Here is a 49,140-nt window from a genome sequence, read left to right as displayed (position 1 = left end):
AGATCACCCGCCCCCCGCTCCAACCGCCCCAGAGCACCATCACGCTCCACGGCGGCACGAGCCGCACGCCCCTCCGCATCCGCCAACTCCACGACGAACGTGTCCAGCACGCGCCGGAGTTGGGGATCGGACGGTGCCATCACCGGCGGGGTCCCCGCCGCGCCGCCACCCTCGCGGATCCTCCGCAGGGCGGTCGGCAGCGCGACGTTCACCAGGTGCGCCGACTCGGCGCCGCTCTGCGCCAGTTGCGACCGCGCGGCCCGGGTCTCCTCCTCCGCCGCGACCGCCCCGGCCCTGACGCGCCGCAGTACCAACGCGCAGGAGACGACGGCGACCGCGACGCACACCCAGGCGACGACGACCGTGGTGACCACCCAGGAGCGGGCCTGGTCGGGAGCCGTGGCGGCGGCCACCCCACCGGCCACGGCGGTCACCACCAGGGCCAGAGGCACGGCCAGGGAGGCCGACCGCGAGACGCCTTTCCGGCGTGGACTGGTGGTGACAGGCGCTGACATTCCGCGGTCCCTCGTTGTGTGGAGTGCGTGCGGGGGAACAGGCTGGTGAACCTGGGGTCGGCGAACTCGGAGAAGCTTCGGGCGTCGGCGGATGCGGGCGTTTTCCCGCACTACGGAGAGACGCGTACGCGGACCGCGGCAACCGCGTCCGACCCAGGGCATACACGAGCCACCCGCGGCGGGAATTTGTCTTGAAGTGACCTGCGGATCATAGCAATACGCATACAAGCCAGCGGCGTTGCGTAGCCACCCCTCCATGCTTTCTCCACCTCGGAGGCCCGCACGACACCGGTAACACCTCCCCTATCACCACAAACGATCCAATGAAGGGCATCGTCGGGAGATCAGTCACCGCGCCGATCGCACAGTCGCGCCGAGTGGCCGACGCCGGCGCCCGAGGGGGCAGTACTGCTTCCGGACAGTCGCCCGGATCGGCTTCGGTACGGGTGCCCGGCTCAACGGTGGTACGACGGCGCCCCCTTGCCCCGGGAGGCGGCGGGGAGCCTCAGCCCGCGCCGAACCAGCGGGCGAGTGCCGTCTTCAGCCCGTCGGGGTCCGCGCCCGCCCAGGCGACGTAGCCGTCGGGCCGGATGAGCAGCGCGGGCGCCGGGGCCGCGTCGGCGACTCCGGCCACGTGGCGCACCCGGTCGAGCCACGGCTCCACGGTGGCGGCCAGGCCGTTCCCGCCGGTGAGGTCGACAAGCACGGGGCGGGCGTCGCGCAGGAGTTCGGCGAGGCGCCGCGTGCGTCCGTCGCCGGTGGTCAGGCCGAGGGGCGGCACGAACCAGCCGGTGGGCGCGGCAGGGTGTTCCTCGCCCATGTCGTAGTGGACATCGGCACCCGCCATCGCGGCGGCGATCATGTGGACGTTCTCGGTGCGTTGCAGGAGTTCCGCGAAGAGCCGGCGCAGGGCGGTGATCCCGGTTCCGGGCGCCAACAGAGCGGAGGCGGCCCGGGTCTGCGTGAGCACGCGCTCGCCGGCCGCGTGGCGCTCCGTCTCATAGCTCTCCAGGAGCCCTTCCGCCGCCCGCCCCCGCACCGCCGCGGCGAGTTTCCAGGCCAGGTTGGCCGCGTCCTGCAACGCGGCGTTCAGCGTCGGCCCGTGGCTCACGTGCGCCGCGTCGCCGGCGAGGAAGACCCGGCCGTGGCGATAACGGTCGGCTTGCCGGTAGTTGCGGTGGCACAGGCGGCGGAGCAGTGCGGGCGCACCCTCGGGCGGCGGATTCAGGGGCAGGCGCACTCCGATGACCCGTTCGACGCTGTCCTCCATCTCGGTCAGCGTCATCGGCGCGCCCGGCCCCGGGAAATCGCCCGCCGGGAGCCCTCCCCATTCGGCCGTGTTGACGAGCGGCCGCCGCGGGTCGTGCGCGAGCAGGCTGAAGACGCCCTTCTCCGTGCGGTGGAACATCGCCGGGATCTCGCCGAGGCCATCGATCACGACACGTCCCCCCGGCAGGAAACGGATGTGCTCGCTCGGCCCGATCAGGGCCGAGCGGTCGACGACGTCGTCGGTGCCGCCGGGGAAGCCGATTCCCGCCCGCTTGCGAATCAGGCTGTTGCCCCCGTCGCAGCCGACGAGGTAGCGCACGGTGAACGTCTTCTCGGCTCCGTCCGAACCGCGGGCGACGACGTCGACCCGGTCATCGGTCTGGCTGAAGGAGATCACCTCCCAGCCCCGCCGGACGTCCGCGCCGAGTTCGGCCGCGCGCTCGGCGAGCACCCGTTCCAGGTCTCGCTGGTTGACGGGCAGGAGATACATCGGGTTGTCCTCGCCGAGCACGTGCAGCGGCAGCGGTATCCCGGCGTAGAAGAATCCGGGCGCCGGCTCCGGCGCTCCCGTACCCCCGCAGCGCTCGAAGAGGCCCCGGTGGTCCAGCAGCCGCACGACCTGCCCGGCGAGGCCGTGCGCCTTGTCCGCCGGATCCGGCTCCGCCCGCCGCTCCAGCACCAGGGCCCGGACCCCGGCGAGACGGAGTTCGCAGGCGAGAAAGAGGCCGGCGGGACCACCGCCGACGACGACGACATCGAACATCACTGACCACTCCTTGCGGCTACGGGAGCAGGAAGCCGAACGCCGACGGGCACGCCGTGACGCCGGACGCCACCGGACGCCACACTTAGGTACGGACACGTATCCAACAGCGGACACCGTAAGCCGCCGCGATAAGATACACAAATGGATCCCAAGCAGGAGCGGGGCACGGAGGACCGCGGGACCGCCGGGGCGCGGGCGGCCGGCCGTCGCGCCGACGACGGGCGGTCCCGTGGCGGCGGGGCCACCCGTCGACGCGGTGCCGTACTGGAGAACGCGATACTCGACGCCGCCTGGGAGGTGCTGGTCGAACACGGATACCCCGGCTTCACCTACGAGGCGGTCGCCGCCCGCGCCGGCACGAGCCGGCCCGTGCTCTACCGGCGCTGGCCACAGCACGAGGACCTGCTGCTGGCCACTCTCACCAAGCGCTGGCAGCCGATGGAGGTGCCCGACACCGGCAGCCTCCGCGACGACGCGATCGGCTTCCTGCACAACGCCCGCGCCGGCCGCGAGCACATGATCACGATGATGAGCGTGCAACTGGCCGGCTACTTCCGCGACACCGGCACCGGCTTCGGCGAGCTGCGCGAAGCCCTCCTCGCGCCGGGCCGGGCGACTCCCTTCGAGATGATCGTCGCCCGTGCGGTCGAGCGCGGCGAACTGCCCGACGCGCCACGCCCGTCCCGCGTGGTGAACCTGCCGTTCGACCTGCTGCGCCACGACATGGTCCTGGGGATGCGCGCGGTGACGGACGAGTCGATTGCCGAGATCGTGGACAAGGCCTGGCTGCCGCTGCTGGGGCTGCCCGGAAGGTAGGCGCGTGACGCTGATCCTCGGCCCGCCCCGGCGACGGTCCGAGGGATCCGACATTGGCGCGAATCGCTCGATACCCGCTTATCGGCGGGGCGGAGCACTGGCTCGAACGAGAGATCGCGCCAGGTCAGTGCTCCCCGAAAGGGTGTCGCCCGGGAACGGCTGCGTGGCGAGGGCACCCTCGTGCAGCACGAGGAGCTGAGTGGCGAGGGTGGCGGGCCCCGAGCAGCCCGCCGCGGTGGCGAGTTCCTCGAACAGGTTCCGCAGCCAGAGCTTCTGGTTCGCGGCGATGCGGTACGCGGGGTGGGAGGGGTCCGGGAGTTCGGCCAGTGCGTTGATGAACGCGCATCCGCGGGTGTTGGTCCCGCTCCAGGTCCGCAGTGCGTCGAAAGGCGCGGTGACGGCCTCGACAGGGCTGCCACAGGCATCGACGGCGGCGCGGACGAGCGACCTCCAGCGCCGGTCGCGTTCCGCGAGGCAGGCCGCCACGAGGTGGTCTTTCGAGCCGAACTGGTTGTACAGGGTCCGCTTGGTCACGCCTGAGCGCTCAGCGATCAGATCGACGCCGACCGCTGTGATTCCGCGGTTGTAGAACAGTTCCTCGGCCGCCGCGACGATGCGGCGGCCGGCCGGTGTCATGGGGTGCGCTTCCCGCATTGGGCGTCTCTTCACTGATCGGTGTACCGTGGCGAAAGTTCACAGACCAGTATACCTATGAGGAGGTTCGAGCGATGGGCGTGCCAGAGACCATGCGCGCGGTGCGGATCACAGAGCACGGGGGGCCGGAGGTTCTTGAGGTGACGGAGGCGGCAGTGCCCACCCCGCAGGCAGGAGAGGTGCTGGTCCAGGTCAGCGCGGTAGCGCTGAACAACACCGACCTGTGGACCCGGGAGGGTGCCTACGGCCGCCCGGGAGACCCGGAGGCGCTGTCGGGCTGGCGAGGCCCGATCGACTTCCCGCGCATCCAGGGCGCCGACGTGGCCGGCCGGGTCGTGACAGTCGGCGCCGACGTGGACGAGAGCCTCGTCGGACGCCGAGTGGTCGTCGACCCGGCGATCTACGACACCGAAGGACCGGACGCGAACCCGGTGGGCCTGATGGGGAGCGAACGCGACGGTGGCTACGCCGAGTACGTGACCGCGCCGGCGGAGCGCGTGCACGACGTGACGGAATCCCCGCTCACGGACGGTCAGTTGGCGACGTTGCCGACCGCCTACGGCACTGCTCTGGGCATGATCGAGCGGGGCCGACTGCGGGAGGGGGAGACCGTCCTGGTCTCGGGAGCGTCCGGCGGTGTCGGCGTCGCGCTGGTACAGATCGCCCGTGCGCGCGGTGCGCGGGTACTCGCCATCAGCAGCGGACCCAAGATCGATGCGGTGCGCGAGGCCGGCGCGCACGAAGTCATCGACCGCGCGGGGGATGTCACCGGGCAGATCCGCGCCGCCGCCCCGGAGGGCATCGACGTCGCACTCGACGTCGTCGCCGGGGACTTGGTGGCCGAGGGGCTGCCGCTGCTGCGCGAAGGCGGCCGATGGGTCATCGCCGGCGCACTCGGCGGGTACGACGTGACCTTCGACGTGCGCCGTCTCTATCTGCACAACGCCCAGGTCATCGGGTCCGCGATGCACACGCCCACACACTTCGGCCTCCTCATGGACCTGGCTCGTCAGGCCGAGATCCAGCCCGTCGTCGCGGCGACCTTCCCACTGGACCGGGCCGCTCAGGCGCAGGAAGAGCTCGCCCGCAGGGCTCACGTGGGGAAGCTCGTCATGCACCCCCGGGGCCGTGGGCAGCGCGACTGACCGAGCCTTCCCCGCCGTGAGCGGCCTCCGCAAGCGCTGCCCGGGCCTGGCTGTCCGCGTCGATGTCCTCGCCTGCCCGGCCTGTCCGCGCGCGCCGAAACACAGGCCGGGCAGGCGACGGGAGGTTCACGAGCAGCGGGAACAGCCGGGTGAGCAACCGCACCCGGCGATCGCCGCGGCGGCGGCCGCCGGTGCCACGACGGAGGTGGTGGGTGCGCAGCAACCCTTGCCCTGCCAGGCGTCGCGGCCTTCCTTCACCGCGATGGCGGCGATGACCAAGGCGGCGATCGGGTCGGCCCAGGACCAGCCGAGGGTGGCGTTGAGGATCAGTCCGGCCAGCAGAACGGCGGACAGGTACGTGCACAGCAGGGTCTGCTTGGAGTCCGCGACGGCGCTGGCGGAGCCGAGTTCACGGCCGACGCGACGCTGGGCGGCGGACAGGAACGGCATCACGGCCAGGGAGAGCGCGGCCAGGGCGATGCCCGTGAGGGAGCGGTCGGCCTCGCCGGCACCGACCAGCGCGCGGATGGCGTCGACGGTGACATAGGCGGCGAGGACGAAGAAGGAGACGGCGATGATCCGCAGAGTGGTCTTCTCCCGAGCCTCGCGCACGGCGTGGTCGGCGGCGGAGAACTGCCAGGCGACGGCCGCGGCGGAGGAGACCTCGATGATCGAGTCCAGGCCGAAGCCGATCAGGGCGGTGGAGGACGCCACGGTCCCGGCGGTCAGAGCGACGGCGGCCTCGATGACGTTGTAGGTGATCGTCGCAGCGACCAGCAGCCGTATCCGGCGGGCCAGCACCTCACGACGGTCCGGGGACGGCCCCAGGGACATGGACACCATCAGCAGCAGCCTTCCGTAGCGGCGTCGCGGCAGGACTTGTCCTTCTCGACCGCGACCACCGCGGCGAGCAGGTCGTCCAGGGCGTGGCCGAAACGTTCGTCGGCGAGTTCGTAGCGGGTCCGCCGCCCGTCCGGGACGGTCACCACCAGGCCGCAGTCACGCAGGCACGCCAAGTGGTTCGACAGCCGGGTACGGGAGACGCCGAGGGTGTCGGCGAGGTCGGCCGGATAGGCGGGCGCCCGGCGCAGGACGAGCAGGATCCGGCAGCGGATCGGATCGGCGAGCGCGCGGCCGAAGCGCGTCAGTACGTCGATGTTGGAGGCGACAGTCAGCACGCCACGACAGTACAGCAAATCGTGAATTCACGAAACCATGGATCATTCTGGACGGGGCGGCGGTCATACGCTCGGCGCCGGCGAGACCAAGAGGGAACGTGCCACCGACTTTTACACGCCCCAGCGCCACTGCCGGACGCCTCTGGCCCCGCGCTCGGCGCCGGCCCCGCGCTCGGTGGTCCGGCGGGCGGCGAGGAGAACCCCCGAGCCCGCGGCCATCCCGGCAGCGTCGAGTCCGGGGTCCACGGGGACGAGCCGGCCTCGGCGGAGTCACGCGCTCCGGAGGCACGTGAGGATGATCACTCCGTCCCGCCCGGCGACGACGGTCACGACGAGGGGCCGGACGGGGGAAACCCGCGTTCCGCGTGACCCGGTCGGCCCTGCCGACCGCGTGTCCACTGTCTGACCACTGGATCTTGGTCTAACGTCTCAGTCGGGACCGCCGCCATGATCACGGCGGCGCCGACCTTTGCGTTTCACCAGGTCAGAACGTTTTTTCGGGCGTTCGTCCCGGTGGGGCGGGTGGGACTCGAACCCACGGCCGACGGATTATGAGTCCGCTGCTCTAACCGGCTGAGCTACCGCCCCTAACGGCGCGTCGCGCACATTTGTGCGCGCCGTCTGCCGCAGCATAGCCGCTCATACGATCTCCTGCTTCGGATGGTCGGCATCGCCTGACCTTGAGGACTTCGCCGTGCCCCGCGCGGTTCCCACCGGGCCGGGGAAGAGCCGAAAGAGGGACGGCGCTGCACCCGCGGCGGCGTCGTCGGCGCGCGGCGGCGGGGGTGTCGGGGACACATTCGGGTTCCCTGTGCGGACGGCTCCGGGCACAGGGTGCGGGCAAACGAAAAAGGGCCCGCCAGGGCCCTCTTCCCGTACCGCTCCCCCGGCTGGACTCGAACCAGCAACCCTCCGGTTAACAGCCGAATGCTCTGCCAATTGAGCTACAGGGGATCGCGCTCCCCCGACTGGACTCGAACCAGTAACCTGCCGGTTAACAGCCGGCTGCTCTGCCAATTGAGCTACAGGGGATTGTCGCGTTGCACCGAACGTACCCACCCCGGGCATCCCGGGCGGCGCACGTTCGCTGCGACACATACATTAGCGCAAGCAGGGGGGTGCTCCGCCAATCGCTTCCGGCCGGGCACCTCGGGTGATCCCGCGCGGCCACGGGGTAAGCGGACAGCAGACACGGACGGTCCGGCGGCGGCGCCGGGGGACTGACGAGCTCAGGGAAGGGTGGCAGCCATGCGGTACCGCCTCACGTTCTTCGCGGGTCTGGCCTGCGGATACGTACTCGGAACGCGTGCGGGACGCGAGCGCTACGAACAGCTGAAGAAATCGGTGCGGCAGGTCTCCCAGAACCCCGCCGTACGCAACGCCGCGGAGTCGGCCGGGCGGACCGGGCGGGAAGTCGCGGGCAAGGCGTACCACTCGGTGAGCGGGGTGGTCGGTGAGCGGGTCGGGGACAAGGTGCCGGACTCGGTCGCCCAGCGCGTGCGTTCGCTGCGCGAGCGCAGCCGCAACGGTGAGGACGACTGGGGCACCAGCAACACCTGACGCGGTCGGGGCGCCGGCTCGCCACGGGCGGCGCCCCCGCCGTGGCCCCGCGGAGCCGTCGTGGCCGGCAGACGTGATCACGTCGCCGGTGCGGCAGAATCGGGTGCCATGGGAATAGTCGCCGGGTTGGACAGTTCGTCCGGGTTCACGCGCGTCGTCGTCTGCGACGCGGACACAGGTGCCGTGCTGCGGCAGGGCTACGCCCAGCATCCGGTCGACCCCAAGGCCACCGATGTCGACCCCCAGATGTGGCTGCTGTCCCTCGGCGAGGCCGCGACGGGCGGGCTGCTGGAGGGCGTACAGGCCATCGGCGTCTCGGCCCAGCAGCACGGCATGGTGGCGCTGGACCGCCAGGGCGACCTCGTCCGGCCGGCGCTGATCGGCAACGACAAGCGCGCGCAGGTCGCCGCCGCCGACCTGGTGGACGCGCTGGGCGGGCGGCACGCCTGGGCCGAGGCCGTCGGCTCCGTACCGCAGTCGGGTCAGCTCGTGGCCAAACTGCGCTGGCTCGCGCGGACCGAGCCGGACGCGGCGCGGCGCACCGCGCTGGTGCTCCAGCCGCACGACTGGCTGGTCTGGCAGTTGCTCGGGCGTCCGGCGCGCAGAACGACCGACCGGGGCGCGGCGTCCGGCACCGGCTACTGGTCCGCCCGTACGGGGGCCTACCGCGCCGACCTGGTGGAACTGGCGCTCGGGCACCAGGTGGCGCTGCCCGAGGTGCTGGGGCCCGCCGACGCCGCCGGGACCACGCCGGAGGGCCTGCTGATCTCCGCGGGGACCGGTGAGACCATGGCCGCGGCCTTCGGGCTCGGCGTGGGCGTCGGGGACGCCGTCGTCTCACTGGGGGCCTCGGGTTCGGTGATGACCGTCCACCACGAGTCGCTGGCCGACCCCACCGGGCTGATCACCTCCTTCGCGGACGCCACCGGAATGCATCTGCCGGTGGTGCACACGCTCAACGCCGTACGGGCGCTGCGCGGCACGGCGGAACTGCTGGGGACGGACGACCTCGGCGAGCTGTCCGCGCTGGCGCTCAAGTCCACGCCCGGCTCCTCGGGCCTGGTGTTCCTGCCGTACCTGGAGGGCGAGCGCACCCCGCGGCTGCCGCACACGGCGGGCACCCTGACCGGGCTGCGGCGCGAGTCGATGAAGCCGGAGCACCTGGCGCGGGCGGCGTTCGAGGGCATGCTGTGCTCACTCGCGGACGCGATGGACGTCCTGCGCGGCCGGGGGGTGGAGGTACGCCGGGTGTTCCTGCTGGGGGCCGCGGCCGAGCTGCCCGCCGTCCAGGCCGTGGCCCCGGCGATCTTCGGGGCGCAGGTCGTCGTGCCGCAGCCGGCGGACTACGCGGCGATCGGCGCGGCGCGGCAGGCGGCCTGGGCGCTCGGATACGCGCGGGGGTCCCTCTCCCCGCACACCCCGCCGGCCTGGCAGGGTGCGGCGGCGCAGGTCTTCGAGGCGGGTGACGACACGGCGGTCGGGACGGCGGTCCGGCAGCAGTACGCGTCGACGCGGGAGCAGATCCACCCGGGCGCCTTCGGTCACGGGGGCTGACCGCCCACCGCGCCCCGCACGCCGTCCTCTTTCCCTGTCTTGACCCGTCCTTGGCCGTAAAACCTTGGGGGTCGGCCACCGCGGTGCCGCAAGATGGTGGGTCGGGACCTCCTGATCTCCGCCACTTTCGAAGCCGACCCCGAGAGACTCCGCGTGCTGCTACGACTTCTGCGAGCCCATCTCGCGCCCTACAAAAGACCCATAGCCCTGCTGGTGGCGCTCCAGCTGTTGCAGACGTGCGCCACCCTCTACCTGCCCACCCTGAACGCCGACATCATCGACCAGGGTGTCGTGAAGGGCGATTCGGGTTACATCCTGGAATTCGGCGCCATCATGATCGCCGTCAGTCTGGTCCAGGTGCTCTGCAACATCGGCGCCGTGTACTACGGCGCGCGGACCGCCTCCGCCCTCGGCCGCGATGTCCGGGCCGCCGTCTTCGAGCGCGTGCAGAGCTTCTCCGCGCGTGAGGTGGGCCACTTCGGGGCACCGTCCCTCATCACCCGCACCACCAACGACGTCCAGCAGGTGCAGATGCTGGTCCTGATGTCGTTCACGCTGATGGTGTCCGCGCCCATCATGTGTGTCGGCGGCGTCGTCATGGCGCTCGGCCAGGACGTTCCGCTCTCCGCCGTGCTGCTGGCCGTGGTGCCGCTGCTCGGGATATCCGTGAGCCTCATCGTCAAGAAGATGCGGCCGCTGTTCAGGACGATGCAGACCCGGCTGGACACCGTCAACCGCATCCTGCGCGAACAGATCACCGGCAACCGCGTGATCCGGGCTTTCGTGCGGGACGAGTACGAGAAGGGGCGGTTCGGCGAGGCCAACGCCGAGCTGACCGACGTCGCGCTGTCGACCGGCCGGCTGATGGCGCTGATGTTCCCGACCGTGATGACGGTCGTGAACCTGTCGTCGGTCGCGGTCGTCTGGTTCGGCGCGCACCGCATCGAGAGCGGCGGCATGGAGATCGGCGCGCTGACCGCGTTCCTCGCGTACCTGATGCAGATCGTGATGGCCGTGATGATGGCCACCTTCATGTTCATGATGGTGCCGCGGGCCGAGGTCTGCGCCGAGCGCATCGAGGAGGTCCTGGACACCAGCTCCAGTGTCGTCCCGCCGCGGAACCCGGTGCGGGAGCTGCGCCGCCACGGTCATCTGGAGATCAGGGGCGCGGAGTTCCGCTTCCCGGGGGCCGAGGAGCCCGTGCTGCGGGACATCTCGCTCGTGGCGCGACCCGGCGAGACGACCGCGGTCATCGGCTCGACGGGCAGCGGCAAGTCGACGCTGCTCGGACTCGTACCGCGGCTGTTCGACGCGACGGAGGGGGACGTGCTGGTCGACGGGCAGGACGTACGGGAGCTGGATCCCGCGCTGCTGGCGAAGACGGTGAGCCTGGTGCCGCAGAAGCCGTACCTCTTCTCAGGTACGGTCGCCACGAACCTGCGCTACGGCAACCCGGACGCGACCGACGAGGAACTGTGGCACGCCCTGCAGGTGGCGCAGGCGCGGGAGTTCGTCGCGTCCCTGGAGGGCGGGCTGAACGCGCCCATCGCCCAGGGCGGCACCAATGTCTCCGGCGGGCAGCGGCAGCGCCTCGCGATCGCGCGCACGCTCGTGCAGCGGCCGGAGATCTATCTGTTCGACGACTCGTTCTCCGCGCTGGACTACGCGACGGACGCGGCCCTGCGGGCGGCGCTGGCGCGGGAGACCTCGGAGGCGACCGTCGTGATCGTCGCCCAGCGGGTCTCCACCATCCGTGACGCCGACCGGATCGTGGTCCTGGACGAGGGCCGGGTCGTGGGGACGGGCCGCCATCAGGAGCTGATGGCGGAGAACGAGACGTACCGGGAGATCGTCCTCTCCCAGCTGACCGAGGCGGAGGCGGCCTGATGAGCGGTCCTGGCGGACGCATGATGGCCGCGGGCCCCGCCCAGCGGTCGATGGACTTCAAGGGGTCGGGCAAGCGGCTGCTGCGACAGCTCGCGGTGGAGAAGACGACGATCTGGTGGATGGTCGGCGCGGGCGTGCTCAGTGTCGCCCTGTCGGTCGTCGGGCCGAAGATCCTCGGCAAGGCGACGGACCTGATCTTCGCGGGTGTCATCGGCCGGCAGACGCCCGCGGGTGTCTCCAAGGAACAGACGATCGCCGCCCTGCGGGAGGAGGGCGACAACGGCGTCGCCGATCTCCTGACCGGGGTGGACTTCACGCCCGGCCACGGCATCGACTTCGGCGCGGTGGGCGAGGTGCTGCTGCTGGTCCTGGTGATCTACATCGGGGCGGGCCTGATGATGCTGGTCTCGACCCGGCTCTCCATCCGGATCATCAACCGCGCCGTGTACCGGATGCGGGAGGAGATCCAGGCGAAGCTCTCCCGGCTGCCGCTGTCGTACTTCGACGGACAGCCGCGCGGTGAGGTGCTCAGCCGCGCCACCAACGACGTCGACAACATCTCGCAGACGCTCCAGCAGACGATGGGCCAGCTCATCAACTCGGTACTGACCATCGTCGGTGTGCTGGTGATGATGTTCTGGATCTCGCCGCTGCTGGCGCTGGTGGCGCTGATCACCGTCCCGTTGTCGGTGCTCGTGGCGGCGAAGGTCGGCAAGCGCTCGCAGCCGCAGTTCGTGCGGCAGTGGAAGGTCACCGGCACGCTCAACGCGCACATCGAGGAGATGTACACCGGCCACTCGCTGGTGAAGGTCTTCGGGCGGCAGAACGAGTCGGCGGCCACGTTCCGCGAGCAGAACGAGCAGCTGTACGAGGCGGGCTTCAAGGCGCAGTTCAACAGCGGGATCATGCAGCCGCTGATGCTGTTCGTCTCCAACCTGAACTACGTGCTGGTCGCGGTCGTCGGCGGGCTGCGGGTCGCCTCGGGCTCGCTGTCGATCGGTGACGTGCAGGCGTTCATCCAGTACTCGCGCCAGTTCTCGATGCCGCTGACGCAGGTCGCGTCGATGGCGAACCTGGTGCAGTCGGGCGTGGCCTCCGCCGAGCGGATCTTCGAACTGCTGGACGCCGTCGAGCAGGAGCCCGACCCGGTGTCGGTGGAGCGGCTGCGCGCGCCGGAGGGCCGGGTGGCGCTGGAGCACGTGTCCTTCCGGTACGACCCGGAGAAGCCGCTGATCGAGGACCTCTCGCTGGCGGTGGAGCCCGGCCAGACGGTCGCGATCGTCGGTCCGACGGGCGCGGGCAAGACCACGCTGGTCAACCTGCTGATGCGGTTCTACGAGGTGTCGGGCGGCCGGATCACGCTCGACGGCGCGGACATCGCGCGGATGTCCCGCGAGGAGCTGCGCGCCGGGATCGGCATGGTGCTCCAGGACACCTGGCTGTTCGGGGGCACGATCGCGGAGAACATCGCCTACGGCGCGGCGCGCGAGGTGAGCCGGGAGGAGATCGAGGAGGCGGCGCGGGCGGCGCACGCCGACCGGTTCGTCCGTACGCTGCCGGACGGCTACGACACGGTGCTCGACGACGAGGGGTCGGGCGTCAGCGCCGGGGAGAAGCAGCTGATCACGATCGCGCGGGCGTTCCTGTCCGACCCGGTGATCCTGGTGCTGGACGAGGCGACCAGCTCGGTGGACACCCGTACCGAGGTGCTGATCCAGAAGGCGATGGCGCGGCTGGCCCACGGCCGCACCAGCTTCGTGATCGCGCACCGGCTCTCCACGATCCGGGACGCGGACGTGATCCTCGTGATGGAGAACGGCTCGATCGTCGAACAGGGCTCGCACGACGAGCTGCTGACGGCGGGTGGCGCGTACGCGCGGCTGTACGCGGCGCAGTTCGCGCAGGCGGTCGCCGAGGTGGACTGAGGCGACGGGGCCGTGCCCGTACCGGTGACGCCCTTACTGGTGACGGCCTTATCGGTGACGGGCGTGCCGTGTACCCGCATGCCCGCGCCGTATCGCCCGCGCCGCGTCCGTGGCCGCCGACGAGGCGGTACGGGCGCGGCGCGCGGCGTTGTCGGGGCCTCGGGTCCTCCCCGGGGCTTCGTGATCCTCGGGTCCGCGCGGACGGCGGCGGGCGTCACGGCCCGCCGTTTCAGTCCAGATAACCCCTGAGCTGGTCCGCGAAGGCGTGGTCACGCAGCTTGCCGAGGGTCTTGGACTCGATCTGGCGGATGCGTTCGCGGGTCACTCCGAAGACCCTGCCGATCTCCTCCAGCGTGCGGGCCCTGCCGTCGTCCAGGCCGTACCGGAGCTGCACCACCTTGCGTTCGCGCTCGCCGAGGGTGGCGAGCACCGCCTCCAGATGCTGGCGCAGCAGCAGGAAGGCGGCCGACTCGACGGGTGACGCCGCGTCGCCGTCCTCGATGAGGTCGCCGAGCGCGACGTCCTCCTCCTCGCCCACCGGGGCGTGCAGGGAGACCGGTTCCTGGGCGAGCCGCAGCACCTCGCTGACCCGCTCCGGTGTCAGCTCCAGCTGGGCCGCGACCTCTTCGGCCGTGGGCTCGTAGCCGCGCTCCTGGAGCATCCGCCGCTGCACCCGTACGACCCGGTTGATCAGCTCGACCACGTGGACCGGCACCCGGATGGTGCGGGCCTGGTCGGCCAGGGCGCGGGACATGGCCTGGCGGATCCACCAGGTCGCGTACGTCGAGAACTTGTAGCCGCGCGTGTAGTCGAACTTCTCGACGGCCCTGATCAGGCCCAGGTTCCCCTCCTGGACCAGATCCAGCATGGTCAGTCCGCGGCCGACGTACCGCTTGGCGACGGAGACGACCAGCCGCAGGTTCGACTCGATCAGCCGGCGCTTGGCCATCCGGCCGAGGACGACCAGCCGGTCGAGGTCCAGGGCCAGGCCGGAGTCCAGGTCGGGCGTCCCGGTGAGTTTCTCCTCGGCGAAGAGGCCAGCTTCGACGCGCCGCGCCAGCTCCACCTCCTCGACCGCGGTCAGCAGCGGGATACGGCCGATCTCGCGCAGGTACTGGCGGAACAGGTCGGAGGAAGGGCCTCCGGTGTCGTCACGGCCGCCCCGCCGTTCCATGGGCTCGGCGGGTCCCGGGGGCTTCGGCACGAGGGACAGGGGCGCCACCGGGTCCTCGGTGAGGGTGCCCGCCGCGGCGAAGGGCTCCAGTGGTCCCACGGTCGGGGACGTGGCGGCCGGGGGCGCGGCGGTGGCTGGGGCGATGAGCGTCTCGGTCAGGCTCCGGGTCTGCACGGGGGGCGACCTCCAGGTGATCGCTGCCGGTTCGGGGGCCGTGCGGCAGCGGGGCGGGGGCGGCCGGGGCCGTCCTTCCGTCCCGTACACGATGAGCGGATCCGTGGGGGTGGGCGCTCTCGTGGGGTGGGACCGGCCGCGCTCCGTAGACCGGCACCGCATCCCAGTGTGGGGCACGACACAGCATTGTCACGAGGGGCGTGCGGTGACTTTTTGAGTCCCATACGTGACCGGGTCGTTACGGAAGGAGTCGGAACCGCCCGCTATGAGAACCCGGCGGAAACATGGCGGACCATGGCGCACCGTCCCTGGCGCGCGGAGTCACGCCGCGGCGCGGGCGGCGCCGTGCGGGCGCGTGGCACGGCCCGGGGGCACCTGGGGGCGTGGGCGGCGCCACGTGGGGCCGGGCGGAGCCGCGTGGGGGCGTGGCAGCGCCGTGGGCCGCGCGACGGCACGGCGGCGTTGTGGGCCCGCGTCACAGCGCGGCGGCGCCGTGGTTGCGCAGCGACTCGCCGTACTGCTGGAGCACCCACAACTCGTTCTGCACGGCGGCCAGGTGTTCCGGGTCGCCGTGCGCGCCGGCCCGGGCCAGGGTGCTGGTGACCTCGCGGATCCGGCGGTCGACGGCACGCAGCCGGACCTGGACGAGCTGCTGGCCCGCGTACACCTCGTCGATGGTCTTGCCGTGCAGGACCTCCACCGCCAGCTCGGTGACCATCGCGCGGACGGAGTCGTTGGGCGCGGCCTCGCGGACCCGGGAGAGGTACTCGGACGCGGAGTGCACGCCCCGCTCGGCGCCGCCGGCCTCCTCGATGGCGCGGCGCACGGCGGCGTACGGAGGGCCGGTGAACTCGTCCTCTCCGTAGGCGTCGAAGGCCGGGGAGACCAGCTCGGGGCGTTGGAGGGCGAGCTTGAGCAGCTCGCGCTCGGTGCGGTGGGCGGGGCTGCGGAGGTTGAGCGCGGGACCGGAGGGCCGGCTCGGTGCCCCCGGCTCGTACGCCGCCCGGCCGTGCCGCTCCGGGGGCGCCGCCGGACCCCGGCCGCCCCGCTCGCGGGCCCAGCGCGCCAGCTGGCCGACGCGCTTGACCACGAACTGGGTGTCGAGGATGCCGACCATCCCGGCGAGCTGGACCGCGACCTCGTGCTGCGACGCGACGTTCTTGATCCGGGCGACGATCGGCGCGGCCTCGTCCAGCGCCGCCGCGCGGCCCGCCGGGGTCTCCAGGTCGTAGCGCGAGACGATCTGGCGGATGGCGAACTCGAAGAGGTGCGTACGGGGTTCGACCAGGCTCTGGACCGCGTCGTCTCCCTTGGCGAGGCGCAGGTCGCACGGGTCCATGCCGTCCGGCGCGATGGCGATGTACGTCTCGGCGGCGAACTTCTGGTCGTCCTCGAACGCGCGCAGCGCGGCCTTCTGACCGGCCGCGTCCCCGTCGAAGGTGAAGATCACCTTGGCCGTTCCGTTGTCCATCAGCAGCCGGCGGAGGATCTTGATGTGGTCCCCGCCGAAGGCCGTGCCACAGGTCGCGATGGCGGTGGTGACCCCGGCGAGGTGACACGCCATCACATCCGTGTACCCCTCGACGACCACGGCGCGGCTGGCCTTGGCGATGTCCCGTTTGGCGAGATCGACGCCGTACAGCACCTGGGACTTCTTGTAGATCGCGGTCTCGGGTGTGTTCAGGTACTTCGGGCCGTTGTCGTCGTCGCGCAGCTTGCGGGCGCCGAAGCCGACCACGTCGCCCGAGATGTCGCGGATCGGCCACATCAGCCGGCCCCGGAAGCGGTCGATGGGGCCGTTGCGGCCGTCCTGGGAGAGCCCGGAGAGCACCAGCTCCTTGTCGGAAAACCCCCTGCCGCGCAGGAAGCGGGTGAGGTGGTCCCAGCCTCCCGGGCTGTATCCGACGCCGAAGTGCTCGGCCGCGGCCTGGTCGAACCCCCGCTCCGCGAGGAACGCCCGGCCGATCTCGGCCTCGGGCCCGGCGAGCTGGTCAGCGTAGAACCGGGCGGCGATCTTGTGGGCCTCCACCAGCCGGCTGCGCTCGCCACGCTGGCTCGTGGGGTTGTACCCGCCCTCTTCGTAGCGGAGGGTGATGCCCGCGCGCGCGGCGAGCCGCTCGACCGTCTCCGAGAAGGAGAGGTGGTCGAGCTTCATCACGAAGGCGATCGTGTCCCCTCCCTCCTGGCAGCCGAAGCAGTGGAAGAGGCCCTTGCTCGGACTGACCTGGAAGGAGGGGGACTTCTCGTCGTGGAAGGGGCAGAGCCCCTTGAGATTGCCGCCCCCCGCGCTGCGCAGCTGGAGGTACTCGGACACGACGGCGTCGATCGGGACCGCGTCCCGTACCGCCTTCACGTCGTCATCGTTGATCCTGCCTGCCACGCGTGAATTCTACGGGGGCGCGCCGACACCCTCGGGCGGCGAGGGGGCCGGGCGCCCTCGGGACGCCGGGCTTGCCCGGCCCGGTCGCGCGGGACGACGCGATCCACGCCGGTCCCGCGGCCCCTCCCGGTCCCCGCGGGCCCCGCGGCCGGCACCCCGCATCGCTCGCGATCCCTGACGGCCCTCGGGACGCACCGGTCCTGCGCCGGCCCGGTGGCTGCGGGGGACAGCGCCCTCAGGTGCCGAGGGTGCTCAGCGGCACGCCCGGGTCGGCGAGTGCGTCCAGGTCCTGCGGGGCGCCGGAGCGGATCAGTCGCTGGATGTCACCGGTGACGTCCCACACGTTGACGTTCATCCCGGCGAGCACCCGCCGGTCCTTCAGCCAGAACGCGACGAACTCCCTCTTCCCCGCGTCCCCGCGCACCACGACCTGGTCGTAGGTGCCGGGCGGGGCCCAGCCGGAGTACTCCAGGCCCAGGTCGTACTGGTCGGAGAAGAAGTACGGGATCCGGTCGTAGGTGACGTCCTGGCCGAGCATGGCGCGCGCAGCGGCCGGTCCGCCGTTGAGGGCGTTGGCCCAGTGCTCGACCCGTACCCGCGAGGCGGACAGCGCCGCTCCCCAGCCGGTCACCGGGAGGGCCGCCACGTCACCGGCGGCGAAGATGTCCGGGTCCGAGGTGCGCAGCGCGGCGTCCACGGCGATACCGCCGCCCTGCTCGCGGGCGGCGAGCGTGAGCCCCGCCGCCTCGGCGAGAGCCGTACGGGGCGCCGCGCCGATGGCGGCGAGCACGTCGTGGGCGGGGTGCTCCTCGCCGTCGTCCGTACGGACCGCGAGGACCATGCCGTCCTGGCCCGTGATCTCGGTGAGCCGGGCGCCGAAGTGGAACCGGACGCCGTGCTCCTGGTGCGCCTCGGCGAAGACCTGCCCCAGCTCCGGGCCGACGACCTGGTGGAGCGGGGTCGCCTGGGCCTCGATGACGGTCACCTCGGCGCCGTAGCCGCGGGCGGCGGCCGCGACCTCCAGGCCGATCCAGCCCGCGCCCGCGATCACCAGATGACCGTTGTCCCGGCCCAGCGCGACCAGGGTCTGGCGCAGCCGCTCCGCGTGGGCGAGCCGGCGCAGATGGTGGACGCCCGCCAGGTCGGTGCCGGGGATGTCGAGGCGGCGCGGCTCGGCGCCGGTCGCCAGCAGGAGCTTGTCGTACCGGACCGAGGCCCCGTCACCCAGGTGGACGCAGTGGTCGTCCCGGTCGACGGCGGTGACGGTCTGGCCGAGGTGCAGTTCGACGTCGGCCTGGGCGTACCAGGCACGCTCGTGCACGAAGACGCTCTCGCGGTCGTCCTTGCCGACGAGGTAGCCCTTGGACAGCGGTGGTCGTTCGTAGGGGTGGTCGAGTTCGTCGCCGATGAGGATCACCCGGCCGGTGAAGCCCTCCGCCCGAAGGGTTTCCGCGGCTTTCGCCCCGGCCAGCCCTCCGCCGACGATGACAAAGGTCTGATGCGCGTCGACCACTTGATGCCTCCTCTTCGTACTGCCGCCATCTGCGAGCGTCCCGCACGGAGCGTGATGGCGAAAGAGGGGGCGCTCCGCGGGCTGTCTCACTGCCGTGATCCGGTCTACTTTCGTACACGCGCGAGCCGGAAACGGTGAGGTGGAGAGGGCGCATGTCACCCGTCCGCCACACCGGTACGGCCCCTGGGCGTGCCGGACGCGGGGAGATCCGCTACCTCACCGGGAGGTCCGGGTCCTCACCGGGAGGTCCGGGTCCTCATGTGGTGGGGCGGCCGGTGAGCCGCGCGTGCAGCGAGCGGGCCGCCGTGTCCGTCAATGACGCGATCTGATCGACCACGACGCGTTTGCGCGCCCGGTCGTCGGCCGCCGTCTCGAACAGCGCCCGGAACTGGGGATCGAGCCCCTCGGGCGCACGGGCGGCGAGTGTCCCGGCCAGTTCGGCCAGGACGATCCGCTGGTCGGCGCGGAGCGCCTGCTGTTCGGCCCGCTGCATGACGTAACGGTGGGCGACGGCCTTGAGGACCGCGCACTCGTGGCGGGCGGCGCGCGGAACGACCAGATCGGCCGCGTACCGGGTGAGCGGTCCCGTACCGTACGCCCGGCGCGTGGCGGTCTCGGCGGCTTCGCAGAACCGGCCGATCAGCTGGCTGGTGGCGTCCTTGAGGCGGGCCTGGGCGACGGCGGTGCCGTCGTAGCCGTGCGGCCACCACCGCTGGGCGAGCAGCCGGTCGAGCGCGGCGGACAGTTCCGCCGGATCGGTGTCCTCGGGCACGTAACGGCCGAGCGCCACGTCCCAGACGGCGCTCCGCTCGGCGGCGGAGGTCAGGGCGGCCGGGGTGATGTGGCCGGCGTGCAGGCCGTCCTCGAAGTCGTGGACCGAGTACGCGACGTCGTCGGACCAGTCCATGACCTGCGCCTCGAAACAGGTACGGCCCGCGGGCGCGCCGCTGCGGGCCCAGCCGAAGACCGGCAGGTCGTCCTCGTACACACCGAACTTCGCCGAGCCGGGCCGGGTGGGGTGCGCGCCGCGCGTCCAGGGGTACTTGGTGGCGGCGTCCAGGGCGGCGCGGGTGAGGTTGAGGCCGACACTGACCAGGCCGTCGCCGTCCGGGGACGGCACGAAACGTTTCGGTTCGATGCGGGTCAGCAGCCGCAGGGACTGCGCGTTGCCCTCGAACCCGCCGCAGTCCGCCGCGAATTCGGCGAGAACCCGCTCCCCGTTGTGACCGAACGGCGGATGGCCCATGTCATGGGCGAGGCAGGCGGTTTCGACCAGGTCGGGATCGCAGCCGAGCGCCGCGCCCAGCTCGCGGCCCACCTGGGCGCACTCCAGGGAGTGGGTGAGCCGGGTGCGGGGCGTGGTGTCCCACGCGGTGCTGTGGGAGCCGGGAGTGACCACCTGGGTCTTGCCCGCGAGCCGGCGCAGCGCGGCGGAGTGCAGCACGCGGGCGCGGTCGCGCTGGAAGGCCGTACGGCCGGGGCGCTTGTCCGGCTCGGGAGCCCAGCGTTCGGTGGCCGCGTCGTCGTAGGCGCGCGGAGGGTCCGGGGGGCTTGAGGGGCGTGTCGGAGTGGTGCCGGAGGTGCGTGCCATGCACCGAAGGTAACCGGAGGCGGGGTTTCTCGGGCGTTACGGGGTAGTTGAAGGGCTTTTTGCGGACCTCTCGCGGATCTTCGGGGACGTCCACGACCACGTCCACGTCTCGCAGGGGGTGCTTTCAGGCGGAGGTGAGGTGGTGGGCGGAGGTGGAGGCGGAGGCCGAGGTGAACGGGAGCGAGGACGCGGCGGCGAGCACGTCGGGTAGGGGCGGGCCGTAGGTCCGGCGCTGCTCGTTCGGCTCGTGGGCCGCCTGAGCATGGGCAGCGTACGGCTTCACCAGCGCCTCGTCGTAGCGGTGGAGCAGCAGGCGGGCCATCGCCGGATGCGTGCCGAGCGGGGCGGCGGCGATCCAGGGCGCGTGCGCGGTGCTGCGGGTGGCGAAGTAGCCGGGGGCCGTGAAGTACGAGGCGATCGCGGTCCGGTGGCGGCCCCGGGCGGCGAGGGCGCGCAGCGCCTCGGGAACGGTCGGCGAGGCGGCGGAGGCGTAGGCGGGCAGGACCGGTACGCCGCCGAGCCGTTCGCCGAGCAGCGCGGCGGTACGCCGGGTGTCCTCCGCGGACTGCGGGTCACGGGAGCCGGCGGCGGCGAGGACGACCCCGGCGGTACGGCGCGCGGCGGGGTCGGCGGCCAGGGCGTCCACGGGCCAGCCGGCCTCGACCAGACGGTCGTGCAGTGCCTCGGTCAGCAGCGGGTGCGGGCCGAGCGGGGCGGCGACCAGGGTGACCCGGCGGGAGACGGAGGCGGCGGCCGGCAGGTCCTGTTTGACGTGGTAGCCACGGCTGAGGAGGAGCGGGACGAGCACGGCGGCGCCGTCCGGCGCGTCGGCTTCCAGGGTGGCGAGGGTGTCGGTGAGCAGGGGCTCGTTGAGTTCGATGTGGCCGAGCCGTACGTCGAGGCCGGGCCGGAGCGCACGGACCCGGTCGAGAAGCGCGGTGACGGTGCGCAGGGCGCGCGGGTCGCGGCTTCCGTGGGCGACGACGACGAGGCTGGGGGCACCGGGGCCGGGTACGGCTGCGGGGGCGGGCCGGTCGCTGAACATGCTCCTGCTTGTTCCCTTCCGTACGGCGAGCCCCGGGGTCGGTCACGGACGGTACTGAGCCCGGCCGGGGGCCCGGGCCGGCCGTCCGGGGCGGGCGGTGCTGGTCCGGGTCCCATCCTGCCGGAACGTGGTTGCGAACCGTTGCCACCACGGTCACCAGCCGTTTTCCGGGGTCTCACAGGCGGTGTGAAGGCATTGTCAGACCCGTCACTTACCGTGATGAGCGCGGAGAAAAACAGGGAGGATGGGGAAGTCACCTGGAGGGCACCAGTGGGCGGCGCCGATCGTCGTACGGACGGAGGCGAGACCGCACGGGACCGAAGGCCGGGCGGGGCGGACCGAAGGCTGGGCAGAGAAGGGGAAACGGGGGCGGGGACATGTCAGGGACGGGGCTGCGGTACCGGCTGTCGCGACTGCGGCATCACCGGCCGGCGCGGCGGAGACGGGCGCTGTGGCCAACGGGACGGGCCGGGTGGCCGCGTTTGCCGCGGCTGCCGCGCACCCGGCGGGGACAGCGGCGTGCCGTGCAGGTCGCCATGGTGGCATGCGTGCTGGGGCTGGTGCCGTCGACGTGGACGCACGCGGTGGCGGACAGCCGGGTGCGGACGATCGCGGACGTGCCGTCGCGGGACGTCGCCGTGGTCTTCGGCGCGGGGCTGCGGTCGGGGCGCCCGACGCCGTATCTCGCGCACCGGCTCGACGCGGCGGCCGAGTTGTACCGCACGGGCAAGGTGAGGGTCCTCCTGGTCACGGGGGACAACAGTCGCGAGGAGTACGACGAGCCGGACGCGATGCGGACCTATCTGGTGGAGCGCGGCGTGCCGGACGGACGGATCGTCAGTGACTACGCGGGGTTCGACAGTTGGGACTCGTGCGTCCGGGCCCGGAAGATATTCGGGGTCGAGCGAGCGGTGCTGGTGACACAGGGCTTCCACGTCCGGCGCGCGGTGGCACTCTGCGAGGCCGCGGGGGTCGCGTCGTACGGCGTCGGCGTGACCGAGCGGCACGACCTGACCTGGTACTACGGGGAAATACGGGAGTTGTTCGCCTCGGGGAAGGGCGCGGCCGAAGCCGTGTTGCGGCCGGATCCCACCTTCCTGGGCCCTCGGGAAACGGGAGTGACGCGGGCGCTGGAGGCAGACGAGGCGGAGGGAACGGCTGGAACGGCTGGAACGGACAAGGCAACCGCGGTGGACGGGGCAGGCTGAGCCCGCCCCGTCGTGGTCCGGGCCGGGGTCCGGTCGTGCTCCGGGCTCCTGGTCGGTGGCCGGGCTCCGGGCCGTGGGCCGACGGGTGGCCACGGTTGCGGCGGTCATGGCGCATCGGTCTCCTCCGTCACCCAGGACAGGTACGCCGCGCTGCCGCGCACGACGGGCGTGGCGATGATTTCGGGCACGTCGTAGTCGTGGGCGGCGGACAGGTGGGCCTCCAGCGCCTCGTAACCGGCGGCCGTGGTCTTGAAGAGGATCTGCCACTCCTGAGCGGTCTCGATCGCTCCCTCCCAGCGGTAGACGGAGGTGACCGGCGCGGAGATCTGCGCGCAGGCGGCCAGCCGGGCCTCGATCGCGCCCCGGGCGAGCGCCTCGGCCTTCTCGGCGCTGTCGGTCGTGGTCAGCACGGTCAGATGCGCGGCGACGGCCGTGGCGGGGACGGAGGACGTGGCGGAGGGCTCGACGGAGGGCTCGGAGGTCACGGACAGGCTCCCTTTGGGGGTGTGGCGGTTTGTGAGTGTGTGGCGGTCCTGCTGCCGGGTGCGGACCGCAAGGGACTTGAGGCCGGGTGAGCGCCCCGCACCGGCGCGCCCGGTCGGGCAGCACCGGTGCGCCACCGAGCCGGGCGGGCACCCCGGGACGATGGGCCGGTGGGGCGTCCCCGGCCGACGGTGACACCCACCGTACGCAGTCCCGGGGCGTCGGCGCACGGCCCGGCCGGGGCCGGCGGACCGCCGCCGGATTCCCGCCGCCGTCGTCAAGCCGCGTACGGCCGCAGGGCCGTGGCGTCGCGCAGGGCCAGGCCCCACCAGGCGAGCCGGTCGAGCATCGTGGTGGCGGCCGCGTCGCAGTCGGCGGGGTCCGTGTGCCGGCCGTCCTCGTCGAAGAGCGCGCCCGCGTTGTGGAAGGAGACCGTGTCACGGAGGGTGACGGCGTGGAGTTCGGCGAACACCTGGCGCAGGTGCTCGACGGCGCGCAGTCCTCCGGAGATTCCGCCGTAGGAGACGAAGCCGACGGGCTTGGCCCGCCACTCGGCGTAGTGCCAGTCGATCAGGGACTTGAGGGCTGCGGGAAAGGAGTGGTTGTACTCGGGTGTGAGGACGACGAAGGCGTCGGCGGCGGCCAGCCGGGGCGTGACCTTGGCGAGTTCGGCCCGGGCGGCGGGGCCGGGGCGGGCGGTCGGGGCGGCCGGCAGGTCCACCTCGGCCAGGTCGATCAGCTCGGGGGTGAAGTCCGGCCGGGCGCCGACTCGGGAGAGGAACCAGTCGGCGACGACCGGGCCGAAGCGGCCCTCGCGGGTGCTCCCCAGGATGACGCCGAGCCGAAGCGGTTCGTGTCCTGCCGCCGCCGTGGACGGGGCGGACGGGACGGGATTGGTCGAGGTGGTGCCATCGGTGAGGTTCATGCCGAGAGCGTCGTACCTCAACCTTGGTAGAGGTCAAATCGTGGTCCGGCGCCGGTGCCGTCGTACGGTGTGCGGCATGACGATCACCGCACCGCACCTGCTCGTCGAGGTCGACGGCCGGCCTGCCACGGAGACGGATCTACGGCTGCGCGCCCTGGACTCGTACGGGCACTTCACCGCCATGCAGGTCAGGAACGGACGCGTCCGGGGCCTCGCCGCGCATCTCGCCCGGCTGGACTCCGCGACCCGGGAACTCTTCGGTGCGGGACTGGACGGCGGGCGCGTACGGGAGTCGCTGCGGCACGCGCTCGGTGATGTGCGGGACGCCTCGGCACGGGTGTACGTGCACTGGCCGGACGGGGCGGACGAGGCGACGCTGATGGTGACGGTGGGGCCGCCCGTGGTGTCGGACGGCCGGGCCGTGAGCCTGATGTCCGTTCCGTATCAGCGTCCCGTCCCGCACATCAAGCACCTGGGCGGCTTCGCGCAGATTCACTACGGCAGGCTCGCGCGCCGCGCGGGCTTCGACGGCGCGCTGCTCACCGGACCCGGCGGGGTCGTGTCCGAGAGCGGGATCGCGAACATCGGCTTCTGGGACGGCGAGCGGGTGGTCTGGCCGGACGCGCCGGCGCTGGCGGGCGTCACCATGACGCTGGTCGAGCCACGGCTGCCGGAAGCCGGGACGGCGTCCGTGCGCCGCGAGGTCACCCTGGCGGACCTGCCGCGCTACCGCGCCGCGTTCGTCACCAACTCGATCGGGATCGCCCCGGTGGCCCGGGTGGACGAGACGGTGTTCCCCGGCGACGCGGCGGCACTGAAGACGGTGACGGAGTCGTACGAACGCGTCGCGTGGGACCAGGTCTGAGCCATCGCGCACAGGCCGGGAGTGGGGTGACCGGGGCCCGTGCCGGCGCCGGACACCGAGAGCCGGGCTCCGGCTCCGGCTCCGGCTCCGGCTCCGGCTCCGGCTCCGGCTCCGGCTCCGGCTCCGGCTCCGGGGCATTCTCGCCGGCGGCCGCGTCTCGTTTCGCCTCACCCGTTCGGCGCGGGGTCGGCGATCACCTCCGGTGGCATCCAGAAACCGCCCGTGACCTGCGGTGACGAGTTCCTGGACGCGCTCCGTGCGACCGGTCGGCGGCCTACCTGACCACCCATCAGCAGGCGTGTGCGCCGTGAGCCGTCTTATCTCGGAGGTGACGATCACCGCACCTTCCCCGGGAGGCTCCCTCATGCAGACCCCTGCCCGCCTGCTGACCACGACCGCACTGGCGGCCGCGTCGATAGCCCTGGCCCCCGTGAACGCCTCCGCGGCGTCCACGGGGGCGCCCACCCGCCCCGGGGACCGCGGGGATCTGGAGCTGTCGCCGCGGACCGCACGCCCCGGTGACACCGTCACCGTCAGGACGGCCGCCTGTGGCAGGAACGGACGTGGCAGGGGGTTCGCGGAATCCGTCGGCGACGGGGAGTTCCGCCTGGCCCCCCGCAAACGTCAGGAGACGGCCAAGCACCTGGACACGGGTAAACCCCCGAAGGCGGACAAGCCCGCGGAGACGCGCAGGCATCCGGAGACGGGCAAGCACAAGGAGTCGGCGGAGGGGCGGTTCCGGGTACCGCGGTACGCCCGGTCCGGCTCGTTCCGTATCCGGGTGAGGTGCGACAACGGCAGGCGGGCGGAGGGCACGCTCCGTGTGGAGCACGCCGGTCCGACCGGTCATGTCAGAACCGGTGCGGGTGGCAGTGTCGCGCCCGACACCGCCAGGATCGCGGCGGGCACGGCCGTTCTGGCCGCGACCGCCGCCGGCGGGACCTGGCTCCTGCGCCGCCGGGCGAGCGGCGCGCAGGACAGCTGAGCGGCCGGTCTCCACGGCCCGGCCCCGCCTCCCGTCCCCGCCCCGTCACGCTTCTCAAGCTGACCGGGCGGGGACCCCTCCCGACAGGACCCGCACCGCATGCACGACAGCGAGCGCACCGGCAGACGCGGCAGACGTGACACTGGTGGACACGGCAGCGGCAGCACCGGCGGCAGACCCGGCAGCGACAACTCCGGCGGCGACAGGCGCGGCATCGGCAGCAGCGGCGGCGGCATCGGCAGCGCCGGGGCCCGCACCGGCAGGGGCGGCCTCGGCAACGGGGGCTGGCTGGTGTGTATCGCCGCCTGCGTCGGAATCTGGCTGGTGCGGACCGGCGCCGAGCCGCCGGCCCCGCCGCAGCCGTCCCCCGCCCAGGCGTTCACGACCGGTCCCGGACGTCCCACGGAGCCGGCCGCCGATCCCCTGCCGCCCTCCGCTCCCGTCCGGCTGCGCATCCCTCGGATCGCGGTGGACACCCCGCTCGTGGGGCTCGGCCTGGCGTCCGACGGCAGTCTCGACGTCCCTCCGGCGACGGACCGCAACCTCGCGGGCTGGTACCGGGACGGCACGCCTCCCGGCGCCCGGGGCACCGCTCTCGTCGCCGGCCATGTCGACACCGCCCGGGGCCCGGCCGTCTTCTACTCGCTCGGCACGCTCGGAAAGGGCCATCGCATCGAGGTGACCCGACGGGACGGCAGGACGGCCGTCTTCTCGGTCGACGCGGTCGAGGTGTACGAGGCGGACGCCTTCCCCGACCGCAAGGTGTACGGCGCCGCGGAACGCGCCGAACTGCGGGTGATCACCTGCGGAGGCGGTTTCTCCACGAGGACCGGCTACCGGGGCAACGTGGTCGCGTACGCCCATCTCGTCGCCGCGCGCCCCGCGAGCGCGCCGCCCGGCAGCCCCGGCCGCGGCGCCCGCGATCACGCCGTCCTCCACTGACGTCCCCGGGACCTCACACGACGGGCCCTCACATCGCGGGCCTTCGCACCGGCCCCTCACACCCCCGGTCCGGGAGCGCTGAGGGCAGCGTTCCGTACGGGAAACGGGCGCGATGCGGACGGGTAACAGCCATCGCTCAGGGTTTCGGACATGACCTGAGAACCGCGTCCGGACCGCACCCACCGGCCTCGCCCCCCGCCGTCCCTCTCCCCCGCCGCTTTCGCGTCCGCAGCCCCGCACCCGCACCCGTATACGCGCCGGGCACCGTGCCCCGTGCCCCGCTCTCCCGATGGAGGCTCCCGAGATGACCGACACGTACCGGACGCCCGTCCCCACGATCGTGGTCGTCGGCCACGGCATGGTCGGCCAGCGTTTCCTGGAGGCCCTCGCCGAGCGGGACGTGACCTCGCGGGCCCGTGTGGTGGTGCTCTGCGAGGAGCCCCGCGCCGCCTACGACCGGGTGGCTCTGACCTCGTACTTCTCCGGTCGCACGCCCGACGACCTCGCCCTGGCCGAGCCGGACTTCATGGCGCGCCACGGCATCGAGCTGTATCTGGACGACCCCGCCGAGACCGTCGACCGGGCCACGCGCACGGTCGTCTCGCGGGCGGGGCGCGTCTTCACCTACGACACGTTGGTGCTGGCCACGGGCTCGTACCCGTTCGTGCCGCCCGTGCCGGGCAAGGACGCCACCGGCTGTTTCGTCTACCGCACCATCGAGGACCTCCTCGCGATCGAGGAGTACGCGATGACCGCGCGCACCGGCGCGGTGGTCGGCGGCGGGCTGCTCGGGCTGGAGGCGGCGGGCGCGCTCAAGGGGCTCGGGCTCCGGACGCACATCGTGGAGTTCGCGCCGCGCCTGATGCCCGTCCAGGTGGACGAGGGCGGTGGCGCGGCCCTGCTGCGCACCATCGAGGAGATGGGGCTGACCGTCCACGCGGGTGTGGGCACGCAGGAGGTGACGACGGACGCCGGAGGCACCGTCACCGGCATGGCGCTGTCGGACGGCTCGGTCCTCGACACCGACCTCGTGGTCTTCTCCGCCGGTGTCCGGCCCAGGGACCAGCTCGCCCGCGACTGCGGGCTGCGCGTCGGCGAGCGCGGCGGCATCGCGGTCGACGAGCACTGCCGTACCTCCGACCCCGCCGTCTTCGCCATCGGCGAGTGCGCGCTGGCGGCGGACGGCAAGGTGTACGGGCTGGTGGCACCGGGCTACGAGATGGCCACGACCGTGGCGGACGTGCTCGCCGCCGGGATCTCCGCGCCGACCGGAGCCGCCGGAATCTCGGCGGCCGGAGCGGCCGGAGCGGACGTGGCCGCGAGTGGGACGGACACGGTCGCGAACGCTCCGGGCACGGCGGCCGGCACGATGGGCACGGCCGACGCGGCCCTGGCCGGCGTACGCGGCTTCACCGGTGCCGACATGTCGACCAAGCTCAAGCTGCTGGGCGTGGACGTCGCCTCGTTCGGTGACGCGCACGGCGCGGCGCCCGGCTGTTCGAGCGTCATGTACGCGAACGCGCGCGCCGGTGTCTACAAGAAGCTGGTCGTGGATCCGGACGGCGCCCTGCTCGGCGGGGTCCTCGTCGGGGACGCCGACGCCTACGGGATGCTGCGGGCGATGACCGGTTCCGTACCGCCCGTCCCCGCCGAGCAGCTGGTCCTGCCGGCCGGCGCCGGCGCGGCGGTCGAGCTGGGCCCGGCCGCGCTGCCCGACGACGCCGTGATCTGCAGCTGCCACAACGTGACCAAGGGCGCGATCTGCGCCTGCTCCTCCCTCCCCGAGGTCAAGAAGTGCACCAAGGCCGGGACCGGCTGCGGAAGCTGTGTGAAGGTCATCGGCCGGCTGCTGGCGGCGAACGGCTCCGGGCCCGCCGACAAGGGACTGTGCGGCTGCTTCCCCTACACCCGCGGCGAGCTGTACGAGATCGTCCGCACCCTGCGCGTCACCTCGTACGCGACGCTGCTCGACTCCCACGGCCGGGAAGAGGCGCGCGGCGGCGACGGCTGCGAGATCTGCAAGCCGACCGTCGGTTCGATCATCGCCTCGCTCGCGCCCACGCTGGGCGTCAGCGGCTATGTGCTGGACGGTGAACAGGCGGCCCTCCAGGACACCAACGATCACTTCCTTGCGAACATCCAGCGCAACGGATCGTATTCGATCGTTCCGCGGATCCCTGGGGGCGAGATCACGCCGGAAAAGCTCATCGTGATCGGCGAAGTGGCCCGGGACTTCGGCCTCTACACGAAGATCACGGGCGGGCAGCGGATCGACCTGTTCGGCGCCCGCGTGGATCAGCTGCCGATGATCTGGACCCGGCTGGTGGACGCGGGCTTCGAGTCGGGGCACGCGTACGGGAAGTCGCTCAGGACGGTGAAGTCCTGCGTGGGGCGGACCTGGTGCCGCTACGGCGTCCAGGACTCGGTCAAAATGGCCATCGACCTGGAGCTCCGCTACCGGGGGCTGCGCTCCCCGCACAAGCTGAAGTCCGCGGTGTCGGGGTGCGCCCGGGAGTGCGCCGAGGCGCGCGGCAAGGACTTCGGGGTGATCGCCACGGCGAACGGCTGGAACCTGTACGTCGGCGGCAACGGCGGCGCCGACCCGCGCCACGCGGACCTGCTCGCGCAGGATCTGTCGGACGCGGAACTGGTACGGCTGATCGACCGGTTCCTGATGTTCTACATCCGTACCGCCGACCGGCTGGAGCGCACCTCGGCCTGGCTGGAGCGGATCGAGGGCGGGCTCGACCACGTACGGGACGTGGTCGTCCACGACTCTCTGGGGCTCTGCGACGAACTGGAACGGATGATGGCCGCGCACGTGGCCAAATACCGCGACGAGTGGGCGGAAACGATCAACGACCCCGACCGGCTGCGGCGGTTCGTGTCCTTCGTGAACGCCCCGGACGCGCCGGACCCGTCGGTGAAATTCGTGCCCGAACGCGATCAGGTGAAGCCGGATCTGACATTTCTCCCGCTGGAAACGCTGGAAGGGGCGACTGCGCGATGACCGCGACGACAACATCGATGACAGATCTGGTCACGGACCGGAGGACCGACACGGAGGCCGGGGACACCGGAGCCGCCGGGAACGCCGGAGCCGCCAGGGACGCCGGCAGCGGGGCCAACGGCACGGGATCCGTGGAACTGCGCGTGGGCGAGGACTGGTTCACGGTGTGCGAGGTGTCCGCGCTGACCCCGGGCCGGGGCGTGGCGGCGCTCCTGCCCGACGGCCGTCAGGCGGCGGTCTTCCTGGACCGGTCGGGCCGGCCGTACGCGGTCTCCAACCAGGACCCCTTCACCGGCGCGTACGTCCTCTCGCGCGGGCTGCTGGGCAGTGCGCCCGGCACGGGGCCCTTCGTCGCCTCGCCGCTGCTGAAGCAGCGCTTCGACCTGGCGACGGGCCGGTGCCTGGACGATGACGACGTCGCCGTCCGGGCGTACGGGACGCGCATACGAGCCGGGGAGCCCGCCGCCCTGACGGCCTGACGCCGTGGTGACAGCCGTCACGGCCGCCCCACCCGGCCGTGGCGGCGGCACGAGCCCCGCGCGAACCAGCCGTACCGACACCGGGCATTCAGGCATCGGTCACACGGATGCTCTACGCTCCCCCGGCGTGCGACCCCGCGGCGCCACCCGGCCCCGCGGGCGGCTCCCACACCCCTGGAGCGACCAGTGGAACGTCGCAATTTCCTGCGCGGAGCGGTCATCGGCACCTCGGCAGCCGCGTTCGGCGGCACCCTGTGGCGCGGCGCCGCCCTCGCCTCACCCGCCCAGCCCGGCACGGGCCCGTACGGAGCGCTCGGCGCGGCGGACGCCAACAACATCCGGCTGCCCGCGGGCTTCACCAGCCAGGTGATCGCCCGGTCCGGGCAGCGGGTGCCCGGCACCTCCTACACCTGGCACAACGCCCCCGACGGCGGTGCCTGTTACCCGGACGGCACCGGCTGGATCTACGTCTCGAACTCGGAGATCAACCCCTCCGGGGGCGCGAGCGCGATCCGTTTCTCCTCGACCGGCTCGATCACCGCCGCGTACCGGATCCTCTCCGGCACCCGCCAGAACTGCGCGGGCGGCAGAACGCCCTGGAACACCTGGCTCTCCTGCGAGGAGGTGGACCTCGGGTACGTCTACGAGACCGACCCGTGGGGCGTGAACGCGGCCGTGCGGCGGGACGCCATGGGCCGCTTCAAGCACGAGGCCGCGGCGGCCGACCCCGTCCGCCGCACGGTCTACCTCACCGAGGACGTTCCCGACGGCTGCTTCTACCGCTTCACGCCCACCACGTGGGGCGATCTCTCCTCCGGCCGGCTGGAGGTGCTCGTCGCCGGAACCGGCACGAGCGGCCCGGTGAGCTGGGCGCCGGTCCCCGACCCGAGCGGCGCCAACGCCGCGACCCGTAACCAGGTGTCCGGAGCCAAGCGCTTCAACGGCGGCGAGGGCTGTTACTACGCCGACGGCACCTGCTGGTTCACGACCAAGGGCGACAACCGGGTGTGGCAGTACAACGCCGCCGCCGGGACCATCGAACTGGCCTACGACGACTCGCTGGTGTCCGGCTCGGCACCCCTGACCGGTGTCGACAACGTCACCGGCAGCGCCTCCGGCGATCTCTTCGTCGCGGAGGACGGCGGGAACATGGAGATATGCGTGATCACCCCCGACGACATCGTGGCCCCGTTCCTGCGGATCGGTGGCCAGTCCGGCTCGGAGATCACCGGACCGGCCTTCTCCCCCGACGGCACGCGGCTCTACTTCTCCAGCCAGCGCGGTACGGGCACGAGTGCGTCGGGGGGCATCACGTACGAGGTGACCGGCCCCTTCCGCACGTCTGCGTAGGCACCGCCGTCGCCGTACGTACCGTTCCCGTAGGCGGCGCTGCCCTGGGAGGCGCTGCCATGGGAGGCGCTGCCATGGGAGGCGTTCCTGTGCGCGCCGTTCACGTTCCCCTCGCCGTACGCACTGTCCGCGTACGCACCGGCCCCGTCGGCGCCGCCCCGCAGCAGGGCGGCGCCCAGCGGTGTGAGCGTGTGCAGGACCGCGTTTCCGCGTCGCAGGGTGACGACGAGTCCCGACTCGCGCAGGACGCCCGCGTGCTGGCTGGCCGAGGCGAGCGACACCCCTGTCCTGCGGGCCAGTTCGCTGGTGGTGCAGCCGTGTTCGATGGCCCGCAGGACGGCCGAGCGGGTCCGCCCCACCAGCCGGCCCAGCGAGGGCCCCGGACGCTCGACGGCGGCGGGCGCGTCGGAGTGCGTGATCGGGTAGACGAGCACGGGCGGCAGCCGCGGATCCCGGTGCACGACGGCGGTGGAGCGGCAGAAGAACGAGGGCTGGAGGAGCAGCCCCCGCCCGTCCAGGCACAGTTCGCGCTCGACCGGGTAGTCCGCCTCCAGCACCGGGGCGCGCCAGCGCAGCATCGGCGGCAGCGTGGCGAGGAGTTCGTCCGCGCCGCCGTCCAGCAGGGCCCGCCCGCGCAGGGTCCGGTCGGCTTCCGTCCTGGCCCGGATGTACGGCCAGTACGGCTCGACCGCGGCGCGGTGGTACGTGCGGAGCGCGTCGACGAGCGGGGCCAGGGCGTCCGGACCGTCGTCGAGGAGCGGCGCGAGGGCGACGGCGAGACGCCTGCCCCGGCCGCCGCCCCCACGGGCCGTACCCGCGTCCGCACCCGTACCGGACATGACCGGCTGCGACTGGTCCAGGGCCGCCGGCCGTAATGACCCCGCGTCCCGGCGCGCCGCCCGGGAGCGCCCGGCGGCCAGCAGGGCGAGTTCGGCGCGGACCCGCTCGGGCGGCGTGGCCCGTACGGCCTCCAGCCCCGCCTCCAGGGCCGCCGGGCGCCCCGTCGGCTCGGGTCCGTAGCCGGGTGCGGCCCGCGCGGGCGCCGGTGTCAGGAAATCCGGGAAATAGCCGCGCTGAGGAACGAGCGCGGAGAGCAGAAGTGTTTCACTTTTCAACCGGGCACGGGTTTCCCGGCGCCATTCCCCGAAGACGAGCGGGCCGCGTCGATCCCGTATTCGATGAAAGCTCAGAATCGTTTCCCACAGCGGGTCGGGTCCGGTGGCCGTCCTGAGCCCACCGAGGTCCTTATCCGTGAAATGAATACGCAGCATCCAGTCCCCACCTGTGCCTCCACCATCTCCCCGATCAATGAGTATGCATGCCATCACACCCGGTTACCACGGTGTTTCGGCCACAGTTGAAACGGGTCGCGGAGGTGGGGCCGGACCCGAAAAGCTGTACCGCGTCGGGCATGAAACCCGAGACGACCGAAAGGCGCGCGAAGGCCGTGGGGGGCTTTGCGGGCCCGGCGGCGGTCGGTGACGGTTGCGGCTCCATGTCCGGCCCGCGTAATGGGGGCGCGGCTCGTCGGGTGGGGATCCGCGAGTCGTGCCCCCGCGGTTCACGGCGCGGCCTTCCGTGCGGCGTTCCGCGTGGTTTGCCTCCGTGGCCCACGGGCGCGATGTGGCGCAATTCCGTGGAGTGCGATCGGGGAACATGTCAATGCCGACGCGTGTACGGACGCCATATTCGGTCACCGTCCCGGACCGTGCGCCACCCGCCGACGCGCCTCGCCGGCCCCGCCCCCACGGGCCGGTCGACAGCGAGCGGACGGCGCGGGTCGGCGCGCACGGCGCGGAGGCGGGCGCACAGCGCGGAGGCGGGCGCACAGCGCGGAGGCGGGCGCCCCGCACAAGGCGCCCGCCCTTTCCGCGCCGCAGCCGCCGACCGGGGTCGGTGAGGGTCGAAGAGCCCCGCGGCGGCTCCGGTGTCCGCACGGCGCCGGAACCCCGGCACCACCGCGAACGGTGACTCGCAGACTACCGTGCGTCGCTGCCCTGCGACCGTGCGGCCGCCCGGCCCGCCTCCAGCCGCGCCACCGGGATCCGGAACGGTGAGCACGAGACGTAGTCCAGACCCACCTCGTGGAAGAAGTGCACCGAGTCCGGGTCACCCCCGTGCTCCCCGCACACCCCCAGCTTCAGCGCCGGCCGCGTGGCCCGGCCCGCCTCGACCGCGCTCCGCACCAGCGAGCCCACTCCGTCCCGGTCGATCGTCTCGAACGGCGAGACGCCGAAGATGCCCTTCTCCAGGTACGCGGTGAAGAAGCTCGCCTCCACGTCGTCACGCGAGAAGCCCCAGACCGTCTGCGTGAGGTCGTTCGTCCCGAACGAGAAGAATTCCGCCGCCTCGGCGATCTGACCGGCCGTCAGCGCGGCCCGCGGCAGCTCGATCATCGTGCCGAGCGCCATCTTGAGTTCCGTACCGGTGGCGCGCTCGACCTCGGCGATGACCTGCTCGGCCTCGTCCCGTACGAGTTCCAGCTCCTGGACCGTACCGACGAGCGGGATCATGATCTCGGCGCGCGGGTCGCCCTTGGCGTTCTTCCGCTCGGCGGCGGCCTCCGCGATCGCCCGCACCTGCATGGCGAACAGCCCGGGGATGACCAGGCCCAGCCGGACCCCGCGCAGTCCGAGCATCGGGTTCTGCTCGTGCAGCTTGTGCACGGCCTGGAGGAGGCGCAGGTCGTTCTCGTTGTGGTCCTTGCGGGCCTCGGCGAGCGCGACCCGTACCGACAGCTCCGTGATGTCGGGCAGGAACTCGTGCAGCGGCGGGTCCAGCAGCCGGACCGTCACCGGCAGCCCGTCCATCGCCTCGAACAGCTCGACGAAGTCCTGCTTCTGGAGCGGCATCAGGGCACCCAGTGCCACCTCACGCTCCTCGTCCGTGTGGGCGAGGATCAATTTCTCGACGAGTTCGCGCCGCTCGCCGAGGAACATGTGCTCGGTGCGGCACAGCCCGATGCCCTGCGCGCCGAAGCGGCGGGCACGCAGCGCGTCCTCGGCGTTGTCGGCGTTCGCGCGCACCCTCAGCCGGCGGCGCCGGTCCGCGTACGCCATCATCCGGTGGACGGCCTCGACCAGTTCGTCCGCGTCGTCGGCACCCGCGTGCATCCGGCCCTCGAAGTACTCCACCACGGGCGACGGGACGACGGGCACCTCACCGAGGTAGACCCGGCCGGTGGAACCGTCGATGGAGACCGTGTCGCCCTCCTCGACGACCCGCTCCCCCACCGTCAGCCGGCGCGCCTTCGTGTCGACCTCCAGTTCTTCCGCGCCGCAGACGCACGTCTTGCCCATACCGCGCGCGACGACGGCCGCGTGCGAGGTCTTGCCGCCGCGCGAGGTCAGGATGCCCTCGGCGGCGATCATCCCTTCCAGGTCGTCGGGGTTGGTCTCGCGGCGGATGAGGATGACCTTCTCGCCGGAGCGCGACCACTTGATCGCGGTGTACGAGTCGAACACCGCCTTGCCGACGGCGGCACCCGGCGACGCGGCGATCCCGCGCCCCAGCAGCTCCCGCTCGACCTCCTCGTCGAAGCGCGGGAACATCAACTGCGCGAGCTGCGCCCCGTTCACGCGCTGGAGCGCCTCCGCCTCGTCGATCAGCCCCTGGTCGACCAGCTGGGTCGCGATCCGGAAGGCGGCCCCGGCGGTGCGCTTGCCGACGCGCGTCTGGAGCATCCACAACTGACCGCGCTCGATGGTGAATTCGATGTCGCACAGATCCCGGTAGTGCGTCTCCAGGGTCTCCATGATGGCCAGCAGCCGGTCGTACGACGTCTTGTCGATGGTGGCCAGTTCGGCGAGCGGGACGGTGTTGCGGATGCCCGCGACGACGTCCTCGCCCTGCGCGTTCTGGAGGTAGTCGCCGTACACGCCCTGGTGACCGCTCGCCGGGTCGCGCGTGAAGGCCACGCCCGTACCGGAGTCGGGGCCCAGGTTGCCGAAGACCATGGAGCAGACGGTGACGGCGGTGCCGAGGTCGCCGGGGATGCGCTCCTGACGGCGGTAGAGCCTGGCGCGGTCGGTGTTCCACGACTCGAAGACGGAACGGATCGCGAGGTCCAACTGCTCGCGCGGGTCCTGCGGGAAGTCGCGGCCCGCCTCCCGGGAGACGATCTTCTTGAACCGTTCGACCAGCTTCCTGAGGTCACCGGCCGCCAGATCCACGTCGGTGGCGGCCCCCTTGGCGCGCTTGGCCTCCTCCAGCGCGTCCTCGAAGAGGTCACCGTCGACGCCGAGCACGGTCTTGCCGAACATCTGGATGAGCCGGCGGTACGAGTCCCAGGCGAAGCGCTCGTCACCGGCCTGCTCGGCGAGACCCTCGACGGAGCCGTCGGAGAGGCCGACGTTGAGGACGGTCTCCATCATGCCGGGCATGGAGAACTTGGCCCCGGAACGCACGGAGACGAGCAGCGGGTCGTCCGCCTGACCGAGCCGCTTGCCCATCTTCCGTTCCAGGGCGTCGAGATGGGTGCTCACCTCGTCGCGCAGGGCGGGCGGTTCCGTACCGCTGTCGAGGTAGATGTTGCACGCCTCGGTGGTGATGGTGAAGCCGGGGGGCACGGGCAGCCCCAGGTTGGTCATCTCGGCGAGGTTGGCGCCTTTGCCACCGAGGAGGTGCTTGAGGTCCTTGTTGCCCTCGGTGAAGTCGTAGACGAACTTCCGTGTCCCCTCGCGCTGTCGGGACTCGTCACGCGACTCTTCACGCGCTGATCCGGAGGTGGGTACGTGAGGATCTTGGTTTTCCGACACGGTCTCGACTCCTCGACGACGCGGTGGCTGCCCTAGTGGCGAGGAACATACCCAGATCGAAGGTGAGTGGGTACGTCCACTTGCCTGTCATACGGCCTTAACCACCCGTCCGCCACCGGATCGAATGCCGACGGCGCGGAGTTGACGTATCGCGGTTCTTTCATCACTCGAAGCGGGCATGACCCAGACATGACCAACTCCGCTCACCTGAGCGCGATGCTCGGCATATGAGTTCAAGACTTGAACGACTAAAGGGCGGCACCGCGTGCCACCACTTTCGAAAGCACACCCCGCCCATGATCCGCTCATCTGAGCGCCACCTGTCTCAAGGTGGCGAGAATCACGTGGCGAGTGGGCGCCAATCTGCCCGCGCGTCCCAGCATGCGGACAGGTTCGCCGGGGCGGGGCGCCGCCAAAGCGGAGGGGGCGGTCGTCACCGGGGCTGGGGCGCCGCCAAGAGGGGCGCCCCAGCAGAAGGGGGCGCCGCCGTCGCGCGTCTGCCCCCGTCCCGGCCCCGTCCGCCCGCGTCCGCGCGCCTCCGCGCCCTCAGCCGCCCGAGGTGTCCAGCTCCGCGTCCGCGCCGATCCCGGCGCAGTCGTACGGATCCTTGAGCCAGCCGTCCGGCAGCACGACCCGGTTGTTGCCCGACGTGCGTCCGCGCGGCCCGTCCGCGCCGTCCGGCCACGGCTGGCCGAGATCCAGCCCGGCCATCAGCTCGTCCAGCTCGTCGAGGGAGGAGGTGACCGCGAGCTGCTTGCGCAGCTGGGACCCGACCGAGAAGCCCTTCAGGTACCAGGCCACGTGCTTACGGAAGTCGATCACCCCACGGGCCTCGTCCCCGATCCACTCCCCCAGCAGCTCGGCGTGGCGCCGCATGACGCCGGCCACCTCGTTCAGCGTGGGCCGCACCGCCGTGCCCGTACCACCGAAGGCCGCCACCAGGTCCGCGAAGAGCCAGGGCCGGCCGAGGCAGCCACGTCCGACGACCACGCCGTCACAGCCGGTCTCGCGCACCATCCGCAGCGCGTCGTCCGCCGACCAGATGTCGCCGTTGCCGAGCACCGGAATCTCCGGAACGTGCTCCTTGAGCCGCGCGACGGCGTCCCAGTCGGCGGTCCCGCCGTAGTGCTGCGCGGCGGTCCTGCCGTGCAGCGCGATCGCCGTCACCCCCTCGTCAACGGCGATGCGCCCGGCATCCAGATAGGTGATGTGATCGTCGTCGATGCCCTTGCGCATCTTCATCGTGACGGGCAGCGGCCCGGCGTTGGAGACCGCCTCGCGCAGGATCGCCCGGAGCAGGGGCCGCTTGTACGGGAGGGCCGAGCCGCCGCCCTTGCGGGTCACCTTGGGCACCGGGCAGCCGAAGTTGAGGTCGATGTGATCGGCCAGGTCCTCGTCCACGATCATCTGGACTGCCCTGCCGACGGTGACCGGGTCCACCCCGTACAGCTGGATCGAGCGCGGCGTCTCACTCGCGTCGAAGCGGATGAGCTGCATGGTCTTCTCGTTGCGCTCGACCAGTGCCCGGGTCGTGATCATCTCGCTGACGAACAGCCCCTGGCCACCACTGAAATCCCGGCACAGCGTCCGGAACGGCGCGTTCGTGATACCGGCCATGGGCGCGAGCACCACCGGCGGCGTGACGGTGTGCGGGCCGATGGCGAGCGGCGCGACGGGCGCGGACGTCGCGGGTGGCGCGTCCTCTGTGGCCGAGGCGGGCGCGTCCTCGGCGGCCGGCATGGGGGCGTGCTCGGTGACCGACGCGGGAGCGGCGGACAGCACCGGGGCGGACGGGGCGAGTGGAGCGGTCATCCGCCCATTGTCGCGCATATCCCTACTCATTAGTTAACCGTACTATCGATACATGTCCGAGCTCAGCCACCGACGGAAGCTGCTGGTGCTGGCGATCTGCTGCATGTCTCTGCTGATCGTCAGCCTGGACAACACCGTCCTCAATGTCGCCCTGCCCTCGATGCGGGAGGAGCTGAACGCCTCCGTCTCCGGACTCCAGTGGACGATCGACGCGTACACGCTCGTCCTGGCGTCCCTGCTCATGCTCGCGGGCTCCACGGCCGACCGGATCGGCCGCCGCAAGGTGTTCATGGCCGGTCTGGTCGTCTTCACCCTCGGCTCGCTCCTCTGCTCCCTCGCGCCGAACCTGGAAGCGCTGGTCGCCTTCCGGATGGTGCAGGCCGTCGGCGGTTCGATGCTCAACCCCGTCGCGATGTCGATCATCACCAACACCTTCACCGCCCCGCGCGAGCGGGCCCGCGCGATCGGCGTCTGGGGCGCCGTCGTCGGTATCTCCATGGCGGCGGGGCCGCTGATCGGCGGGCTGCTGGTGGACTCCGTGGGCTGGCGGTCGATCTTCTGGCTCAACCTCCCGGTCGGGCTCGCGGCACTCCTGCTGACCTGGCGCTACGTACCCGAGTCCCGTGCCCCCGAGCCCCGCCGGCCGGACCCGGTGGGGCAGTTGCTGATCATCGGCGTACTCGGCGCGCTCACCTACGCGATCATCGAGGCTCCCGCGGCCGGGGTGACCTCACCGCTCATCCTCACCTTCGCCGCCGTCGCCGCGCTCTGCCTCGTCGGCCTGCTGCTGTACGAGCCGAGGCGCGCCCAGCCGCTGATCGACCTGCGGTTCTTCCACAGCGCGCCGTTCAGCGGGGCGACCGTGATAGCGGTCTGCGCCTTCGCGGCCCTCGGCGGGTTCCTCTTCCTGAACACCCTCTACCTCCAGGAGGTACGAGGCCTGTCCGCGCTCCACGCCGGGCTCTACATGCTGCCGATGGCGGCCCTGACCTTCGTCTGCGCCCCGCTGTCGGGGCGCCTGGTCGGCAGCCGGGGCCCACGGCTCTCCCTGCTGATCGCGGGCACGGCGATGACGCTGAGCGGCGTGCTGTTCGCGGCGTTCGACGCGGCGGCGACGACTTCGCTGATGTTCACCGGCTACGTCGCCTTCGGTCTGGGCTTCGGCATGGTGAACGCGCCCATCACCAACACCGCCGTCTCCGGCATGCCCCGCTCCCAGGCGGGCGTCGCGGCGGCCGTCGCCTCCACCAGCCGCCAGATCGGCCAGACGCTGGGCGTGGCGGTGATCGGCGCGGTGCTGGCGGGCGGCATCGCCTCGGCGACGGGTCCGTCGTCAGGGGCGCGACCGGGTGCGGGAGCGGCCTCCGCCGCGTACGCCGCCGACTTCCTGGACGCGAGCCGCCCGGCCTGGTGGATCATCACGGGCTGCGGTGCGTGCGTCCTGCTGCTCGGGGCGCTGACGAGCGGCGCCTGGGCCCGGGGCACGGCGCTGCGCACGGCGGCCCGGCTGGAACCGGCGGCTGGGGCGGCACGGGACCGACAGGGCGCGGACACCGCGACACAAAGGCCGATCGGCCCCTGACAGACCCGGTCGCCCCGGACACACCGGGCTGACCGGGCTGACCGGGACACACCTGGCGCTGTCCCCGGCGCATCTGGCCCCACCGAGCACACCGAGCACACCGGGTCCTGCCGGGCACACTTCGCCAGCAACGCTGCGGGTCCGAGGACACCCGGAGCGCCACCCAGCTTGCGCCGCCTACCTCGCGGCTACCACCGCCGCCAGTTCCTCGCGCTCCTGCACAAGGGCCTGCAACCGCTCGAGCCGGAGCCGGGACTCGTCGTCCACCGGGATGTAGCTGACCAGCCGAGGCCCGGAGGACGGCCCGAGCCAGAGGTTCGTGTGCTCCAGGGTGAGCGTGCCGACCTCGGCGTTGACGAACCGCTTGGTCCGGTCCCCGACCGGAGCGACGACCTCGTGCTGCTCCCAGATCGCGCAGAACTCGGGCGAGGCCGACCGCAGCCGGCCGAGCATCGTCTTCCAGGCCGGCTCGGCCAGGTGCTCGGCCATGGCGGCTCGGAACTTGGCGGCCATGATCCGCGTCGTCTCCTGCCGATTGGCGCCGAGCGACCTGCCCCACTCCTCGTTGGTGAACGCGAGCCACATGCAGTTGCGGTCCTCGGGCGGCAGGGCGTCGAGGTCGCACATGAGCCGCCCGTAGGTGCGGTTGTACGCGAGGATGTCGTAGCGGGAGTTCTGCACGCAGGCCGGGAACGGCTCCAGCCGCTCCAGCATCAGCCGCAGCGAGGGCGTGATCGTCGGGCACGGCGTCCCCGGCGCGGGATCGACGGCCCCGGCCAACGCGAACAGGTGCGCCCGCTCACTGGTGTCGAGTTGCAGAGCCCGCGCGAGCGCGTCCAGCACCTGCGCGGAGACCTGAATGGGACGCGCCTGCTCCAGCCACGTGTACCAGGTCACGCCGACGGCGGAGAGCTGCGCGACCTCTTCCCGCCGCAACCCGGGCGTCCGCCGCCGCGGCCCCCGGTCCAGCCCCACCTGCTCAGGCATGATCCGCTCCCGCCGACTCCGCAGGAACGCGGCCAGCTCATGCCGCCGGATGTCACCGTCCTGCCCGGCCGTCGGCGGACGGGACGCGGTCGTGGTACTCATACCCCCAGCCTGCCGGACACCCGAGGCTATTTCCAGGTGGTACGACTACCAGGATCGCCCCGCCGTACTACCAGGCTGCCTTGGCAGCACCACCTATCTGACCGCCCGGGGCCACCGCTTCCCCCTATGGCCGAAGCTCCAGACGACCGCCGCTCCCATCAGACAGTCAAATCTAATTCCGTCGACACACGCACCAGACTCGCAAGGCCCCTGCCGGAAATTAAACCACGACCCCACTTCTAGCCTTGCAGAAAACGAACACACAAAACCCGTTCACCTGATCCGGGAAAACCTTCTCACCATTCTGGGACTTTATTTGACATCCTTCATCAGGAAATCGCGAAACACACTTAGTCCTCAATGACCGGATAGCAGGGCGACAGGAATGGATCCATGCGAACTTTGACCTCTCCCTTGGCCATAACGCGGACGCGGAAGGCACCTGAACCGGGCGGCCTATCCATGTCGTCCGAGCGCTCGTAGAGAATGCCCCACGCACCGCGAAAGCGACCGGCGATGTACAGCAACAACTGGTCCAACTCCCGCGCTTCGTCCCTGCGACGGTTCATCAGACCGTTGGCCAGGACAAAGTACTGACCATTGTGCAAGGTAAGAGAAACCTCGCCCGTTGCCCAATCGATGCCGGCGATCAGCGCCCGCAGTTCAGCGATTCCCTCACTTAGTCCCCCTATGTCTGCTTCCTCAGGGGATTCGGAAATTCCGAACCAGCCGTGAAACTCGTACATCGACCTCACTCCAACGGAGTTGTATCAATTACGGGATCGATCCCGTAACGTCGGCCATACTCCCGTAGTTTATCAATGACCCCAGGACCAGGCTCTCCATCGAAGTGGAAATATGGCGTACGACCGGATTCTATCGCACGCTCAAAGGTGGCCTTGGCCTGGTTACGGAAGGAACTTCCCATCTGCATCCCTTCCGGCTTCGACTGAGCAACATACTGATCGCTGATCGCATCGAATTCCCGCCTCGTGGGATCGTTCTCGAACCTGACGCGTGATTCGCCTCCTAGCCGCTCAGCCAGGGCATCCGCCGCAGGATCTGGCTTGTTGACCTCAATCAGGCGGCCGAGACCCCCATTGTTCGGGTACGGCGCGAGTCCGAGTGGGTCGATCCACCTGTGCGGGTTGTGGACGTAGGTGGTCGGGTTGGGGGCTGGCGTCAGGCCCAGGGGGTCCGGGGTGGTGTAGCGGGCCGTCTCGGGGTCGTAGTAGCGGAAGTAGTTGTAGTGGAGGCCCGTCTCCGGGTCGAAGTACTGGCCCGGGAAGCGCAGCGGGGTGTACGCCGTGCTGGTTCTGGCCCAGGTCGTCGTGCCCCAGAGCGTGGTGCGGGTGTGCCAAGCGATGTCGCCCGACTCGTCGATGAGTTCCGTCGGGGTGCCGACCAGGTCCGTGGCGATGGCGAAGAACCGCGCGTCGATCTCGCGCTGCGTCGCCTCGTCGGTGAGGCGTTCCGTCTGGGCGAGCGGGGTCAAGCCCTGGTGGTCCCACGTCAGCGTGACCGGGTGCGGGAGTTGCCCCGCGTCCGTGGTGGTCTGCTCCGCCAGGACCGTGCCGTCCCACGTGAACGTCGTACGTTCCGCCACGGTGACGCCGTCGGCGGCCAGGCGTTCCTTCGCCGTGCGACGGCCCAGCGGGTCGTAGCGGTAGCGCCAGCGCGTGCCGTCGGGGGTAGTGACGGCGGTGAGCTGATTGTCGGCGTTGTACGTGTAGCGCCAGGTGTCCGGCTTCTTCGACAGGCGGGTCTTGGTGCGCAGCACCAGACGGCCCGCCGCGTCGTGCTCGTAGCGGTTGGCGCCCGCCCGCCGCACGCGCGTACCGGTATAGGCACGCTCCCCCGCCGCGTCACCCCCGGCGTAGCGGGCGGGCCAGGTTGCCGTCGTCTGGTTACCGGCCTCGTCGTAGGCGTACGTCTCGCTCCAGTCGGCGGCCGTGACCGCCGTGACCCGGCCGACGGGATCGAGGGCGAAGCGCTGGGCGCCGCGCAGTGAGTCGTCCAGCGCGGTGAGGTGACCGTCGGCACGGTAGGTGTAGGCGCGGGTGTTGAGAGTGCGGGCGCCGGTCGACAGTTTCTGGGTGGCCAGTCGTCCCGCGTCGTCCCAGGTCGAGGACAGGGTCAGGATGTCGCCGAACGCACGTTCCAGCTCCCGGCCGGCCACATCACGCGTGAACTCGATGCGGTGGCCGCCGGTGGTCAGGTGGGTGGGCCTGCCGGCCGCGTCATATCCATAGGTGGTGACCCGGCCGGTCGGGGTGACGCGGCGGGTGCGGCGGCCCAGTTCGTCGTACGCGTAGGTTGTCGCGCGGCCGTCGGCGAGCTCGGTCTTTACACGGCCTCGACGGTCGTACTGGTAGACCAGCTCGCTGTCCGGACCGGCTGCCCTCAGCAGGCGCCCCGCCGGATCGTAGGCGTACGTGGTCACCTCACCCGCCGCGTCCTTGCGGATCATCTGGCCGAGTGGGTCGTGCTCGTACGCGACGGTCTCGCCGAGCGGTGTCGTACGGGCTGCCAGCCGCCCCGCCGGATCGAGGGTGTAGGTGAGGGTGCGGCCGTCGAAGTCTGTCTCGGATATGAGCCTGCCGGCCGGGTCATAGGTGTACGACCAGGTCAGCCCCTGCGGGTTGGTCACCTGGGTCAGCCGCAGCTCGGCGTCGTGTGAGAACTCGTAGCGTGCGCCGTCCGGGTCGGTACGGGCGGCCATGAGATCGAAGTGGGTGTACTCGAAACGGGAGACCTGGCCGACGGCATCGGTGTGGCTGGTGCAGTTGCCCTCGCCGTCGTACGTCCATGACTCGGTCGCCCCGTCCGGGCCGGTGCGGCGCGCCAGTTCGCCGTCGGCCGTCCACTCCAGGTGGGTGACGGCACCCAGCGGGTCGGTGAGCCGCACCGGGCGGCCGAACACGTCACGCTCGTAACGGGTGGTGCCCCCGAGCGGATCGGTGATCTCCAGCGGCAGCCCGGCCGGGTCGCAGCGCACGGTACTGACGGCGCCCAGCGCATCGGTCACCGAAACGAGGCGGCCATGCGTGTCGTACGCGTAATGCGTGGCGTGGCCGGCCGGGTCGGTGACGGACGTACGGTTGCCGCGCTCGTCGAACTCCTGCCGCCAACGTGCGCCGTCCGGACCGATGAACTCCGTCGTCAGGCCCAACGCATTGCGTCTGGTGCGGAGTTGGCTGCCGTCCGGGCGGGTGACAGCAGTGACCCGCCCAGCCTTGTCATAGGTGAAAGCTGTCGTGTGACCGAGCGCGTCGGTCCGCGTCAGCACGTTGCCACGGCGGTCGTAGGTGGAGCGCGTGGTGTGGCCCAGCGCGTCGGTGGTGGCCAGGACCCGGCAGCCGTCGCCGATCAAATGGCGGGTGGTATGGCCGTCCGCGGTGGTCAGCGTGGTGGTGCGATGGCCAGTGGCCGGGTCGGGCTCGCTGTAGGTGAGGCTGACCTGGAAGTGGCCGGCCTCGCCACCCTCGGCGATGACCCGGTGCAGGTCGTCGTAGACATAGTCATAGCGGCGCTGGTTGGAGTCGACCCAGGCCGTCACCCGACGGCGGTCGTCGTACTCGAAGGTCAGGGTGGAGCCGGACGCTTTGGTGACGGTGGTGAGGTTGCCGTCGGTGTAGCCGTACGACACGAGAGGCTGGACCGTACGACGGCCGTCGTCGGAATCGGTGTGGTCCGGAGCCGGAGCGGTGCCGGGTGCGAGGAAATCGTCTGTCCCGCTCCCGTCCGGCCGCCCCGTGTCCGGCCGACTCTCGTGCGTACGGTTGCCGTCCACGCGATGTCCGACCCCACGGTTGCCGCGCGCGTCGTCGCCCAGAGGGCCGCCGCTCGCCCCGCTGGCGTCCGTACGGCTGTCCCCTGTCCCGGCCGACGCCGAGGCCGACGCCAACGCCAGTCCGGTGACCCGCCTCTCGGCCACCGTCAGCACCAGGCGGTAGCCCGCCGAGTGGACCAGCGCCAGCGGGGTGCCGTCAGCGGCCCGGTCGACGTTGATCGTATGGCCGTTGCGATCGCTGATCTGGACCAGCCACGCGTCGCCGTCGCCGCCAGGTTCCACCCCGGGCGGCGCCGTGAAGTGCCGCACCAGCCCGGTGTCCGGGTCGGTGACGGTGTAGTCACCGGCCTCGTCACGGGCCAGCGTGCGCCGGACCGTACCGGTCTCCGGGAGCGTGTACAGCCCCGGAACCGGGTGCGGATACGCCAGCAGCAGCCCGTCGTCCGTGACGTGAACGACCCCGTTCGCGTCGATCTCCAGGCGCTCGTCCACTGTCGAGGACCAGGACGGGCCGAAGAAGCGGCCGACCACGTAGCCGGACTCGACGCGCCGGGTGAAGACCAGCGGCAGCGCGCCGGGCAGCACCACGTCGGTCTGCGGCAGGAACATCCGTCCCGAGGCCAGGTCCACCGGGTCGGTTCCCCCGGTTTCGCGCCGCCCGTTCGGAGGGTCGTTCGTCCCTTCCGGGGCGTCGTTGAGCGCACGGCGCGCCCGCTGCGCGTCGGAGGCCAGGTCCGCCGCGTCCGCCGCCAGCCGGGTCGCCTTCACGCCGGCACCCGCACCGCCGGTGGCAGCCGTCAGCGCCAGATCGGGAATGAGCCGGCCAACGCCCTCCGCCGGGTCCCTCATGAAGTCGCCGACCATCTGCCGGCCCGCGCCCCACGGGTCGTTGGCCACCGTCAACAGCCCGGTCGCCGTGCTGTTCAGCGAGGTCACGTACTCCGCCGGGTGCGTGAGGTTGTACGGGTCGGTCGGGTTGACGCTCCGTGCGAACGTGAGAATGCCCGCCGTACCCCTGATGATGCCGCCCTCGACGTGGTCGACCATGACGGGGATTTCCTCAAGGCCGTCCTGAAGCTGTTCGCTGTACGACGGTTTGGGCGGGGCCATGTCCCGCGCCGCCGTCACCGCCGCGCGCGCCGTCTCGGCGGCCGAGTTCCGCTGCCGCCGGGCCTCGGCCAGGATGTCCTGCGCCTCCTCCATGCGCGCGGTGCCCGGATCGCTGAACTCGCCCGGCTTCTGGGGCCGGCAGGACGGCTCGCGCTCGTCGGCCGGCAGGGCGTTGTACCGGTCGGCAGCCTGGTTGTACGAATCGACCCGGTCGTTGTACGCGTCCCGTGCCTCCTCCGACGCCCGCGTACCCGCCTTCCACTTGTCGATGGCGGTCTGCGCCTCGCCCTGCGCCCACTCCACGGTGTCCGCGAAGGATTCCAACGCGGCTGCCGCGTCCTCGCACGCGTCCGCCGCCTTGAACCACTTCGGCGGCTCGATCGACACCGTCTCCCGGAACGCGTCCGCCCCCTCGCCCTTGAGGGAGTCCGACTCCAGTCCTCTGAGACCCTCGCCGACCTGATTGAACGCCTCCTGGAAATCGCGGAGGTGAGAAGCGGTCGAGCGAATCTTCGACGGACTGCCGTAGATCAGCTTGGTCTTGTCCTCGGTCTGCCCGAGATCCAGTTCGTCGACCTCGGCACCCAACCGGTTCGCCAACGAGCCGGACTGCTCACGCACCCAGTCCGCGCCGGACTGCCAGCCCACGTCGTCCAGCCGGTCGGCGGTCCACCGTCCGGCGTCGTCCACACGGTCCCCGACCCACTCGGCACCGTCGTCGACCGCGTCCTCGACGACGTCCGGGACAAAGTCACGCCAGCCCATCGCTCAGTTCCCCCCGGATTCCGGCTGCTGTGACCGCTCTTCCGGAGACGGCCCGTACACGTCGTCCACCGCCCGGTCGAAGGCCTCCTGATCGACCCCGAACACCTCGTTCAGAATCCGCGACTGCTGGCCGCCACGGCCTTCGGTGAGCATCGTCCGCCCGGTGTCCCGCCAGGTCTGGGTGATGTCATCGCCGGCCTGCTGGAACGACTCCGCGCTGTAGTCCGGGTCCCACGCGTCCGGCGTGAACACCTCCCCCCAGCTCTGCTGGGCGATCTCCTCCTCGGAGGCGTGCGGATTGCCGATGAGCGCGTTGACACCGACCTTGAAGGTGTTCTGGCGGTACTGGTCCTCCTCCCAGACCAGTCCCGCAGCCAGCCCGAGTGTCGAGGCGATGGTGTTGGCGTCCTGGATCAGCGCCCGTACGCCCCACTCCCAGCGCTCGCAGTAGTCCTCGAAGTCCTCTGCCAGTCCGTGGTGTCCGGCCTCCATGCCGGTCATCGCCAGCTCCGAGAACCCTTTGCCCAGGACCGATCCGGAGCCGGTGCCGACGTCCCGCAACTCGGCCACCGCGCCCCGCAGGCCCTCGGTGATGCGCCGGACGCTCTCCTCATCGACCCGCAGGTCCTCCGCGTCGCCCATCAGTTACGCCTCCCCCGCTGCCCGATGGTCTGTCCGGTCTACCCGGTCCGCCTGGACGTGTGCGACGACGACCGCTCGACGCCGGCCTCACCGGCATCGACCGCCACCGCGTCCGGCACGATGCCCACCGTCGGCGGAAACATCATCGACCCGTCCGGATCGGCCACGTTGATGGCCACACCGGCCGGCACGCCCATCGCCGGAATGATCTCGTCCAGTAGCCGCGCCCCGCGCAGCTCGGCGTACTGCCACTCGCGGCCGGTGGTCCGCCCGTCCCCGTCGTCCCGCGCCCGCGCGAATCGCGCCAGCGCGTCCTCGTCCGTGAACCCGCAGATCCAGCGAACCCCACCGAACCGCGCGGTCCACAACCCTCCGCCGTCCATGGGCACCAGAACAAGCGCCCGCCGCAACTCCCCGATCAGGGCGCGCGGGTCTCCCGTCCCGGCCCGCCGCTCGGCGATCTGCTCCGCCAGCGCCTCCCCCGTGCTCATCTCGGCCCCCTAAGCCTCGACGATGAACCCCGTACCCTCCAGCACTGCAAGAACAAACGCCTCAGCCCTGCCGGTCAGTTCCCGACCTTGGAAGTTGACCACTTCAAACGCGGCTGTCTCAACGGCATTTCGAGGAAAGCGGAGCAGCACGGGCCCGCTCAGGTGGGTCTACTACGCGGTGAAGTCCCCCCGGCGGACGGCTTGTACGAACGAGGCGAAGGCGGAGGGGCGGAAGGTGAGGTAGGAACGCTCGGGGGACTTGGAATCCCGGACGGGTACGACACCGGCGATATCGTCGGCGACTTCGACGCATTCCCCACCGTTACTCTGGCTGTACGTGGAACTCCGCCAGTTCCCGTCCGGAACACGCCTGGGCTCGCTCATGAGTAGCAGTCCTTCACGATGGAGTCGATCATGCCCGCCGACTCGTCCGGTGGCGCGGCCATGGCCTTGAGCAGATCATAGGCATCGTTCCCCATCGCCACATCGCCAGTCTCCGCCAGGAGATAGCCCCGTGGGAAGCCGTCGACGTGGACCACGTCGTCTCCTTCGTCGAAGGACAGCAGACCGAACGGGCTCGCCACCATGTGGTTGAACCGATTGGTCGGCATGATCTGCACAACATGCGGAGGATTCTCAGCCAGCTGCTTAAGACGGGAGAGCTGGCTTGCCATCACCTCCTCGCCGCCCACCACATTGTGGAGGACGAACTCGTTGAGGATCAGCCAGAGTCGCGGGGGCTGCTCCCGCTCCAGGATGCGCTGACGCTCTATGCGCGCCGTAACCAGGTCATCAAGATTGGCGGGCCGGCCGGCGCGCAGCACGGAACGGGCGTACTCCTCCGTCTGCACAATTCCCGGCAGCAGCAGCGGATGGAACATCCGCAACCGCGTCGCGCTCCACTCCAGCTCGACGTAAGGCCGGAACCACGGCGGAAACGCGTACCGCAGCGCCAGCGGCCACAGTCGCGCGAAGCGCCCGTTGGCGTACGGGAAGGTACGGTCGCACGTCTCGGCGAAGTCCAGCGACGGCACGCGGTCACCCGCCTCGATCTTCGCGACCAGTGAGTACCCACAGCACGCCTCCTTGCCCAACTCGGCGCGCGACATACCCAGCCGTTCGCGCTCCAGTCGCACCTCCGCACCGAAGTGAGCGAGAGGCGACACGGCCGGATCGGCCGGCTCCATGGTCTCGTTTTCGACGGCCACACGAACTCCCGAACGGTCCTTGGACAGTCACCGACGTCCAGGTCAGCTGTCTGTTGCACGCGCCCGCAGAGGCCGAAGCTGAGAACACGGAAAGCGAGTGCGAGATCACGGAAGGTACATCTCTCATGCGTGAACAGGCCACCGATACGCGGACACATGACCCGGAAGAGGTGACGGCGACGATCCAGGCCGGACACTTCTGGCGGCTCGTGCCCGAGTGGGTGCCCCGGGATTTCGTGGAGCCGACGCGGGAGTTGGCGCTGCGTGTGGAGCGCGGGCTCAGGGCGTGGGCCTCATGACGCAGGACGGCGCGGCGGACAACGGCGCGGCGCGCGACAACACGGCAGAGAGCAGCACCGCTCGCGCCGGCGGCAGGTCCGGAAGTTCGGCCAGGCAACGGCTGTCATTACTGATCGCCGCGTTCGGGGTGGACGGCGCTCTCGTCGTACCGAAGGACGATCCCGGCGCCGAGGGCGCGGACCTCGCGCCAGGTGCGGC

General features: G+C 71.4%; 36 protein-coding genes, 3 tRNA genes and 2 pseudogenes (1 of these 41 running past the window's edge). 16 read left to right on the top strand and 25 right to left on the bottom strand.

Features of this window, described 5'->3' with window-relative positions:
• Together IG02_RS0129860 and IG02_RS0129855 are read right to left on the bottom strand one after the other, a co-directional pair.
• Positions 1 to 515 (bottom strand): annotated as a pseudogene (locus IG02_RS0129860) (ATP-binding protein); the annotation flags it as partial.
• A gap of 505 nt (positions 516 to 1,020) precedes the next feature.
• Positions 1,021 to 2,547, bottom strand: coding sequence for an FAD-dependent monooxygenase (locus IG02_RS0129855; protein WP_030754774.1), 1,527 nt, complete (start codon positions 2,545 to 2,547; stop codon positions 1,021 to 1,023).
• Between the two features lie 144 nt (positions 2,548 to 2,691).
• Between IG02_RS0129855 and IG02_RS0129850 the strand changes: the two genes are divergently transcribed.
• Positions 2,692 to 3,366: a TetR/AcrR family transcriptional regulator gene (locus IG02_RS0129850; protein WP_078854943.1), complete on the top strand. Its 675-nt coding sequence runs from the start codon at positions 2,692 to 2,694 to the stop codon at positions 3,364 to 3,366.
• Positions 3,367 to 3,444: 78 nt separating this feature from the next.
• On the opposite strand, the gene IG02_RS0129845 is transcribed toward IG02_RS0129850, so the two are convergent.
• Complete coding sequence (locus IG02_RS0129845; RefSeq protein WP_030754770.1) at positions 3,445 to 4,020, bottom strand: TetR/AcrR family transcriptional regulator; 576 nt, start codon at positions 4,018 to 4,020, stop codon at positions 3,445 to 3,447.
• Positions 4,021 to 4,094: 74 nt separating this feature from the next.
• Here IG02_RS0129845 and IG02_RS0129840 point away from each other — a divergent pair, with 74 nt between their 5' ends.
• Positions 4,095 to 5,165 (top strand): zinc-binding dehydrogenase, encoded by a 1,071-nt coding sequence (locus IG02_RS0129840; protein ID WP_030754768.1) that lies wholly within the window; start codon positions 4,095 to 4,097, stop codon positions 5,163 to 5,165.
• A gap of 126 nt (positions 5,166 to 5,291) precedes the next feature.
• Here the strand turns inward: IG02_RS0129840 and IG02_RS0129835 are convergent, their stop codons facing one another.
• From IG02_RS0129835 to IG02_RS0129810, 5 genes are all read right to left on the bottom strand, one after another.
• A complete protein-coding gene (locus tag IG02_RS0129835) occupies positions 5,292 to 6,008 on the bottom strand; it encodes a cation transporter (RefSeq protein WP_030754766.1) in 717 nt (238 codons plus the stop codon).
• Complete coding sequence (locus IG02_RS0129830) at positions 6,008 to 6,343, bottom strand: ArsR/SmtB family transcription factor (protein WP_030754764.1); 336 nt, start codon at positions 6,341 to 6,343, stop codon at positions 6,008 to 6,010. Before IG02_RS0129830 ends, IG02_RS0129835 begins: the two co-directional genes overlap by 1 nt.
• A 514-nt stretch (positions 6,344 to 6,857) precedes the next feature.
• Positions 6,858 to 6,931 (bottom strand) — tRNA-Ile (locus tag IG02_RS0129820).
• 293 nt (positions 6,932 to 7,224) lie between these two features.
• Positions 7,225 to 7,297: transfer RNA gene (locus IG02_RS0129815), tRNA-Asn, on the bottom strand.
• A gap of 5 nt (positions 7,298 to 7,302) precedes the next feature.
• Positions 7,303 to 7,375, bottom strand: a tRNA-Asn gene (locus IG02_RS0129810).
• A 216-nt stretch (positions 7,376 to 7,591) separates the two neighbouring features.
• Between IG02_RS0129810 and IG02_RS0129805 the strand changes: the two genes are divergently transcribed.
• The 4 genes from IG02_RS0129805 to IG02_RS0129790 all read left to right on the top strand — a co-directional run bounded on the left by IG02_RS0129805 (position 7,592) and on the right by IG02_RS0129790 (position 13,269).
• Entirely contained in the window at positions 7,592 to 7,903 is a 312-nt protein-coding gene (locus IG02_RS0129805; RefSeq protein ID WP_030754762.1) for a hypothetical protein, read from the top strand.
• A gap of 108 nt (positions 7,904 to 8,011) precedes the next feature.
• On the top strand, positions 8,012 to 9,457 hold the full coding sequence (locus IG02_RS0129800) for an FGGY family carbohydrate kinase (protein ID WP_030754760.1): 1,446 nt from the start codon (positions 8,012 to 8,014) through the stop codon (positions 9,455 to 9,457).
• Between the two features lie 153 nt (positions 9,458 to 9,610).
• Positions 9,611 to 11,344, top strand: coding sequence for an ABC transporter ATP-binding protein (locus tag IG02_RS0129795; protein ID WP_030754759.1), 1,734 nt, complete (start codon positions 9,611 to 9,613; stop codon positions 11,342 to 11,344).
• Complete coding sequence (locus IG02_RS0129790; RefSeq protein WP_030754757.1) at positions 11,344 to 13,269, top strand: ABC transporter ATP-binding protein; 1,926 nt, start codon at positions 11,344 to 11,346, stop codon at positions 13,267 to 13,269. Before IG02_RS0129795 ends, IG02_RS0129790 begins: the two co-directional genes overlap by 1 nt.
• Before the next feature lie 229 nt (positions 13,270 to 13,498).
• Here IG02_RS0129790 and IG02_RS0129785 read toward each other — a convergent pair whose 3' ends face one another.
• From IG02_RS0129785 to IG02_RS0129765, 5 genes are all read right to left on the bottom strand, one after another.
• On the bottom strand, positions 13,499 to 14,617 hold the full coding sequence (locus tag IG02_RS0129785; RefSeq protein ID WP_030754755.1) for a sigma-70 family RNA polymerase sigma factor: 1,119 nt from the start codon (positions 14,615 to 14,617) through the stop codon (positions 13,499 to 13,501).
• Positions 14,618 to 15,092: 475 nt separating this feature from the next.
• Positions 15,093 to 16,997: a DNA primase gene (gene dnaG, locus IG02_RS0129780; protein WP_030754753.1), complete on the bottom strand. Its 1,905-nt coding sequence runs from the start codon at positions 16,995 to 16,997 to the stop codon at positions 15,093 to 15,095.
• 235 nt (positions 16,998 to 17,232) lie between these two features.
• Positions 17,233 to 18,510, bottom strand: a complete 1,278-nt coding sequence (locus tag IG02_RS0129775) for an NAD(P)/FAD-dependent oxidoreductase (RefSeq protein ID WP_030754752.1) — start codon at positions 18,508 to 18,510, stop codon at positions 17,233 to 17,235.
• A gap of 256 nt (positions 18,511 to 18,766) precedes the next feature.
• Complete coding sequence (locus tag IG02_RS0129770) at positions 18,767 to 20,101, bottom strand: deoxyguanosinetriphosphate triphosphohydrolase (RefSeq protein WP_030754750.1); 1,335 nt, start codon at positions 20,099 to 20,101, stop codon at positions 18,767 to 18,769.
• Between the two features lie 124 nt (positions 20,102 to 20,225).
• Positions 20,226 to 21,146 carry a sirohydrochlorin chelatase gene (locus IG02_RS0129765; protein ID WP_078854941.1) on the bottom strand — a complete coding sequence of 307 codons (921 nt, stop codon included), beginning with the start codon at positions 21,144 to 21,146 and terminating at the stop codon, positions 20,226 to 20,228.
• A 536-nt stretch (positions 21,147 to 21,682) separates the two neighbouring features.
• Between IG02_RS0129765 and IG02_RS0129760 the strand changes: the two genes are divergently transcribed.
• Positions 21,683 to 22,354 (top strand): SanA/YdcF family protein, encoded by a 672-nt coding sequence (locus tag IG02_RS0129760; protein ID WP_420707803.1) that lies wholly within the window; start codon positions 21,683 to 21,685, stop codon positions 22,352 to 22,354.
• 104 nt (positions 22,355 to 22,458) lie between these two features.
• On the opposite strand, the gene cutA is transcribed toward IG02_RS0129760, so the two are convergent.
• Both cutA and IG02_RS0129750 read right to left on the bottom strand, forming a co-directional pair.
• The gene (gene cutA / locus IG02_RS0129755) at positions 22,459 to 22,839 is read right to left on the bottom strand and encodes a divalent-cation tolerance protein CutA (protein ID WP_078854939.1); all 381 of its coding nucleotides are present in this window, start codon (positions 22,837 to 22,839) and stop codon (positions 22,459 to 22,461) included.
• Positions 22,840 to 23,114: 275 nt separating this feature from the next.
• Positions 23,115 to 23,762 (bottom strand): NADPH-dependent FMN reductase, encoded by a 648-nt coding sequence (locus tag IG02_RS0129750; RefSeq protein ID WP_030754745.1) that lies wholly within the window; start codon positions 23,760 to 23,762, stop codon positions 23,115 to 23,117.
• A gap of 76 nt (positions 23,763 to 23,838) precedes the next feature.
• Here IG02_RS0129750 and IG02_RS0129745 point away from each other — a divergent pair, with 76 nt between their 5' ends.
• The 6 genes from IG02_RS0129745 (at position 23,839) to IG02_RS0129715 (ending at position 31,393) form a co-directional block, all read left to right on the top strand.
• Positions 23,839 to 24,627, top strand: a complete 789-nt coding sequence (locus IG02_RS0129745; protein ID WP_030754744.1) for an aminotransferase class IV — start codon at positions 23,839 to 23,841, stop codon at positions 24,625 to 24,627.
• Between the two features lie 364 nt (positions 24,628 to 24,991).
• Complete coding sequence (locus IG02_RS0129740) at positions 24,992 to 25,612, top strand: hypothetical protein (RefSeq protein WP_030754742.1); 621 nt, start codon at positions 24,992 to 24,994, stop codon at positions 25,610 to 25,612.
• A 234-nt stretch (positions 25,613 to 25,846) separates the two neighbouring features.
• Positions 25,847 to 26,554, top strand: a complete 708-nt coding sequence (locus tag IG02_RS0129735; protein WP_051765891.1) for a class F sortase — start codon at positions 25,847 to 25,849, stop codon at positions 26,552 to 26,554.
• A gap of 304 nt (positions 26,555 to 26,858) precedes the next feature.
• The gene (gene nirB, locus IG02_RS37075) at positions 26,859 to 29,564 is read left to right on the top strand and encodes a nitrite reductase large subunit NirB (RefSeq protein WP_037804661.1); all 2,706 of its coding nucleotides are present in this window, start codon (positions 26,859 to 26,861) and stop codon (positions 29,562 to 29,564) included.
• A gap of 17 nt (positions 29,565 to 29,581) precedes the next feature.
• Entirely contained in the window at positions 29,582 to 30,043 is a 462-nt protein-coding gene (gene nirD / locus IG02_RS0129720) for a nitrite reductase small subunit NirD (RefSeq protein ID WP_078854937.1), read from the top strand.
• A gap of 186 nt (positions 30,044 to 30,229) precedes the next feature.
• Positions 30,230 to 31,393 carry an alkaline phosphatase PhoX gene (locus IG02_RS0129715; RefSeq protein WP_030754735.1) on the top strand — a complete coding sequence of 388 codons (1,164 nt, stop codon included), beginning with the start codon at positions 30,230 to 30,232 and terminating at the stop codon, positions 31,391 to 31,393.
• 149 nt (positions 31,394 to 31,542) lie between these two features.
• Here the strand turns inward: IG02_RS0129715 and IG02_RS39935 are convergent.
• From IG02_RS39935 to dusB, 3 genes and pseudogenes are all read right to left on the bottom strand, one after another.
• Positions 31,543 to 32,664 (bottom strand): annotated as a pseudogene (locus IG02_RS39935) (ArsR/SmtB family transcription factor); the annotation flags it as partial.
• A 708-nt stretch (positions 32,665 to 33,372) separates the two neighbouring features.
• Positions 33,373 to 36,150: a pyruvate, phosphate dikinase gene (ppdK, locus tag IG02_RS0129705; RefSeq protein ID WP_030754733.1), complete on the bottom strand. Its 2,778-nt coding sequence runs from the start codon at positions 36,148 to 36,150 to the stop codon at positions 33,373 to 33,375.
• 546 nt (positions 36,151 to 36,696) lie between these two features.
• Positions 36,697 to 37,890, bottom strand: coding sequence for a tRNA dihydrouridine synthase DusB (gene dusB / locus IG02_RS0129700; protein ID WP_051765889.1), 1,194 nt, complete (start codon positions 37,888 to 37,890; stop codon positions 36,697 to 36,699).
• 124 nt (positions 37,891 to 38,014) lie between these two features.
• On the opposite strand from dusB, the gene IG02_RS0129695 reads away from it, so the two are divergent.
• Entirely contained in the window at positions 38,015 to 39,544 is a 1,530-nt protein-coding gene (locus IG02_RS0129695) for an MFS transporter (RefSeq protein ID WP_030754730.1), read from the top strand.
• Between the two features lie 177 nt (positions 39,545 to 39,721).
• Here the strand turns inward: IG02_RS0129695 and IG02_RS0129690 are convergent, their stop codons facing one another.
• The 7 genes from IG02_RS0129690 to IG02_RS0129660 form a co-directional block, all read right to left on the bottom strand.
• On the bottom strand, positions 39,722 to 40,633 hold the full coding sequence (locus tag IG02_RS0129690) for a helix-turn-helix transcriptional regulator (protein WP_030754728.1): 912 nt from the start codon (positions 40,631 to 40,633) through the stop codon (positions 39,722 to 39,724).
• A gap of 350 nt (positions 40,634 to 40,983) precedes the next feature.
• On the bottom strand, positions 40,984 to 41,379 hold the full coding sequence (locus tag IG02_RS0129685) for an Imm7 family immunity protein (protein ID WP_030754726.1): 396 nt from the start codon (positions 41,377 to 41,379) through the stop codon (positions 40,984 to 40,986).
• Positions 41,380 to 41,384: 5 nt separating this feature from the next.
• The gene (locus IG02_RS0129680; protein ID WP_037804657.1) at positions 41,385 to 46,301 is read right to left on the bottom strand and encodes a putative T7SS-secreted protein; all 4,917 of its coding nucleotides are present in this window, start codon (positions 46,299 to 46,301) and stop codon (positions 41,385 to 41,387) included.
• Positions 46,302 to 46,304: 3 nt separating this feature from the next.
• The gene (locus IG02_RS0129675) at positions 46,305 to 46,943 is read right to left on the bottom strand and encodes a hypothetical protein (protein ID WP_234314957.1); all 639 of its coding nucleotides are present in this window, start codon (positions 46,941 to 46,943) and stop codon (positions 46,305 to 46,307) included.
• 38 nt (positions 46,944 to 46,981) lie between these two features.
• Positions 46,982 to 47,434: an SseB family protein gene (locus IG02_RS0129670; protein ID WP_030754717.1), complete on the bottom strand. Its 453-nt coding sequence runs from the start codon at positions 47,432 to 47,434 to the stop codon at positions 46,982 to 46,984.
• A gap of 171 nt (positions 47,435 to 47,605) precedes the next feature.
• Complete coding sequence (locus IG02_RS0129665; RefSeq protein WP_030754712.1) at positions 47,606 to 47,818, bottom strand: DUF397 domain-containing protein; 213 nt, start codon at positions 47,816 to 47,818, stop codon at positions 47,606 to 47,608.
• Complete coding sequence (locus IG02_RS0129660; RefSeq protein WP_234314956.1) at positions 47,815 to 48,642, bottom strand: helix-turn-helix domain-containing protein; 828 nt, start codon at positions 48,640 to 48,642, stop codon at positions 47,815 to 47,817. Before IG02_RS0129660 ends, IG02_RS0129665 begins: the two co-directional genes overlap by 4 nt.
• Positions 48,643 to 48,767: 125 nt before the next feature.
• Here IG02_RS0129660 and IG02_RS41795 point away from each other — a divergent pair, with 125 nt between their 5' ends.
• Both IG02_RS41795 and IG02_RS0129650 read left to right on the top strand, forming a co-directional pair.
• The gene (locus IG02_RS41795) at positions 48,768 to 48,941 is read left to right on the top strand and encodes a hypothetical protein (RefSeq protein WP_158712394.1); all 174 of its coding nucleotides are present in this window, start codon (positions 48,768 to 48,770) and stop codon (positions 48,939 to 48,941) included.
• Positions 48,938 to 49,140: the 5' portion of a hypothetical protein gene (locus tag IG02_RS0129650; protein ID WP_158712393.1), read on the top strand. 139 nt of this gene lie beyond the right edge of the window; the window shows 203 of its 342 coding nt (coding positions 1–203); the start codon lies at positions 48,938 to 48,940; its stop codon lies off the right edge, out of view. The genes IG02_RS41795 and IG02_RS0129650 overlap by 4 nt, the downstream gene beginning before the upstream one ends.

Origin of the sequence: Streptomyces sp. NRRL F-5135, from assembly GCF_000719775.1 — a bacterium.
Taxonomy (GTDB): domain Bacteria; phylum Actinomycetota; class Actinomycetes; order Streptomycetales; family Streptomycetaceae; genus Streptomyces; species Streptomyces hebeiensis.
This window is presented reverse-complemented; position numbering and strand designations above follow the sequence as displayed.

Bases quoted from the DNA above. Each gene is read 5' to 3' on its own strand.
- IG02_RS0129855 (WP_030754774.1), bottom strand. From the start codon at position 2,547: ATGTTCGATGTCGTCGTCGTCGGCGGTGGTCCCGCCGGCCTCTTTCTC.
- IG02_RS0129850 (WP_078854943.1), top strand. From the start codon at position 2,692: ATGGATCCCAAGCAGGAGCGGGGCACGGAGGACCGCGGGACCGCCGGG.
- IG02_RS0129845 (WP_030754770.1), bottom strand. From the start codon at position 4,020: ATGCGGGAAGCGCACCCCATGACACCGGCCGGCCGCCGCATCGTCGCG.
- IG02_RS0129840 (WP_030754768.1), top strand. From the start codon at position 4,095: ATGGGCGTGCCAGAGACCATGCGCGCGGTGCGGATCACAGAGCACGGG.
- IG02_RS0129835 (WP_030754766.1), bottom strand. From the start codon at position 6,008: ATGGTGTCCATGTCCCTGGGGCCGTCCCCGGACCGTCGTGAGGTGCTG.
- IG02_RS0129805 (WP_030754762.1), top strand. From the start codon at position 7,592: ATGCGGTACCGCCTCACGTTCTTCGCGGGTCTGGCCTGCGGATACGTA.
- IG02_RS0129800 (WP_030754760.1), top strand. From the start codon at position 8,012: ATGGGAATAGTCGCCGGGTTGGACAGTTCGTCCGGGTTCACGCGCGTC.
- IG02_RS0129790 (WP_030754757.1), top strand. From the start codon at position 11,344: ATGAGCGGTCCTGGCGGACGCATGATGGCCGCGGGCCCCGCCCAGCGG.
- IG02_RS0129770 (WP_030754750.1), bottom strand. From the start codon at position 20,101: ATGGCACGCACCTCCGGCACCACTCCGACACGCCCCTCAAGCCCCCCG.
- IG02_RS0129765 (WP_078854941.1), bottom strand. From the start codon at position 21,146: ATGTTCAGCGACCGGCCCGCCCCCGCAGCCGTACCCGGCCCCGGTGCC.
- IG02_RS0129760 (WP_420707803.1), top strand. From the start codon at position 21,683: ATGGTGGCATGCGTGCTGGGGCTGGTGCCGTCGACGTGGACGCACGCG.
- IG02_RS0129750 (WP_030754745.1), bottom strand. From the start codon at position 23,762: ATGAACCTCACCGATGGCACCACCTCGACCAATCCCGTCCCGTCCGCC.
- IG02_RS0129745 (WP_030754744.1), top strand. From the start codon at position 23,839: ATGACGATCACCGCACCGCACCTGCTCGTCGAGGTCGACGGCCGGCCT.
- IG02_RS0129740 (WP_030754742.1), top strand. From the start codon at position 24,992: ATGCAGACCCCTGCCCGCCTGCTGACCACGACCGCACTGGCGGCCGCG.
- nirB (WP_037804661.1), top strand. From the start codon at position 26,859: ATGACCGACACGTACCGGACGCCCGTCCCCACGATCGTGGTCGTCGGC.
- nirD (WP_078854937.1), top strand. From the start codon at position 29,582: ATGACAGATCTGGTCACGGACCGGAGGACCGACACGGAGGCCGGGGAC.
- dusB (WP_051765889.1), bottom strand. From the start codon at position 37,890: ATGCCGGCCGCCGAGGACGCGCCCGCCTCGGCCACAGAGGACGCGCCA.
- IG02_RS0129695 (WP_030754730.1), top strand. From the start codon at position 38,015: ATGTCCGAGCTCAGCCACCGACGGAAGCTGCTGGTGCTGGCGATCTGC.
- IG02_RS0129690 (WP_030754728.1), bottom strand. From the start codon at position 40,633: ATGAGTACCACGACCGCGTCCCGTCCGCCGACGGCCGGGCAGGACGGT.
- IG02_RS0129685 (WP_030754726.1), bottom strand. From the start codon at position 41,379: ATGTACGAGTTTCACGGCTGGTTCGGAATTTCCGAATCCCCTGAGGAA.
- IG02_RS0129680 (WP_037804657.1), bottom strand. From the start codon at position 46,301: ATGGGCTGGCGTGACTTTGTCCCGGACGTCGTCGAGGACGCGGTCGAC.
- IG02_RS0129675 (WP_234314957.1), bottom strand. From the start codon at position 46,943: ATGGGCGACGCGGAGGACCTGCGGGTCGATGAGGAGAGCGTCCGGCGC.
- IG02_RS0129670 (WP_030754717.1), bottom strand. From the start codon at position 47,434: ATGAGCACGGGGGAGGCGCTGGCGGAGCAGATCGCCGAGCGGCGGGCC.
- IG02_RS0129665 (WP_030754712.1), bottom strand. From the start codon at position 47,818: ATGAGCGAGCCCAGGCGTGTTCCGGACGGGAACTGGCGGAGTTCCACG.
- IG02_RS41795 (WP_158712394.1), top strand. From the start codon at position 48,768: ATGCGTGAACAGGCCACCGATACGCGGACACATGACCCGGAAGAGGTG.